Annotated in this window: 47 protein-coding genes (2 of these 47 running past the window's edge); 30 read left to right on the forward strand and 17 right to left on the reverse strand. The window is 55.6% G+C overall.

Features of this window, described 5'->3' with window-relative positions:
• The 6 genes from INF32_RS06965 to INF32_RS06990 all read right to left on the reverse strand — a co-directional run.
• Positions 1-614, reverse strand: the 5' portion of a protein-coding gene (locus tag INF32_RS06965; RefSeq protein WP_226387634.1) for a TIGR02757 family protein. Its footprint begins 184 nt before the window's first position; only the first 614 of its 798 coding nucleotides appear in the window; the start codon lies at positions 612-614; its stop codon lies off the left edge, out of view.
• Between the two features lies 1 nt (position 615).
• The gene (locus INF32_RS06970; protein WP_226388124.1) at positions 616-1,269 is read right to left on the reverse strand and encodes an ABC transporter ATP-binding protein; all 654 of its coding nucleotides are present in this window, start codon (positions 1,267-1,269) and stop codon (positions 616-618) included.
• Entirely contained in the window at positions 1,262-2,122 is an 861-nt protein-coding gene (gene folP / locus INF32_RS06975; protein WP_394368321.1) for a dihydropteroate synthase, read from the reverse strand. Before folP ends, INF32_RS06970 begins: the two co-directional genes overlap by 8 nt.
• Complete coding sequence (gene coaE, locus INF32_RS06980) at positions 2,115-2,723, reverse strand: dephospho-CoA kinase (RefSeq protein WP_226387636.1); 609 nt, start codon at positions 2,721-2,723, stop codon at positions 2,115-2,117. The genes folP and coaE overlap by 8 nt, the downstream gene beginning before the upstream one ends.
• Positions 2,720-3,124 carry a hypothetical protein gene (locus tag INF32_RS06985; RefSeq protein WP_226387637.1) on the reverse strand — a complete coding sequence of 135 codons (405 nt, stop codon included), beginning with the start codon at positions 3,122-3,124 and terminating at the stop codon, positions 2,720-2,722. Before INF32_RS06985 ends, coaE begins: the two co-directional genes overlap by 4 nt.
• Before the next feature lie 124 nt (positions 3,125-3,248).
• Entirely contained in the window at positions 3,249-3,845 is a 597-nt protein-coding gene (locus INF32_RS06990; RefSeq protein WP_226387638.1) for an OmpH family outer membrane protein, read from the reverse strand.
• A gap of 90 nt (positions 3,846-3,935) precedes the next feature.
• Here INF32_RS06990 and ruvA point away from each other — a divergent pair, with 90 nt between their 5' ends.
• The 4 genes from ruvA to INF32_RS07010 all read left to right on the forward strand — a co-directional run bounded on the left by ruvA (position 3,936) and on the right by INF32_RS07010 (position 8,686).
• Positions 3,936-4,526 carry a Holliday junction branch migration protein RuvA gene (gene ruvA, locus INF32_RS06995; RefSeq protein ID WP_226387639.1) on the forward strand — a complete coding sequence of 197 codons (591 nt, stop codon included), beginning with the start codon at positions 3,936-3,938 and terminating at the stop codon, positions 4,524-4,526.
• 201 nt (positions 4,527-4,727) lie between these two features.
• Complete coding sequence (locus INF32_RS07000; RefSeq protein WP_226387640.1) at positions 4,728-6,953, forward strand: inorganic phosphate transporter; 2,226 nt, start codon at positions 4,728-4,730, stop codon at positions 6,951-6,953.
• A 137-nt stretch (positions 6,954-7,090) separates the two neighbouring features.
• A complete protein-coding gene (locus tag INF32_RS07005) occupies positions 7,091-7,621 on the forward strand; it encodes an FKBP-type peptidyl-prolyl cis-trans isomerase (RefSeq protein WP_226387641.1) in 531 nt (176 codons plus the stop codon).
• A 9-nt stretch (positions 7,622-7,630) separates the two neighbouring features.
• Positions 7,631-8,686, forward strand: a complete 1,056-nt coding sequence (locus tag INF32_RS07010; RefSeq protein WP_226387642.1) for an FKBP-type peptidyl-prolyl cis-trans isomerase — start codon at positions 7,631-7,633, stop codon at positions 8,684-8,686.
• 342 nt (positions 8,687-9,028) lie between these two features.
• Here the strand turns inward: INF32_RS07010 and INF32_RS07015 are convergent, their stop codons facing one another.
• The 6 genes from INF32_RS07015 to INF32_RS07040 form a co-directional block, all read right to left on the reverse strand.
• On the reverse strand, positions 9,029-10,858 hold the full coding sequence (locus INF32_RS07015) for a hypothetical protein (protein ID WP_226387643.1): 1,830 nt from the start codon (positions 10,856-10,858) through the stop codon (positions 9,029-9,031).
• Positions 10,859-10,897: 39 nt separating this feature from the next.
• Complete coding sequence (locus INF32_RS07020; RefSeq protein ID WP_226387644.1) at positions 10,898-11,800, reverse strand: hypothetical protein; 903 nt, start codon at positions 11,798-11,800, stop codon at positions 10,898-10,900.
• 4 nt (positions 11,801-11,804) lie between these two features.
• Entirely contained in the window at positions 11,805-12,596 is a 792-nt protein-coding gene (locus INF32_RS07025) for a hypothetical protein (RefSeq protein WP_226387645.1), read from the reverse strand.
• A gap of 19 nt (positions 12,597-12,615) precedes the next feature.
• Complete coding sequence (locus tag INF32_RS07030; protein WP_226387646.1) at positions 12,616-15,885, reverse strand: hypothetical protein; 3,270 nt, start codon at positions 15,883-15,885, stop codon at positions 12,616-12,618.
• 90 nt (positions 15,886-15,975) lie between these two features.
• Complete coding sequence (locus tag INF32_RS07035) at positions 15,976-17,475, reverse strand: sialate O-acetylesterase (RefSeq protein ID WP_226387647.1); 1,500 nt, start codon at positions 17,473-17,475, stop codon at positions 15,976-15,978.
• Positions 17,476-17,485: 10 nt separating this feature from the next.
• Positions 17,486-18,343, reverse strand: a complete 858-nt coding sequence (locus tag INF32_RS07040) for a sialate O-acetylesterase (protein WP_226387648.1) — start codon at positions 18,341-18,343, stop codon at positions 17,486-17,488.
• A 145-nt stretch (positions 18,344-18,488) separates the two neighbouring features.
• Between INF32_RS07040 and INF32_RS07045 the strand changes: the two genes are divergently transcribed.
• The 5 genes from INF32_RS07045 (at position 18,489) to INF32_RS07065 (ending at position 24,952) form a co-directional block, all read left to right on the forward strand.
• Entirely contained in the window at positions 18,489-20,588 is a 2,100-nt protein-coding gene (locus INF32_RS07045; protein WP_226387649.1) for a glycosyl hydrolase 115 family protein, read from the forward strand.
• 282 nt (positions 20,589-20,870) lie between these two features.
• Positions 20,871-22,187, forward strand: coding sequence for a UDP-glucose dehydrogenase family protein (locus INF32_RS07050; protein ID WP_226387650.1), 1,317 nt, complete (start codon positions 20,871-20,873; stop codon positions 22,185-22,187).
• A gap of 8 nt (positions 22,188-22,195) precedes the next feature.
• Positions 22,196-23,131, forward strand: coding sequence for a UDP-glucuronic acid decarboxylase family protein (locus tag INF32_RS07055; RefSeq protein WP_226387651.1), 936 nt, complete (start codon positions 22,196-22,198; stop codon positions 23,129-23,131).
• A gap of 14 nt (positions 23,132-23,145) precedes the next feature.
• Complete coding sequence (locus INF32_RS07060; RefSeq protein ID WP_226387652.1) at positions 23,146-24,186, forward strand: glycosyltransferase; 1,041 nt, start codon at positions 23,146-23,148, stop codon at positions 24,184-24,186.
• Positions 24,187-24,220: 34 nt separating this feature from the next.
• Complete coding sequence (locus INF32_RS07065) at positions 24,221-24,952, forward strand: tyrosine-protein phosphatase (RefSeq protein WP_226387653.1); 732 nt, start codon at positions 24,221-24,223, stop codon at positions 24,950-24,952.
• Between the two features lie 47 nt (positions 24,953-24,999).
• Here INF32_RS07065 and aroB read toward each other — a convergent pair whose 3' ends face one another.
• Complete coding sequence (aroB, locus tag INF32_RS07070) at positions 25,000-26,028, reverse strand: 3-dehydroquinate synthase (RefSeq protein WP_226387654.1); 1,029 nt, start codon at positions 26,026-26,028, stop codon at positions 25,000-25,002.
• Positions 26,029-26,121: 93 nt separating this feature from the next.
• Here aroB and typA point away from each other — a divergent pair, with 93 nt between their 5' ends.
• Both typA and INF32_RS07080 read left to right on the forward strand, forming a co-directional pair.
• Entirely contained in the window at positions 26,122-27,921 is a 1,800-nt protein-coding gene (typA, locus tag INF32_RS07075; protein ID WP_226387655.1) for a translational GTPase TypA, read from the forward strand.
• Between the two features lie 12 nt (positions 27,922-27,933).
• A complete protein-coding gene (locus INF32_RS07080) occupies positions 27,934-28,659 on the forward strand; it encodes a hypothetical protein (RefSeq protein WP_226387656.1) in 726 nt (241 codons plus the stop codon).
• Between the two features lie 119 nt (positions 28,660-28,778).
• Here the strand turns inward: INF32_RS07080 and INF32_RS07085 are convergent, their stop codons facing one another.
• Complete coding sequence (locus tag INF32_RS07085; RefSeq protein WP_226387657.1) at positions 28,779-29,273, reverse strand: 3'-5' exonuclease; 495 nt, start codon at positions 29,271-29,273, stop codon at positions 28,779-28,781.
• Between the two features lie 310 nt (positions 29,274-29,583).
• Between INF32_RS07085 and INF32_RS07090 the strand changes: the two genes are divergently transcribed.
• The 11 genes from INF32_RS07090 (at position 29,584) to INF32_RS07140 (ending at position 46,760) form a co-directional block, all read left to right on the forward strand.
• Positions 29,584-30,990, forward strand: a complete 1,407-nt coding sequence (locus INF32_RS07090) for a sugar porter family MFS transporter (RefSeq protein WP_226387658.1) — start codon at positions 29,584-29,586, stop codon at positions 30,988-30,990.
• 29 nt (positions 30,991-31,019) lie between these two features.
• Positions 31,020-32,183: an AGE family epimerase/isomerase gene (locus INF32_RS07095; protein ID WP_226387659.1), complete on the forward strand. Its 1,164-nt coding sequence runs from the start codon at positions 31,020-31,022 to the stop codon at positions 32,181-32,183.
• Positions 32,184-32,231: 48 nt separating this feature from the next.
• Entirely contained in the window at positions 32,232-35,348 is a 3,117-nt protein-coding gene (locus tag INF32_RS07100; protein ID WP_226387660.1) for a SusC/RagA family TonB-linked outer membrane protein, read from the forward strand.
• 12 nt (positions 35,349-35,360) lie between these two features.
• Positions 35,361-37,253, forward strand: a complete 1,893-nt coding sequence (locus INF32_RS07105; RefSeq protein WP_226387661.1) for a RagB/SusD family nutrient uptake outer membrane protein — start codon at positions 35,361-35,363, stop codon at positions 37,251-37,253.
• A gap of 19 nt (positions 37,254-37,272) precedes the next feature.
• Positions 37,273-37,956: a DUF3823 domain-containing protein gene (locus INF32_RS07110; RefSeq protein ID WP_226387662.1), complete on the forward strand. Its 684-nt coding sequence runs from the start codon at positions 37,273-37,275 to the stop codon at positions 37,954-37,956.
• Between the two features lie 16 nt (positions 37,957-37,972).
• Positions 37,973-39,097 (forward strand): hypothetical protein, encoded by a 1,125-nt coding sequence (locus INF32_RS07115; protein ID WP_226387663.1) that lies wholly within the window; start codon positions 37,973-37,975, stop codon positions 39,095-39,097.
• Between the two features lie 10 nt (positions 39,098-39,107).
• On the forward strand, positions 39,108-40,205 hold the full coding sequence (locus tag INF32_RS07120) for a hypothetical protein (RefSeq protein ID WP_226387664.1): 1,098 nt from the start codon (positions 39,108-39,110) through the stop codon (positions 40,203-40,205).
• A gap of 40 nt (positions 40,206-40,245) precedes the next feature.
• Entirely contained in the window at positions 40,246-42,408 is a 2,163-nt protein-coding gene (locus INF32_RS07125) for a hypothetical protein (protein WP_226387665.1), read from the forward strand.
• A gap of 30 nt (positions 42,409-42,438) precedes the next feature.
• Entirely contained in the window at positions 42,439-44,001 is a 1,563-nt protein-coding gene (locus tag INF32_RS07130) for a hypothetical protein (RefSeq protein ID WP_226387666.1), read from the forward strand.
• Between the two features lie 156 nt (positions 44,002-44,157).
• Positions 44,158-45,540 (forward strand): DUF4434 domain-containing protein, encoded by a 1,383-nt coding sequence (locus INF32_RS07135; RefSeq protein WP_226387667.1) that lies wholly within the window; start codon positions 44,158-44,160, stop codon positions 45,538-45,540.
• Between the two features lie 11 nt (positions 45,541-45,551).
• Entirely contained in the window at positions 45,552-46,760 is a 1,209-nt protein-coding gene (locus INF32_RS07140; protein WP_226387668.1) for an ROK family protein, read from the forward strand.
• A 32-nt stretch (positions 46,761-46,792) separates the two neighbouring features.
• Here INF32_RS07140 and bla read toward each other — a convergent pair whose 3' ends face one another.
• The gene (gene bla, locus INF32_RS07145; RefSeq protein ID WP_226387669.1) at positions 46,793-47,704 is read right to left on the reverse strand and encodes a class A beta-lactamase; all 912 of its coding nucleotides are present in this window, start codon (positions 47,702-47,704) and stop codon (positions 46,793-46,795) included.
• A 315-nt stretch (positions 47,705-48,019) separates the two neighbouring features.
• Between bla and INF32_RS07150 the strand changes: the two genes are divergently transcribed.
• The 8 genes from INF32_RS07150 to INF32_RS07185 all read left to right on the forward strand — a co-directional run bounded on the left by INF32_RS07150 (position 48,020) and on the right by INF32_RS07185 (position 56,548).
• Positions 48,020-49,303 (forward strand): site-specific integrase, encoded by a 1,284-nt coding sequence (locus INF32_RS07150; protein WP_021992115.1) that lies wholly within the window; start codon positions 48,020-48,022, stop codon positions 49,301-49,303.
• A 66-nt stretch (positions 49,304-49,369) separates the two neighbouring features.
• A complete protein-coding gene (locus tag INF32_RS07155; RefSeq protein WP_007842332.1) occupies positions 49,370-50,662 on the forward strand; it encodes a PDDEXK nuclease domain-containing protein in 1,293 nt (430 codons plus the stop codon).
• Positions 50,663-50,672: 10 nt separating this feature from the next.
• A complete protein-coding gene (locus tag INF32_RS07160; RefSeq protein ID WP_007842331.1) occupies positions 50,673-51,692 on the forward strand; it encodes a hypothetical protein in 1,020 nt (339 codons plus the stop codon).
• 223 nt (positions 51,693-51,915) lie between these two features.
• The gene (locus INF32_RS07165) at positions 51,916-52,224 is read left to right on the forward strand and encodes a DUF3853 family protein (RefSeq protein ID WP_007842330.1); all 309 of its coding nucleotides are present in this window, start codon (positions 51,916-51,918) and stop codon (positions 52,222-52,224) included.
• A 14-nt stretch (positions 52,225-52,238) separates the two neighbouring features.
• The gene (locus INF32_RS07170; protein WP_007852816.1) at positions 52,239-53,315 is read left to right on the forward strand and encodes an AAA family ATPase; all 1,077 of its coding nucleotides are present in this window, start codon (positions 52,239-52,241) and stop codon (positions 53,313-53,315) included.
• Between the two features lie 216 nt (positions 53,316-53,531).
• Positions 53,532-54,491: a toprim domain-containing protein gene (locus tag INF32_RS07175; RefSeq protein WP_007842328.1), complete on the forward strand. Its 960-nt coding sequence runs from the start codon at positions 53,532-53,534 to the stop codon at positions 54,489-54,491.
• Positions 54,492-54,702: 211 nt separating this feature from the next.
• On the forward strand, positions 54,703-56,106 hold the full coding sequence (locus tag INF32_RS07180) for a hypothetical protein (RefSeq protein WP_004308779.1): 1,404 nt from the start codon (positions 54,703-54,705) through the stop codon (positions 56,104-56,106).
• Positions 56,107-56,194: 88 nt separating this feature from the next.
• Positions 56,195-56,548, forward strand: a complete 354-nt coding sequence (locus INF32_RS07185; protein WP_004308780.1) for a nuclear transport factor 2 family protein — start codon at positions 56,195-56,197, stop codon at positions 56,546-56,548.
• Between the two features lie 446 nt (positions 56,549-56,994).
• On the opposite strand, the gene lnu(AN2) is transcribed toward INF32_RS07185, so the two are convergent.
• Positions 56,995-57,507, reverse strand: coding sequence for a lincosamide nucleotidyltransferase Lnu(AN2) (gene lnu(AN2) / locus INF32_RS07190; protein ID WP_004308783.1), 513 nt, complete (start codon positions 57,505-57,507; stop codon positions 56,995-56,997).
• Positions 57,508-57,531: 24 nt separating this feature from the next.
• On the reverse strand, positions 57,532-57,671 hold the 3' portion of the coding sequence (gene mef(En2) / locus INF32_RS07195) for a macrolide efflux MFS transporter Mef(En2) (RefSeq protein WP_005786079.1). Its footprint extends 1,066 nt past the window's final position; 140 of the gene's 1,206 nt are visible here — the last part of the coding sequence; its start codon lies off the right edge, out of view; it ends in the stop codon at positions 57,532-57,534.

Below are 57,671 nucleotides of genomic sequence, written 5' to 3' on the forward strand. Positions count from 1 at the left end.
TAGAGGGCCGAGGCGGGAATTCCCGTCCAGAGCCCGAAATCCACGCCCCGGTCATCGCGGCGCACCATCCAGCGCAGATACATGTTGAGCCGTTTGCAGGCGGCGCCCCGGTCAACGGAGGAGAGATGTTTCTCCGTCCGGGCAGGGTGCTCCGCCCCGAAAAAAGCGCTCCGGAACCGCGAGAGCACCGGACGCAGGTCGCCCGCACCGGCATACTCCCGTTCGAAAAAGGCTCCGATACCGCCATGCTCCGTCCAGAGGCGGCGCAGGGCGGCCACGTAGGCAACCAGATCGTCTCCGTTAAACGTGCGGTGGACGAACCGCCGGAGGGATTCGATCTCCCGGGGAGCGGCGTGCATCACGAAATCGAAGGGAGAGTCGTCCATCAGCTCCATCAGGCGGCGGCCGTTGCGCACGATTATCTTCCGGTTGCCCCACGCGATAGTCGAGGAGAGAAATCCGGCGATTTCGATATCCTCCCGACGGGTAAAACGGTGCGGTATGCAGATCGGATCGTCTCCGATGAAATCGGGCGAATCGTAGCGGTCGTACAGCCGTTCGAGCAGCTCGCCCAACGCCTCCCGGTCGGGAAAAAGATTCGCTCCGGACTCCATGTCACGCTACGATCTGTCCGTCGCTCATCACGATCCGGCGGTCGGCCATTTCAGCCAGGTGTTCGTCGTGGGTGACGATCATCACCGTCTGTCCGAAGCGGTCGCGCAGCTCGAAGAAGAGCCGGTGTATCTCATCCCTGTTTTTCGAGTCGAGATTGCCGGAGGGCTCGTCGGCCAGCAGCACGGCCGGACGATTAATCAGGGCACGGGCGATGGCAATGCGCTGCTGTTCGCCGCCCGACAGCTCGGCCGGCTTGTGTCCGATGCGGTGCTCCATTCCCAGCAGGGCGATCAGCTCCCGGGCCTGCTCCTCCACTTCGCGGCGGTCGCGTCCCCCAATATACCCCGGAATACAGACGTTCTCCAGCGCCGTGAACTCCGGCAAAAGATGGTGGAACTGGAACACGAAACCGATCTTCCGGTTGCGGAACGAAGAAAGGGCACGGTCCGAAAGGGTGTCGGTCCGTTCGCCGCCGAGAGTCACTGTCCCCCGGTCGGGACGGTTCAGCGTCCCCACGATCTGCAACAGGGTGGTTTTTCCCGCCCCGCTGGCACCGACCACGGAGACCACCTCGCCCGCCTGCACGGTCAGGTCGATTCCCCGGAGCACTTCGAGCGCCCCGTAACTCTTGTGAATATCCCGCACCTCAATCATGGGTTTCGTCTCCATGGCATTCGTTATAATAGTTGAACAAACGGATCACATCGCGGGCCGCCCGCGTATCGTGGACGCGCAGGATCGAAGCCCCGCCCCGCAGACACTCCCAATGGAGAGCCGTCGTGCCGTACAGCGATTCGGCGGGGGTTGTATCCAGCACCTTATAGATCATCGACTTGCGCGAAATTCCCGCCAGAACGGGCACGCCGAAACGGGCGAAACGCCTCAGGGCCCCGAGCAACAGGTAGTTCTGCGCCGTGGTCTTGGCAAAACCGAAACCGGGGTCGAGAATAACCTGCCGCACCCCGGCCTCCGCGAGCTGCGCCGTCTTGGCCTCGAAAAAATCCTCTACGGCGGCCACCACGTCCGTGTACTCCGTGTGGCGCTGCATCGTGGCCGGCGTCGCCCGCATGTGCATGGCGATATAGGGCACCCCGTACTGGGCCGCCAGCGGAACGATCTGAGGATCGAGCTCCCCGGCCGAAATATCGTTCACGATGCAGGGACCGAACTCCTCCAGCACCCTCCGGGCCACCCCGGACCGGAACGTATCGACGGAAACGACCATATCGGGAGCCACTCTCCGCACGGCTTCCACTCCGCGGGCCACCCGTTCGTACTCCTCGGCGGGCGACACGTCGTCCGCCCCCGAACGGGAAGAGTAGCCCCCCACGTCGATCATCGAGGCACCCTCCTCCACGGCCTTCCTCACCCCCTCTTCGATCAGCCCTGCGCTGAAACGCCGGCTCCCCTCGAAAAAGGAGTCGGGCGTCACGTTCAGAATGGTCATCACTGCGGGGGTCGCCAGATCGAGCGTCCGGCCGCCAATTTCTATCTTCATTTCATTCATTCGGTTTCGTCCACAATTCATGCAACAACCCGACCTGAGCCACCAGAGACTCCCGACCGTCGTTGCGGATCACCCGGTCGGCCCGGGCCAGCCGTTCATCATCGCCGGACTGGGCGGCGATCCGCGCACGCACCCGATCGGAAGAGACACCGTCCCGCGCCACCGTCCGCGCCACACGCACCTCTTCAGGCGCCGTGACGACCACGACCCGATCGACGTAACGGTCGAATCCACTCTCCAGCAGGATGGCACTCTCCAGGATCACATAGGGCGGCACTCTGCCGCACCGTCCCCCTGCATAGCGGCCGGCCCACTCCAGAAAGTCGCGTCCTACGGCCGGATGCACGATCCGGTTCAGGGAGTGCAACAGGTCCGGATCGGCGAACACGAGCTCCGCCACCCGTTTCCGGTCGAGCCCCTCCTCCCGGTAGACCTCCCCGCCGAGCAGGTCGGCGATCCGGCGGCGCAGGGATGCGTCGCCATTCATCAGCGCCCGGGCCCGGCTGTCCGAATCGTAAACGGGGACGCCCAACAATCCGAACAGGCGGCATACCGTACTTTTGCCGCTGCCGATTCCGCCCGTTATGCCGACACGGATCATCGCTCGTCGTCGGACAAGGTGATCTCGGGCAGCTCTCCCACCGAGATGATATGGATGTCTCCGTTGCGGGCCGAAATGGCGTTCTGCAGCGAGAAAGGATTGATGACATAGGCACCCTTGTCCCTGAGCGAAGGGGTCAGCTGCACGTCGTCCACGTCGAGCACCAGGTCCTTGTGCAGGAAAAAGCGGTGGGCGAAGAGCCTCGAACCGGTCCCTTCGGCCACGCAACGCACCCGGAAGTGGTTGTTCCCGATCCGCACCGAAACCGGAATTTCGGCGGTATAGGTGTAACTCAGCTTGGTGATGTACCACAGCACCGTAGAGAGAAGCAGCAGCAAAAGAAAAACAGGAGAGACGTACTGTCTGAACGTCTTGCGTATGAAAAGCCAGAAATTGCGCATAATCGTCGGTTGAACCGCTACAAAGTAAACGATTTTTTTTCTTTTAAAAAAGGGGAAGCCGGCTCCAGAAGAGAGCCGGCTTCCCCGTATGGTCCGCGGTGCGGGAGCATCCGCCCGGCGGGATTTACTTTTTGCCTTTGGCCTTCTCGGCGGCGTACTTCTCGTTCAGCCCCTTGAGCACGACCGAGGTGATGTCGAGCATGGGATCGGCATTCAGGATGGGACCAGCCGCCGTGGTGCTGATAATCATGCCGTAGCGGTAATCCTTGTTGAACTCCTTGAGGTACTCCACGATGCTGTAATGTATCTGGTTGAGCATGACCTGTTCCTCCTCGGCCATCTCCTGCATGGCGGTGTCGCGGTGCTGCATGAAGGTCTGCTGCTGCTTCTGCAGCTTCTCCTCCGTCTCGGCCATCTGGGAACGGGTCATCAGCCCCTTCTGCGCCTTGTCCTGGTAATCGCGCACGTCCTTCTCCAGGCTGCGGCCCTTGCTGGTGAGTTCGTTCTCGACCTTCTTGGCCTTCACTTCGTAGTCACCGCGCAAATCCAGGTACATATCGTATTTGCTGACCAGCGAGTCGATGTTGATATAGGCGACCTGACTGCTGGTCACACGGACCTGGGTGGTATCGGACGAACCGACCGTCTGGGTGGCGGCGCCGTTCTTGCAGCCGACGAGCGCGAACATCATGACCGACGCTATAAAAAACAGTTTTCTCATGGTTATAGAGCGAATTTTTAGTGAATAACAGCCACAAAGATATAAAGTTTTCCTTACGTTTGACTATTTTTGCGAAAAATAAGCCGCATCATGTACGAATACATCTCGGGAGAAATCGCCGAACTCACCCCCGCCTACGTGGTGATAGAAGCCGCCGGCGTGGGGTATTACATCAACATCTCGCTGCAAACCTACACGGAGATCGAACACGAACGGTCGGCCCGCATCTACACGCACTACATCGTGCGGGAGGACGCGCAGATCCTGTACGGGTTCGCCACCCGGCAGGAGCGGGAGCTTTTCCGCCTGCTGGTCAGCGTATCGGGCGTGGGAGGCGGCACGGCGAGGATGATTCTCTCGACCTATTCGCCCCGGGAGCTGGCGGGCATCATCTCCACGGAGAACGCGGGCCTGCTCAAGAACGTCAAGGGGCTCGGGCTGAAGACGGCCCAGAAGATCATCGTGGAACTCCGCGACAAGATCGCCGGGCAGGCCACCACGATCGAGCCGGCCGCCCTGCGCGGGGCCGGCGGCGATGCGGTGTACGACGAGGCGCTGGCCGCCCTCACCATGCTCGGGTTTCCTAAAGCGGCCTCGGACAAGGCGATCCGCAGCCTGATGAAGGAGAATCCTTCGGCTGCCGTGGAAGAGGTGATCCGCCAGGCCCTCAAGCGCCTCTGACCGGAAACACCTGCCGGAAAGACCGTTCGCGGCTTCCGGCCGAAAGGGGTTCCGCGACGCGGGAAAAGGCGCGGGGAGTATGACGGATCGTTACCTCGATGTTAAATTAATGTTAAGATATGAAGCGGCGGCCGGCTTTTTTCCGCCTGATTTAAAATAAAAAGCCTATTTTTGCGGCAAATTTGAACGAAATGAGCGCTTATGGATAGTATCTTTACTATTATCGTAGTCATTCTCATGGCATTGGCGGTTTCGGGCCTTATGGTCGGCGTGGCGAACGACGCCGTGAACTTCCTCAATTCCGCCCTCGGTTCGAAAGTGGCTCCCCGCTATGTCATCATGACCGTCGCCTCGGTCGGCATCCTGATCGGGGCCATCACCTCCAGCGGCATGATGGAAGTAGCGCGAAGCGGAGTGTTTTATCCGGAAATGTTCACGTTCAGGGACATCATGATGCTGTTCCTGGGAGTCATGTTCGCCAACGTGATCCTGCTCGACTTGTTCAACACCTTCGGCTTGCCCACTTCCACGACCGTCTCGCTGGTGTTCGGCCTGCTGGGTGCGGCCATCGCCGTGGCAACCGTGAAGATTTCGGCCAACGACGCGCTCGACATGAGCGACCTGGCCCAGTTCATCAACTCGGGAAAGGCCATGGCCATCATCTCGGCTATCCTGGTTTCGGTGGTCATCGCCTTCACCTGCGGGTCGATCGTCATGTATATCACGCGGGTCATCTTCACGTTCCGGTACCACAAGGTGTTCGGACGCATCGGAGCGCTCTGGTGCGGTATCGCCTTCTCGGCCATCGCCTACTTCGCCGTGTTCAAAGGGCTCAAAAGCACGCCGCTCATCAGCGCCGAAACGCTGGATTTCATCAATGCACACATCTGGATCGTACTGCTGTGCATGTGGGCGGGATGGAGCCTTCTGATGGCACTGCTCCAACACCTTTTCAAGGTAAATATACTGAAAATCACCGTACTGGCCGGAACGTTCTCGCTGGCGCTGGCTTTCGCGGGCAACGACCTGGTGAACTTCATCGGCGTGCCCATCGCCGGGTACGACTCCTATAAAATCGCGCTGGCTTCGGGAAATCCCGACATGCTGATGGGTGAACTGAACAATCCGGTCGTCGCCAACATCGGATTCCTCATTCTGGCCGGCGTTATCATGGTCGTTACGCTGTGGACATCCAAAAAGGCCAAGAGCGTGAGCGACACCGAGATCAACCTGGCCAAACAGGACGAAGGCGTGGAGCGGTTCGGCTCGACGCTTATGTCCCGTTCGCTGGTGCGGCTGGCCCTGAGCGCCAACAAGACCTACGAGGCCGTAGTACCCGAATCGCTGCAACGGGCGCTGAACAAGCGCTTCATTCCGCTGCGCGCCTCGGAGAAGGACGGAGCTCCGTTCGACCTGATCCGGGCTACGGTCAACCTGACGGTCGCTTCGCTGCTGATCTCGATGGCCACCTCCCTCAAGCTGCCCCTTTCGACCACCTACGTCACGTTCATGGTGGCCATGGGCAGTTCGCTGGCCGACCGGGCATGGGGGCGTGAAAGCGCCGTGTACCGCATCACGGGCGTGCTGGCCGTCATTTCGGGCTGGTTCCTCACCGCACTGATCGCCTTCGTGATCGCGTTCGTCGTGTCGATCGCGCTGATGTACGGGGGCACGATCGCCGTACTGGCCATCGCTGCGCTCTGTGCGTTCCTGTTGATCCAGAGCAGCGTCCTCCACAAGAAACGGGAGACGAAGGCAAGCCGCCGCGAAGGGAGCGACCGGGCCGACGAGGGCGCGGACGAAGTGATCCACCGCTGCATGACCGAAGTGAGCGAGACGATGGAGGAGGCCACGAAAATCTACAAGGAGACACTGATAGGCGTTTTCAACGAAGACCGCAAACTGCTGAAAAAAATGGTCAAGGAGTCGAACGACCTTTTCTATCAGGCCCGTGAACGCAAGTACGAAATGATGCCCACGCTCCACAAGCTGCAGGACAACTACATCAACACGGGACACTACTACGTGCAGGTGGTGGACTACATCAGCGAAGTGACCAAGGCGCTCGTCCACATCACCCGGCCCTGTTTCGACCATATCGACAACAACCACGAGGGCATGACCAAGGAGCAGGTGGAAGACCTGATGAAGATCAACAACGAAGTGGCCTACATCTACGACAAGATCGTGCAGATGCTCAAGAGCAACGACTACACCGAGATCGAACAGGTGCTCCGTCTGCGGGACAGCCTCTTCGAGTCGATCGCCCAGGCGGTGAAGAACCAGCTCAAACGGATCAAGAACAAGGCCACGAGCACCAAATCCAGCATGCTTTACCTGAACATTCTGAACGAGACCAAAACCATGGTGCTCCAGTCGAGGAACCTGCTCAAATCGCAGAAATACTTCATCGAGGAACAGGAGTGAGCCACCGGAAAAAACAGGCCGTACCGAACAATATTTCGCACCGCTGTCAGTTAATTATATGCAGCGGTGCATTTTTTTGCTTTTGGCCGAAAAAATGCGTACGTTTGTACGGTTTTAATGGGTTTTAACGGTATCGTATGAGATATATTGCAAGTTGTATTCTGGGTCTCTGCCTGCTATCGGGCTGCGGAAGCGACAGCAATATCGTACCCGACCAGCGTACCGCCATCGAAAGCTACATCGCCAACCGGTATCCCGACTATATCGTTCAGAACGGCGTCTACAAGTGCGTCACCAATATGGACCGTCCGGAGTATGCCACGGCGGAAATAGCCTCTTCGGGCGACTCGGTCTGGTTCCACTTCGCCGCCTACACGTTCGGCTCCTCTCCCGCCGCCTCGCCCTATTTCACGGACATCGCGGAGATACTGGAAGGGGATACGGTGCTCAATCCGAAGTACTGGCCGAACGGACCCCAGGCTGTGAAAATCGGGGCGACACCGATGATCAAGGGGCTGACCGCAGGGTTGCCGGAGTGCCGTACGGGCGATTCGGTCCTGCTGTTCATCACCTCCGATCTCGGCTACGACGACAAGACGGTGGGTGTGGTGGAGAAAAATACCGCCCTGATGTATTTCCTGAAGATAGAAAACGTGAAAAAACAATAGCCAAACAAGATGAAAATACGCTTTCGCATACTTTTCATGCTGACCGCAGCCACGCTCGCGGCCGTCTCCTGCGCCAAAAAGAACGATGAAGACTACAACGTAGTGGAGCAGGCTTCGCTGGACGCATGGATGAAAATAAACGCTCCCGACGCACAGAAGCTGGACAACGGCATGTATATCGAAACCGTCACTCCCGCACCGGAAGGGGCTGCGGCTCCCGCGATCGGGAACTGGGTGCGGATCAACTATACGGGCAAAAGCCTGGAAGGCAACGTTTTCGTGACCCGCTACAAGGAAGTGGCCGAACAGCAGGGAACCAGCACGCTCCACACCTACTACGAACCCCAGTACCTGCTGTACCAGAACTACAATACGGCATTCACGCAGGGGCAGCTGACCGCCCTCCAACAGATGAGACAGGGACAGGTCGTAACGATCTACATGCCTTCGAGCCTCGCCTACGGGGCCTACGGTTCCTCCTACTCGGGAGGCTATGAAGGCCAGTACGCGCTGAGCGCCAACGTTCCGGCGATCATGACCATGGAGTTGAACGAAGTGGTGACGGACCCCACGGCCCGGGAAACCGGGATGGTCATGGACTATGCCGTAAACGAGTGGGCGATAGAACGGCCGGAGAAGGACAGCACGTTCTTCTTCAAGATCATCGAAGGAAACGAAGACGAGAAGACGAAGATCACGGTCGATTCGACCGTCAGCATCTATTATATCGGCTCGTTTCTCGACGGTTTCATTTTCGACACCAATATCGACTCGGTGGCCCAGCGCGTATTCAACGACTACGACGAAAATTCGGCGACTTCCTATACACCCAAAGACGGCGGCATGATACAGGCTTTCTACGAAGCCGTGCCGCGGATGCACTACGGCGACCGGGCCAAAATGGTCTTCACCTCCGAATGGGGATACGGCTCGACCGGCAACTCGAGCGGAGAGACGGTGATCCAGCCTTACACTCCGCTGGTCTTCGAATTCTGGATCGAAACCAACCAGGACGAGGAGGAAGAAGAAGGCGGTGACGACAGCGGTTCCGGATCGGAAAACTGACGGGCCGGTATTTTCGCCTGCACAAGCCATATAAATTTCCAGAATCGAATCTATACGATTTCACCCCGGCCGGATTATAGTACCGGCCGGGGTGATTTTCATGCCTCCGGCAGACAGGCTATTCCCGTCCATACGATTCCGACCGCATCCATACCCAAAGCAGGGCAGGACGAAAGCCGATTTCTCCACAAAAGTCTTTCCCTATCCGACAGACTTTCCGTACAGCATATTAAAAAGTAAAGCAGTCCGGCAAAGTCTCCCTCAACAAATCACCCCCGCCATGAACTTCGGCGGGGGTGAAATCGTTAAAAAAACCGGCCAGTCTCAGGCAGTTCCCTTACGTCAGGGATTCGACCGGTAAACCACCGTAACGGTAGCGTTGGAGGTAACGTGCGCAAGATCGGGGAAAACCAGGCTTTGAACCTGTCCCGACGCATCGTGCAGGTCGAGTCGTACCGTCCATTCGCCCTTTTCGAGCACCATCGGCGAAGTCACCGTATAGACACCCTCCTCCTGCGTGACGGAAAGCCCGCGGAACACCGTGGCCGCACCGTTGCGGCCGAGATACAGGTCTGCACTGACCGCCGCAGCCACAGCGGGACAATCGGAGGCCGACACAGCACAACGCACGGCACTGAGCGAAGAGATACCCTGCTGCTGGTTGATGTCCTCGCCCCAGAGGGTCGAGAATACGGGAATACAAGTCGCCACGTTCTGGTCCCCGATGCGAAGTTCCTCCAGCACGAGTTCCGTGGCGCTTCCGCCGGGCAGTATCCCCGTCCCCGACAGAGAGGTCCTGCTCGTATTGCCGTTCGACAGGCCGATCTCCAGATCGTAGGCAAGCGTTCCCGCACTGCCCAGCACGTACGCCGCAGCCGAGAAATCCCGCGTCTCACCTGCCTGTACAAGCGGCAGTTCATACCGTACGGCTCCGGAAGCCGTTCCGTCGGCCAATGTGAGCGAACCGGCCATATTGGTGTAAACGAACCGGATCGACGAAGCCTCTTCCGGCAGCGAAGCCTTCACGGTCAGAGAGCTGCCGGCCCAGCCAAGCGTACCCTCCACTACGCTGCCCTCTTCCCGGGTGGAGAAGGCAGGTATCCGGGCGACGAGCAATTCGGGAAGTTCTCCGGAGAAGGTCTCCGTCTGCTTCAGTGCGATCCGGGCGGTTCCGTAGCCGTCCATCGAAAGGGTGTCGAAAACGGCCGGATCGAAATGGCTCACGGCAATCGCCTTGTAGCTGCCGCGCGGGAGGGTCAGGTCGTTCCCCGTCAGCTCCGCGAGCGGGAACCGGGCTACGGCCTTGCCCGTCTCTTCGTTATAGAAGACGACGAATGTTCCGTCGGGGGCCCGGTCAGCGACCGGTTCGGCATGGGACAGATTCAGGGTGACGATATCCGTATTGGAGCGCTCCATCGACAGTTCGATATCGGCTCCGGCCACCAGACACGTATCGAACGTATGGGTAAAGTTCCGCTCACCCGAGACATAACGCACGTTCACCTCCACCGAGAGGGTCTCTCCGGAGGTAGGCAGCAGGTACCGGCTACCGGAGACAGACCGTGAACCGTCGGCACGCGTGACCGGCAGGAGTTTCACCGCGGCCGATGCGACTTCACTTCCCGCTCCTTCTCCCGTGGCGAGGTTCACCGAACGGTGCATGTTGGTCACCACGGCCGTGGCCTCGACGATCTCGCCCAGCGGGTCGGAGAGGGAAAAGGCCAGCGCTCCCGTCACGGGACGCAGGTCGATGACCGGCGTGGTATAATCCTCCGTGTCGTAGCTGCCGCTGCCGTACCACAGGGCGGGCATCCCGGCCGAAGGGTCGTAGCCCTCGCCGAGTGAGAGGAGCGGAACATTCGGATCGGACAGATTCCTCAGATACAACTCCTTCCGGTATCCGGCAAAGGCATAGACGTTGTAATCGCCGTCGGCCAGCCTGTTGAGATTCACCCCTCCGGCCACCGAACCCTCGATCTCCCTTTCGTAATAGGGTCCCGTACGGGGTACGAATACGAAGCCGACCGGTTCGGAACCGTCGGGATAGGCCGTTTCCCCGTCCGGCGAGACGACAATGTCGGGCCGGTCGGGATCGTCGTCCTGGCAGCTCACCGCAGCGAGGGCCACGAATGCGGCAATGAGTGGAAAAAACAGATATTTTATCTTTTTCATAGGATTTCGTTTTTACTGTTTCTCATTCGCATCCGCAGCTCAGGGTTCCGGATCGGGATAAATGTCCCCTCCCGTCTCCGTCTGCCAACCCGTCTGCGAAATGTCCGTAGTGACCGCCACGCTCCGCAGATAGTTCAGTTCCACGGCCGTGTTCCATATCTTGTTCCTTACGAAAGGCCGGCCCCCGGCCGTCACCGTATAGACGGGAGCATCCTCTCCGGAACCCACCATGGCAAGATAGGAATAGACGGGATGTTCGCCTTCCTCGTTCGGGAAAGCCGTCAGAACGGCCACGCAGGCCAGGGAATCGGCATCGTAGGGAGCCTCCACCCTCCAGCGGGCGTCAGACTCCACGGCGGACACCTCCCCCAGCAGACTGATGCTGCGGGACACACCCGACAGCTCCACCGCCATCCCTACCCGGTCCGTTTCGCCGGCATCGTGGGTGATGCGGAGTACGGTCCGGCCGACCACACGCTCCACCTCCAGCGTCACCGCTTCGGGAACGGCCGTCAGTTCGAAATCCTGCGCCTCCGAGATCAGCAGGTCGGTCGCAGCCGCAGGGTCGAGCAACACGAATTTCACTTCGCCGGGACAGACGCCCCAGGGCGCATCCACGCGCCACGCGCCGCTGCCGCCCAGCACCGCAGCGATCGCACGGTAGCGGCCTCCGGGCAGCTGCATGTCGAACGGAGCATCGTATCCCCCGGACACGAATTCACGGTACAGCGTATAGTGCTCCGCGTTCTGCGGATCGTCCCCCGTCAGGGAAAAGACGAACAGGTGCACCTCTCCGCCGGAGAGCGCATCCGTCTCGACGTCGTCGCCTCCGGCGAGCGTCACCACACCCGACACGGAGGTTCTCCCCCCTTCATCCGTCTTGGCACATCCCGCTGCCGCGAGCAGCGAAACGAGCATAAAATAACCGAATATCTTTTTCATGGCCTCAACGGTTTAAAGTGATGACATAACGGGGAACGGACGATGCGGCCGAACGGCCGAGCGGTTCGCTGTGGACCGTAAAGAGATAGTCGTGCCCGGCCTCGTACCGCTCCTCCGGCCGGTCGGGCGTAAAGGAGAAGGCGCTCTCCCCGACCGTCCCCGTGATGGAGACATCGCCGCGCACGACGGGATACAGGTAACAGCTCACCGAAAAATCGGGGGCCCCGGCAGCGAACACCTCTTCGAAAGCGACCTCATAGAGCTCCGCACCACCGCTCGTTTCAGGCGATCCGACCCTCAGGACGAACGTCCCTTCCGCCGGCGACGGATAGCCGAAAGTCAGTCGGGCCATGGCGTTTTTCAATTCCAGGGTCACGCCGGATGCGGTGCCGGATATGTCGGCCGAAGCACTCAGCAGCGGTTTTTCCACCACGGCACCGGCCCTGATACCGCATCCCGCCGCATCCGCCTTCTCCCCCACGGCGGGCACCTCGAACACGTCCGGATCGAGGTTGGCGAACAACACGGCCCGGAAGGCCTTCAGAGGAAGGTTCAGCACCGCATCGTTGAACTCGGTCAGGTTGTTGAAAGAGTAACTTTTCGAAATCACGGAATTTTCGTCCGTCAGATAGAGACGGACATGACCGGCGTCCCCGGCATATTCGGCGGCAGAGGCTTCGACGGAGGCCCGGATACCGGAAACGCCCGTAACTCCGTCCTCTCCGCTCTCGCCGCACCCGGCGGCCAGCCATCCACAGACCGCCAGCCACACCGCATATTTTATCGTTCTTTTCATCGGATTCGTAGTTTAAACGTTAAAGACCCGAAACGGTTCCGGCATCTTTCAGCCACCACAGGCGCGGATACCCGTCCGCCTGCACGTTTCCCCGCCAGGGAACCGACATGTCGGAAGTCCAGAGCTCTTCGGGAACCGATTTGGAATTGGGATTCGCTATACCGCCGGAGCTCCCGTTGTTGAGCGTATAAAGCAGATAGGACTTCCCGACCGTATGATCGGACATCTGCTTCTCGGTACGCGGTTTGGCTCCGTTATCTCCCCACACTTTATTTTCCTCATGCTGGCAGTCGCTCCACTGGATCGCGTCATAGGCCTTGTTCGTCCAGCCGCCGATACCCACCTGGGGCCATTCGGACACGGGGTCAAGTTTCAGATAGAAACTGTTTTTCAACATGGAATACGTGCCGCTCGTCACGGTCGTCGTGGTTCCCGTCCGGGAAATCCCCAGCATACCGCCCCGGCAGACGTTTCCGGCCGGGTCAGCGTTTCCGGCGGTCACGGTCACCCTGCCCGTGGCGACGCAATGGTGAATCCGGTCCGAATTGGCGTCCGTCCAACCGGAGATTCCCCCCACAATGTCCACTCCGCTCACGTCTCCGGCATTGAGACAGATGATGACGTCGGTGCTTTTCTGCGATCCGACAATACCGCCCGTTCCCATGGTTCCGCCGGAAGTCGAGGTCTTGATCGCGTTCGTTCCCGACACGGTCCCTTCGTTGTAACAGGCGATAAAGGCGCTCTGTGTGGCACTGGCCGCATAGCACTGGCCAACGATTCCTCCCGTGCAGGCCCCGCCGGAAATGTCGGCGTAATTGCCGCACTCGATCACCTGGCTCGACTTCTGAAGGCTGCCCAATATGCCGCCGCAACGGTCGTAGGCTCCGGTCACCTTCCCGTAATTCATGCACCGGTGCACGAAATTGTTATTGATGACGTTCCCGGCGATACCCCCCGTATGGGAAGCCTGGCTGGAGATCGTCCCCCGGTTTTCGCAGCCGACGAGCCGCGTATAGTAGCTCAGGTAACCGGCAATTCCCCCGGTTCCCAGAGTCGAAGTCGTAGAGGTGTACAGGTTGGTGATGGCACCGTAATTGACACATTTCTCGACCCGCGTATAGAACGACCCGTTATCGGGAGCCGTTTCGTTGGGCAGGCCCATGACCACTCCGACAATACCCCCCACAGGCCCCCGGGTACACTCCACGTCCGCATGGTTGACACATTCGACGAATTCGTTGGTCCCCAGAGCGGCAAAGGCCAGGGCCGCCACGTTTCCGTTACCCGTGACATACGAGTTGGAGCCGATGACCACATTCCTGAACACGGACTCCTCGACCGAACCGAACAGGGCCTTGTTGTCGCTTCCGGAGTCGATGTAAACGCCGTCGATGGTGAATCCCCGGCCGTCGTACTCCCCGCAGAAACGGTAGTTGCTGCCCGGAGCGATGGACGATGCCGTCGTCGTACCCAGCGGGAGCCAGCCGCTGGTTTCGTGGCCCAGATAGGGCTCCTTGCGCGAGGTATTGGTTTTGAAGGTGCCGGAAGCCCGGTCGTAGTATCTGGACAGATGGGGAGCCAGGTCGATGTCGCACACCTGCACGTATTTCGAACGGGTATAGTTCCCCACGCGGACGTTTTCCTCACTGGTCATCAGGAAATTCCGCAGGGCGTCGAACCGGGCGGGCGAGCACACTTCGTAGGGGATGGACTGACCGTCGCCGATGCCGCCGAATTTCAGACTGGCGGTCAGCGTCTGCTCCTCCAGCTTCCGGCCGTAGATTTCGATGGAGGCATCGCCCGCCGGGGCGTCCCCGTTCCAAAACTCGATCCGGCTCAGCATCCACTTTCCGATCGGCAGCGCCGACACGTCGGTATCCAGCCCTACCTTGTCGCCTCCGGTCAGCTCCACGTCGGCAGGAGCGACATACTCCTCCGGACGGCCTTCAACCGTCACGTACACCCGGGCACCGTCACAAGCGGGTACCGGAACATCGTCCACGTCGGCCATTTCAAGGTTCATCCGCACGGGCGCCATATCGAAGGCGCACATTTTTTTCACGTTGGGATTGTCGCTCAGATAAGCCATATAGTTTCCGAGGGTCCGTTCGTCGCACACTTCATAGGGGCTTTCGGCCGTACCCTCACCGAGCCCACCCAGTTTCATGTCGGCCACCAGTTCCATCTGTTTCCCCACGGAAAGGAAACGGTAGGTTCCCAGCTCCACGGCCTGCGAACCGGCCACCAGCTCTATTTTAGAGAGACGCCACAGGCCGGGTTCGAGCCGGCCAAGCTCCGGAGTGAAGACCAGCAGTCCGTTCCGGTAAAGGGCTTCGCAGACGATTTCCGTCTCCGAACCCGCGTCCGTGACGACCGACAGATTGGCCGCCGTCACGGCGGCCGGGTCGATGACACCCTCGCTGTTTTTCAGACTCAGCATGATTTTGAGTTGCGCGTTGTCCCCCACGAGCGAAGCCCCTTCGGAACTCCACTCCGTCACTTTCGAACCGGAAACCGACACGGAAGCCTCGGCTTCGGAGGCATTAAAATCGGTTACGAGCGTCCGGTTGGGAGGCAGCGAATCGAGCGTGAAGGTCTTGGGCTGAAGTTCGCCGCCATCCTGGCGGATGACGACCTCCATTTCGGACCTGGCGGCCGAAGGGGTCACGATCGCCAGGTTGCGGAAACCGGCCCCATCCCCGTCATAGGCCGTGGCGGCCAGTTCAAAGGTGCAGCGGTCGGCGGCGCTCCACTCTCCCGTCGCAAACGAATATCTCGAAGAGGCCGACGTATAACGCAGGGTGACGCCTTCGCTTTCGGGCAGCGTGTAGCGCATGTCGATCATCGAGACGATCCGCCCGAAGGAGAAAGTCGCCTCCTTGTCCTTCCCCACCCACACCTCGCTGGAAGCGCAGAGCAGATCGGGCAGCGAAGCGGTCAGTTCGTCGGCGATCACCAGCCTGCAATCGGCAAGGTTGTCGCCTTCGATACTCATGACCGAGGCATCGAACCCGGCGACCACCGTCCATACGTATTTCCCGACCGGCAGGGAGACCGTCCCCAGATCGGCGAACTCATCGACCGCCACCTCTTTCACCAGAGCCCCGTCGGCCCGGCTGAACGCGAGCAGCCTGAACGAGGAGATACCCCCGGGCACCTCGGTGGAGCCGTCCGTGGAAAGAATCACCTTCATTCCCCCGGAAGCGCCCCCGCCCTCGGCGATCTCCTTGCTGCACGACGAGAAGAGCAACAGCAGTCCCGCCGTCAGCAACGTCATCAAGTTTTTCATGGTACATTAAGTTGTTTTAGGTTTCGGGCGTTCCCGCGCTTAATATATTTTACAATATATATTCTGCGCGGAAAACGATACGGATTTCCTCTACTTGCCGGAATAACACATCCGGAGCACTTTGTCGGCATAACGCTCCCCGAGCAGTATCTGGCCGTCACGGCTGAAATGGGGATCGGTTTCGTCCTTGAGCATGCCGGCCCCTTCGGCGCTGACGCAATCGCTGTTGGGAATGAACTCGGAGACCGTGCGGATCATCTCGTTGAATCCGGCCGAAGACGACCGCCAGTAGGCCAGTTCCCCGCAGACGAACGGCACGTCGGGAACTCCCAGGTCGCTCCGCAGATCGGACACGAACTGTTTCAGCACGGATTTATACCCTTCCGGATCGCCCGAATTGGCTTCGCCCTGATGCCACAGGATAGCTTTGAGCTCCCCGAACTCCATCGCCTGCCGGGTGCGGCGGACGGCTTCGTCGTAGAGTTTCAGCTTCCCGTATGCGATACTGGCCTCGTCGGTGACAGGCCCGGCCGTCTTTTTCCACATGCCGATCGACGATCCTCCCAGGGCATTGACCACCAGCAGGATTTTACGTCCCGTCTCCTCCGCCACCTTCTTCGAAAATGCATATCCCGGATTGATCTGCTGCATGGATGCCCCTTTACGCACGGTAGAGTATTGGTTGAGCGGATTGTGCGCCTCGACAGCCACTCCCTCCGTATCGAGCAGCCAGACATTTTCCAGCGTCTCGGTCTCGTCTCCGGGCAGCATGGTCCCGCGTCCGGCCATGTTCGACTGACCGATCAGCAGGAAAATATCGAACCCGCCGCTGCCGGGAAAATCGTCCCACGTATATTCCACCTTTTCGGTTCCCGCAATTCCTTCCCGCAGGGCAGGCAGATCGTGGTGCATCGTATAGGGCTTGCCATCCTTGGTGACCGTGACCGCCAATTTCGGGGCGGATGCGGGAGGCACCAGACCGGAAGCGGTGAAAGTCGCCGGATCGCTGCCGGAAAGATTCACCGCAAGCGGCACCTCGGTCAGCACCCTCTCGTCCCAGCTGCGCGAGGAGAGGCTGAAATTTCTCGGAACACCGGCACACACGGCCTGCACCCGGGAGGCCTCCCCGGGCAATTCGCCCGTGACCTCGACCGACGAGAGGATCGGGCTGAACGAAAGATCGGCCCGTTCGTCCTCCCCCACGCAGACCATGCGGCTGGCATAATAAAGAGCGGGAATCCCGGGGGCATCCGTTTTCAGGAAGAGCCGGCAGGAGGACAGGTTGTCCGTCTCCAGCAGCAGCATGGCTTCGGAATCGTATCCGGCGATCGCCGTCCATACGTAACGGCCCGAAGGAAGTTCCTCGTCGGAAAGAGCATTCAGATCGGTGACGGTCTTCTCCAACACCTTATCGAAAGAGACGCCGTTGAACACCAACACGCGGAAGGAAGAACCCGCCGAGGCAGGAAGTCCCTCGGCCGTAAACTCGATTCCCGTTCTGACCACGGGACCGAAGGCATCCTCGTTCTCTTCGGAACAAGCGCCCAGCAGCAGGGCGACTGCTGCACAATACCACGCGAAACGCTTCATGACGAAGGTCCTATTTGCGTTTCGACTTACCTTTCTCGGGATAACACATTTTCAGCGCCTTGTCGGCATAACGGCTGCCGATCAGCAACTGTCCGTCACGGCTGAAATGGGGGTCGCGGTCGTTGATCAGCTGCCCTGCCCCCTCGGCGCTCACCCAGTCGCTGTTGGGAACGAACGTGGAGATCGTGCGGATCATCTCATTGAAACCGGCGGCCGAAGGACGCCAATGGGCGATCTCCCCGGCGATGAACGGCACATCGGGAGCCTTCAGGTCCTTGCGCAGATTCTCGACCAGCGCGGACAGGCGGGCCTTGTAGACCTCGGGATTCCGCGCGTCGGCTTCGCCCTGATGCCAGATGATCCCCTTGAGTTCACCGTAGGGCAGCGCCTCGCGGGTGCGACGTATCGCCTCGGCATAGAGCTGTTTCTCTCCGACCGCGATGCTGCCCTTGTCGGCCACCATCGGAGCGTCTTTCGCCCATGCGCGGATCGAGGAACCGCCCAGCGCATTAACCACGAGCAACACCTTGCGTCCCGTCGCCCGGGCCACCTTCTCGCCGAAGGCCGTACCCGGACCGATCTGCTGCATCTTCATCACCTTCCTCACGGACGAATAACGGTTCAGCGGGTTGCGGGCCGGTTCGGGCTTGCCGTCCGAATTCAGCAGCCACACCCCCTCCATGACACGGGCCGTGTCCTCCGGCAGAATCATCTTTCCGCGTCCGGCCATGTTCGACTGACCGATCAGCAGGTAGATGTCATACCCCTCCTTTCCGGACGACTTCCTGGCTTTCCGCCCGCCTCCGGCCACACAGGCGGACGAGGCGAAGAATGCCAGCAGGACAACACAAAGTAACGATTTTTTCATAAGGCAAGTCAGTTATAGGGTTAACAATCAAAAATAAATTCCGGACAGTTTAGGGCCAAATTTATATTTTTGAATAAATTTGTTCTACGAATGTAGTTCTTTTTCAATAAAAAGACAAATTTACCCCATTTAAACTCCTAAAAAAATGCCCAGACTACTCTATCGGACCGTAGTACTTTCCGTCCTCGCGCTGCTGATGGCAGCCACCGCCGGTTTCGCGGCGGAAAACACCGTCGAACTGACCCGCGGCCATGTGCGGATCGTCATGGGTGACGACGAACCCGCCCCGCTGGTACTGGCTGTGGAAACCCTGTGCCGCGATTTCCGCACGGTCATGCAGACCGAAGCCGAAGTGACCGGCAAGCTCCCCGCAAAAAAGAACTTTCCCGTACTGGTGGTCGTCAACCGGGAAACCAACACGCTGAAGCTACCGCTCCGCACACTCCGTCCGCTGGACGGCTTCGAATCGCACCGGGTGTGGTACGACCCGGCGACGAACCGCATCTACCTCGACGGCGCCGACATGCGGGGAACCATCTATGCGGTCTACACTTTCAGCGAAAAGTTCCTCGGCGTGCCGCCGCTCTGGTTCTGGTCTCTGTGGGATGCGCAGGAGAAGGAGTCCGTCCGCATACCCGCCGACTGCGACCTGTATTTCGGTTCTCCCCAGGTGCGCTTCCGCACGTGGCTGCCCAACGACACCGACCTGCTGACCCCGTGGCGCAAACTCTCAGCCGAGAACGACGAACTCTGGCTGGAAACCATGCTGCGGCTGAAACTCAACGCGGTGGAGTACGGCAATACGATCGACTTCCCTTACCGCATGACCGCTTCGGCACGCCTGACCGCCAAATACGGACTGATCGTCGCCTCGCACCACACGGTCTCGATGAACAGCACCCTCAACGCCTGGCCGAAATACTGGGAAAAGATACGGGGTGTACGGCCGGCTCCGGAACTCTCGCTGGCCAATAAGGAGCAACTTTTCGAGTTCTGGGACTACTGTGCCGAAACGGTCACCCGCAACGGTATCGAGAACATCTGGAACATCGCTTTCCGGGGCGACGGAGACAAACCGTTCTGGATCACCTTCAAGGACGCGCCGGAAGACGAGAAGGAGCGGGGGCGGATCATCACGGAGATGCTCGCCGTGCAGATGGATCTGATCCGCAAGCACACGAAGGAGGCCGAGCCCTACGTCCGGATCACGTTCTACGACGAAATGGCCGACCTGCTGGCCAAAGGCTGCGTCACCCCGCCCAAAGGCGAAAACATGATCTGGACCTATGTGGCCGGGCGGCGCGATCACTACCCCTACGACGACATCCAGCAGTTCGATCCCCGCAACAAGGTGAAGCTCGGCTACTACATGAATTTCCAGTTCTCCTCCACCGGCGCCCACCTGGCCCCGGCCGAAGGGCCGTGGAAGATGGAGTTCAACTACCGGTACGTGAACGACAAGTCGCCCCTCTATTTTTCGGTGGTGAATGCGGGCAACTTCCGGGAGTTCCTGCTCACCCTTTCGGCCAACGCCCGGATGCTGTGGGACTACGGAAGCTATTCGACCGACCCGTTCCTGCGCGAATACGCAGCCATGTACTTCGGGAAAGAACATGCCGAAGCGGTCGCCGGCCTCTACCACGACTATTTCTACGCCTACTGGGAACCGAAAAAACCGGACTTTCCGGGCGGCGGACTGGAACGCCAGTACATTTTCCAGGACCAGCGCTACGCACGGGCCATCGGACAGATCGCTAAAAGATTCTTCACCTACACCCCGAATCCGCTGAAAGACATCGGATACGAACGGGTACCGGGACGCACGTTCCGCATCGACCCGGCCGACAACGGCACGGACAACCAGGTGGATGCCATCCTGGCCGGCATGGATGCCGCCATCCCCCGTTTCGAAGCCGTGGCGGAACGCTGCGCACGGATGCAGGAGCGTCTGCCGGAGGAGCGGAGGTTCTTTTTCGACGCCAACCTGCGGGCCTATGCCGACTACATGTTCCATCTGAGCCGGTCGCTGCGCCATTTCGTGCACGCCTACAAGCACCAGCAGGACAAGGAAACGATGCTCGCGGGGCTCGACGGAGCGTATTCGGAGATGGAGGCCGCACGGGCCAGCCTCGCACGCACCCAGCACGGCGCATTCGAATCCTGGTATGCGGGCGACAAGCGGTTCGGCTTCGAGTCGCTCCTGCGCGATATCAGACGGGTAAGGGAACTGGGCGCAAAAAAGTGAAAAAAAAGCAACACGGATACAATAAAACGACCGGACACACCGTTTTCTTTCCGAAACGCCTGCAAAAGAAGGTTAGTATTAGGATAAAAGGTTAGTTAGGTCGTTCCCCGCAAGGGGAATAAAAAGTCCCGGAGACGCTGCTGCGTTCCCGGGATTTTTTCGTAAAACGAAGGCCCCGGCCGGATTTAGGAACAAATTACGGGACGGGAATTGTAAATACGGAGAAATAGTCCTATTTTAGCGTTCCCAAAATATCCTCTACTGAGAAAAATTTTGAAAAGCATGAAAATCGCCATCGTAGGAACCGGATACGTAGGACTGGTGACAGGAACCTGTTTCGCCGAAATGGGCATCGACGTCACCTGCGTGGATGTCGATACGCACAAGATAGAGAACCTGCGCAACGGGATCATTCCCATTTACGAACCGGGGCTCGAAGCGCTGGTGCACAATAACGCGAAAGCCGGACGCCTTCATTTCGAAACACGGCTGGCCGACGTGGTCAATCACGTGGACATCATCTTCTCCGCCGTGGGAACCCCTCCCAACGAGGACGGGAGCGCCGACCTGAAATACGTGCTGGAGGTGGCCCGCGAAGTGGGCCGCACCATGGACGGATACAAACTGCTGGTGACCAAGAGTACCGTCCCCGTAGGCACGGCCCGCAAGGTGAAGGAAGCGGTCGCGGAAGAGCTGGCGAAACGCGGCATGTCCTGCAAGTTCGACGTGGCGTCCAATCCCGAATTCCTGAAGGAGGGGGATGCCATCAACGACTTCAGCCGCCCCAACCGGATCGTGGTGGGCGTGGAGTCCGACCTGGCCCGGGCCATGATGGACAGCCTCTACAAACCCTTCACGCTGAACGGACACCCGATCATCTTCATGGACATTCCCTCGGCCGAGATGACCAAATACGCCGCCAACGCCATGCTGGCCACGCGCATCAGTTTCATGAACGACATCGCCAACCTGTGCGAAATCGTGGGAGCCGACGTCTCGATGGTGCGCAAGGGCATCGCCACGGACGAACGGATCGGCAGCCGTTTCCTCTACGCGGGGTGCGGCTACGGGGGTTCCTGCTTCCCGAAGGACGTGAAGGCCCTGGTCAACACGGCGCACGAGAACGGTTACCGGCTGCGTGTGCTCGAAGCGGTCGAGGCGGTGAACGACGACCAGAAACGGATCGTCTTCCGGAAGCTGTACGACCATTTCGGCGGCGACCTCGCAGGCAAACGGATCGCCTTGTGGGGCCTTTCGTTCAAGCCCCAGACCGATGACATGCGGGAAGCTCCCTCGCTGACCGTGATCGACGCCCTGCTCCGGGCGGGATGTACGGTCCGGGCCTACGACCCGATCGCCATGGAGGAATCCAAACGCAGGATCGGGGATCGCATCGCTTACGCGCAGGACCTCTACGAAGCGGTCGAGGGGGCCGACGCCGTGCTGCTGCTGACCGAATGGAAAGAGTTCCGGCTCCCCGACTGGGAACGGGTGCGGGAGAGCATGCGGACCCCCGTCGTGGTGGACGGACGCAACATTTACGACAAGAGACAACTGGAACGCAACGGATTCGCCTACATGGGAATCGGCATCAAATAGAGAGACGCATGAGCCGCATACTGATTACGGGCGGAGCCGGATTCATCGGTTCCCATCTTTGTGAGAGACTGCTCCGCGAGGGCAACGACGTGATCTGTCTGGATAACTATTTCACGGGCAGCAAGGACAACATACGCCACCTGATGGACGACCATCATTTCGAGCTGGTGCGCCATGACGTGACGACCCCCTACCACGCCGAAGTGGACGAAATCTACAACCTGGCCTGCCCCGCCTCGCCGGTACATTACCAGTACAACCCGATCAAGACGACGAAGACCTCGGTGCTCGGGGCGATGAACATGCTGGGACTGGCCAAGCGCACCCGGGCCAAAATCCTCCAGGCGTCCACCAGCGAGGTGTACGGTGATCCGGCCGTCCATCCGCAGGTGGAGTCGTACTGGGGCAACGTCAACCCGATCGGAATCCGTTCCTGCTACGACGAAGGGAAACGGTGCGCCGAAACACTGTTCATGGATTACCACCGCCAGAACGGCGTCCGCATCAAGATCGTGCGCATTTTCAACACCTACGGCCCGAGGATGAACCCCGACGACGGGCGGGTCGTGTCGAATTTCATCGTGCAGGCCCTGCGCGGCGAGGAGATCACCATTTACGGGGACGGTTCGCAGACGCGCAGTTTCCAGTATGTAGACGATCTGGTGGAGGCCATGGTGCGCATGATGGCCACCGGCGACGACTTCACGGGCCCCGTCAATACGGGGAATCCCGGAGAGTTCACCATGCTCGAACTGGCGGAGATGGTGATCCGGCTGACGGGATCGAAATCCCGTCTCGTGTTCAGACCCCTGCCCAGCGACGACCCCCGCCAGCGCAAACCCGACATCGCGCTGGCCAGAGAGAAGCTCGGCGGATGGGAACCGCGCATCGGGCTGGAAGAGGGACTGAAAAAGACGATCGCCTATTTCGAAAGCCTCATTTAAACCGGGATTCCGACATGAGTTCAAACAGCAAAAATCCGAACGGCATCACGATCCTGATCGCCACCTACAACGGGGCGTCCAGGATCGGGGAGACGATCGCCCATATCGGCGCCCAGGAAGGGACGGAGGAGTTCGGCTGCGAACTGATCGTCATCGACAACGCCTCCCGCGACGACACGGCGGCCGTAGCCGAAACGGCTTGCGCGCAACTGCCGGAAAACATTCCGTTCCGTATCCTGCACCAACCCGTTCCGGGGAAAAATGCGGCGCTGGAGATGGGCTATGCGGAAGCACGGTACGAATATGTGCTGATCTGCGACGACGACAACTTTCTCGCACCGGATTACCTGAAAACGGGTTTCAGGATCATGGAAGCGATTCCCCTGATCGGGGCGCTGGGCGGCCTGGGTGTCGCCGTCTTCGAGGAGGAGGCTCCCCCGTGGTGTCCGGACGGATACGCCTGCGGTCCCCAGGGCAGCCGCAGCGGCGACATATCGGACATCACCAAAGGAGAACGGTGCGCCGTTTTCGGCGCCGGATGCATCTACCGCATGTCCGCTCTGGACAGATTGCGGGAGTTGGGGTTCGAAAACATCCTCAGCACCCGGCGGGGGCAGAAAGTGGACGCTTCGGGCGAAGATTACGAGCTATGCCATGCACTGGCGCTGGCCGGTTATAAAATCTGGTACGACGAACGGCTGGTGTTCCGCCATCTGATGCCGGCTTCGCGCATGACCGTATCCAAACTACTCAGTCTGAGGCGGGGCGACGGAGTACAGGACTATGTCCTGCGCTTGTACACCAAGGCGCTCCGCCGGCGTTCGATGAGCAACCTCTATCTGGTACGGTTTTGGGTCAAAAGCCTGTACAAGGCGACGATCGCAACGGTCGAATCCAACCTGAAATACCTGTTCAAACGGAATCTCAAACACCGCTGCCAGGCGGCCTGCGCGAAATACCGGCTGCTCACGGTGCTCGACCTTCCCTATTGTGTGCGGGCATCGCAGAAATTCATGAAATTCTGGAGACAGCTGAAAGCGAACCATTACGTATAGAGGCACGGATTTCGCAGTATACGTACAACGAAGTATGTTCGGATTCGGAAAAAAGAGAAAAGAGGTACGGCAGTTGATGGACGGCCTGTACGACGTGCACTGCCACCTGCTGCCGGGGGTTGACGACGGAAGCCCCTCGGCCGAAATCAGCCTGAAACTGCTGGACAAGCTGGCCGGCATGGGGGTGGAGGGCGCCTATCTGACGCCTCACGTGATGGCCGGCGCCTACGGTAGGAACGACCGTATCTCGCTGAACAGGAAATTCGAAGCGTTCGGTTACGACGGCCCGATAAAGCTGAAACTGGCCGCCGAGCACCTGCTCGACGAGAAATTCCCCGTCCATCTCCAGAACGGCCCGCTCACGCTGGCGGACGAATACGTGCTGGTGGAGTTCACCCTCGGGGGATTCCCCGCCCGTGCGTTCGACCTCCTGTTCGAAATATCCCTGCAAGGCTATACGCCGATCCTCGCCCATCCGGAGCGTTATGCTTTCCTGCAACACAGGGTGCAGCGGGAGCAGCTGCTCGGGCGGCTGCTCGACGCGGGATGCAAATTCCAACTGAACCTGTTGTCGCTGACCGGCTGGCACGGAGAACACGCGAAAAAACTGGCGGAAGAACTCATCCGCCGGGATTTGTACACATTCGTGGGAACGGACCTCCACTCCTTTCCCCACCTGAACGCGATCGAAACCCTCTCAGTGGAGAGCCGACAGGCGGAAGCCGTGGAAAAACTCAAGGAGAACAACCTGCTGCTGTGGCAATAAACGGATGAAACGGCAGGACAGCGGAATATCCGGTCCGGCCACCGTTTTCAGACGAACAGTTTCTCCAACTCGGCGAAAGGGGTCTTGCGGATTTCGCAACTGCCCACCCGGTCGATCAGCACGAGGCTGATCCGGTCGGCATCCCGTTTCTTATCGAGTTTGAGCGCCTTCAGAAGCCGTTTCACATCGACGCCCGATTCGACGGGCAGCCCCATTCTGACGATTACGCGACGGATACGTTCCGCCTCCTCTTCAGAGAGCACGCCCAGCCGGACGGAGACTCCGGCCATCATAGCCGTGCCGATCGCCACGGCCTCGCCGTGGAGGAACTCCGAACTGCACTTCTCGATGGCATGGGCGAAGGTATGGCCCAGGTTGAGCTTCTTGCGAACGCCCCCCTCCCGTTCGTCGGCCTCGACGACGGCCGCCTTCACCCGGACGGAAGCCGTGATGATCCGCGTGAGCAGGGCCCCGTCCTGGCGGAACTCCTCCAGCGAATATGTCTCGAACAGGGAGAAAAGCTGCGGGTCGGCGATGATACCCGCCTTGATGATTTCGGCCAACCCGGCCCGGAACTCCCGTTCGGGAAGCGTGCGCAGCAACGAGGTGTCGCAGAGTACGAACTCCGGCTGGTTGAACACTCCGACCATGTTTTTGTATCCTTCGACGTTGACCCCGTTCTTGCCGCCGACACTCGCATCCACCTGCGCCAGCAGGGTCGTGGCGACGAAACCGAAAGGCAGGCCGCGCATGTAGGTCGAGGCGACGAAGCCGGTGACGTCCGTCACGATGCCTCCGCCGAAACCCAGGATGAAACACTCCCGGTCGGCACCCAATGCGATCAGTTCGTCGTAGACCCGCTCCACCGTATAGAGCGTCTTGTTGGTCTCGCCCATCCCGATGATAATATGCTCGAACGAGTCGATGATCTGCTTGTAGCGCCGGTGTACGTTCGCATCGGTGACCACGATCACGCGCCGCTGGGGCAGCCACGACCGGAGCTCGCCGATCACCTCCCCGACCACGACGCGCGAAAGGCCGCCCGTCCCCTTTTTCACCTCGATAATCTCTTTCATATACGTCAGAATAGTTTGCAAATATAATGCTATTCCCTGATTTATTTTCTATCTTTGCCCCCGAAATTTACGAGGACAAACTCAGGTAGGAATATGCAGAAATTACGCAACATCGCGATCATCGCCCATGTCGACCACGGCAAGACCACGCTCGTGGACAAAATGATCCTGCAGGGTCATCTGCTGCGCGACGGCAAGGAGACGGGCGAACTGATCATGGACAACAACGACCTGGAACGGGAGCGCGGGATCACGATCCTGTCCAAAAACGTATCGGTCAACTACAACGGTTATAAAATCAACATCATAGACACTCCGGGGCACTCCGATTTCGGCGGCGAGGTGGAACGGGTGCTCAACATGGCCGACGGCGTGCTGCTGCTGGTGGACGCCTTCGAAGGGACGATGCCCCAGACGCGCTTCGTCCTCCAGAAAGCCCTCGCACTGGGGAAGAAGCCCATCGTGGTCATCAACAAGGTGGACAAACCCAACTGCCGGCCGGAAGAGGTGCACGAACAGGTCTTCGACCTGATGTTCACGCTCGACGCCACGGAGGAGCAGCTCGACTTCAAGACCATCTACGGCAGCGCAAAGAACGGCTGGATGTCCCACAAGTGGAACGAACCGACGGACAGCATCACTCCCCTGCTCGACACGATCATCGACGAGATTCCCGAGCCGGCCTACGTGGAGGGAACGCCCCAGCTGCTCATCACCTCGCTGGAATACTCGAACTACGTGGGCCGCGTGGCCGTGGGCAAGCTCACCCGGGGAACACTGCGGTCCGGAATGCCCGTGACGCTGGCCAAACGTGACGGAAAAACGATGGTCAAGACCCGGATCAAGGACCTGATGGTATTCGACGGTCTGGGCAAGAGCAAGGTGGAAGAGGTTCGGTGCGGAGAGATATGCGCCCTGGTGGGCATCGAGGGATTCGAGATCGGCGACACGGTCTGCGATTTCGAAAATCCCGAGCCGCTGCCGCCCATCGCCATCGACGAGCCCACGATGAGCATGCTTTTCACGATCAACGACTCGCCTTTCTTCGGCAAGGACGGCAAATACGTCACTTCGCGCCATCTGAAGGAGCGGCTGGACAAGGAGTTGGAGAAGAACCTCGCCCTGCGGGTGAAGCCCGGGGAGAGTTCGGACAGCTTCATCGTCTACGGACGCGGAGTGCTGCACCTGTCGGTGCTGATCGAGACCATGCGCCGCGAAGGGTACGAACTGCAGGTCGGCCAGCCGCAGGTCATCATCAAGGAGATCGACGGCGTGAAATGCGAACCGGTCGAAGAGCTGATGATCGACCTGCCGGACGAGTATTCGGGCAAGGCGATCGAAATGGTCACCAAACGCAAAGGCAACCTGCTCAACATGACGGCCAACCACGACCGCACGCGGCTCGAATTCGAGATTCCCTCGCGGGGACTGATCGGGTTGCGGAGCAACCTGCTCACGGCCACGGCCGGCGAAGCGGTCGTCACGCACCGCCTGCGCGGTTTCGAGCCTTACAAGGGTGAAATCGAGATGCGCACGAACGGTTCGCTGATCGCCATGGAGACCGGCACGGCCTACGCCTACGCCCTCAACAAGCTGCAGGACCGGGGCAAGTTCTTCGTATCCCCGCAGGACGAGATATACGCCGGACAGGTGGTGGGCGAAAGCACCCGGGACCAGGACATCGTCATCAACCTGACCAAAAGCAAGAAGCTGACCAACATGCGGGCCAGCGGCTCGGACGACAAGGTAAGCCTCGCCCCGCCCGTGATCTTCTCGCTGGAGGAGGCGCTCGAATACATCAAGGCGGACGAATACGTCGAAGTGACCCCGAAGGCCATGCGTCTGCGGAAAATTCTCCTCGACGAGAACGACCGGAAGAGAGCGGCCAAATAGCCTTTGAGACGGATGGGGAGAACGATGCTATACGGACTGCTGCTCCTGCTCGGCCTTACCGGATGCAGCGACGACCGCGACGACGGCTCACGGGCTTTCATGAGCGAAGCCACGATCGTGGGCGATGCTGACCGCGGCTATTCCTGTTATCTGGATGGAGGGGGACGGGTCGTCACCCACGACCGGAGGCTCGACGGCATCGAGCGGGGCTATTTCGAATTCCGTTACACGGAGAGCGACTGGACGGACGCCGCTCTTGTCGGTTGCTATATCCGCAATGCCCGCGTTCTCCCCTACTCAGTTTATGAAATCATCCGCCCCGTCGGCACCGAGTCGTCCGGGACGGACTCTCCCGCCGGAGCGGACAACCGCGAGATTCCCCCGCATTTGTCGTTGGGTCAGGGATGCTTCGGGTACTTCGATTTGCACACGGGCATACGCATCGCAAACCTGCAAAACGGAGAAAGCATTCCGGTGGAAATGGAGATGTCATACGACCCGGCGGAACAGACTCCGGACACCCTGCGGTTACGGTTGCACTATCATCCGGAAATACCGGCGGGATGGCCGGATACGCATTTGGAATACGGTTCGGTCTCTTGCGACCTGTCCGCGCTCGCTTCTCTCGTGCAGTGGAGCGATTCGGTGACCGTCGCCGTCGATGCGGGAGACGAAAAACCATACCTGATCCGGATCGGCAGGGACGATCTTTTCAAACCCGATACGGGAATCGAATAACGGCACCATTCGAACAGGCAAAACGAAGTGCAGGGTAAATTTACCCTGCGCTTCGTTTTTGCAATGGCGGGACACACATCGGAACAAGCAGTCCCGTGATTCGTCCGTACACCGTTCCGTTACAACAATTTCAAGGCGATAGCCGCACAGGCTTCGGCATCGGCCAGGGCATGGTGATGATTCTGCAGATCGAAACCGCACCGTGCCGAGACGGTATGCAGCCGGTGGTCGGGCAACTCCCTGCCGAAAACCCGGCGCGAGGCGCGGAGCGTACAAAAGAAACGGTATTCGGGATACGGCATGCCGTAGAGCTGGAAAACCGCCCGGAGACACCCTTCGTCGAACGGGCTGTTATGGGCCACGAGCGGAAGACCCTCGATGCGGGGAGCGATACCGGCCCACACCTCCGGAAAATCGGGGGCATCGGCCGTGTCTTCATAAGTCATTCCGTGAATTTCCGTGGTGAAACGGCTGTAAAAGTTGGGTCGGGGCCGGATCAGACGGTAAATACTCCCCGCAATCTCCCCTCCGCGTACGATCACCACCCCCACGCTGCATACACTGGTGCGCCGACTGTTGGCCGTCTCGAAATCTATGGCTGCAAAATCTTTCATATCTCTTTTACGAACGGATACGCCTTGAGGTTTCGTCTGTCCCGTTCCATTTTCCCGGTTCATCCTCTCTTCCGGACAAATAGGAAATTCGTTCCGATACTAAAAAGACAATCGAATAAAAAGAAAAACGAATCAAAACCATATTTTAATCAAATATATTCAGAATCCAGAATAGAATAAAATATTTTTATTGTAAATAAATTTAGCTATATATTGTTTTTAACTAAAATTATTTTTTAATTTGCGGAGCCAGTATAAAGGAATTGCCTTTGTTTGTATTTTGTATATAGATAAAAATAAAGCAAATTCTATGAAGAAACCAAACTCTAACCTGAATTATGTCTGTTTTCTGGCTTCGGTAGCGGCCCTCGGCGGCTTTCTGTTCGGATACGACACGGCCGTCATTTCCGGAACGATCGGTCAGGTCACCGGCTACTTTTCGCTCGACACCCTGCAAGTGGGATGGTACGTGGGCTGCGCCCTGATCGGGTCCATTTTCGGAGGCGCCTTCGCCGGCATCATCGGAGACCGTTTCGGCCGCCGCAACGCCATGCTCTGTTCCGCCATGCTCTTCTCGGCCTCGGCTCTGGGGTGTGCGGTAAGCGCCACCTTCGCCCAACTCGTACTTTCCCGGCTGATCGGAGGCGTCGGCATCGGAGTGGCATCGATCATCTCGCCCCTGTACATCTCCGAAGTTTCGATCGCCAGGTACCGCGGACGTCTCGTTTCGCTCTATCAGCTCGCCATCACGGTCGGCTTCCTGGGCGCCTACCTGGCCAATTACCTGCTGCTGCAATCCGCTTCCGCCAACGCCTCGCTCGAGAGCCCCTGGCTGGTGAAGATTCTTTCGACGGAACTCTGGCGCGGAATGCTGGGTTTGGGAATCATTCCCTCCCTGCTCTTTTTCATCGTCATATTCTTCATTCCGGAAAGTCCCCGCTGGCTGCTTCTCAGGAACCGCAGAACAGCGGCCGGACGGATCATGAGCCGGATATACGGCTCGCCGGAAGAGACCGCCGCGCAGATCGAGGCCACCGAACAGGCCATCGCCCAATCCACCGGCAACGAATGGTCCCTGCTGCTGCGCCCCGGAATCCGCAAGGCGCTGCTGATCGGTGTCTCCATCGCCATATTAGGACAGTTCATGGGCGTGAACGCCGTACTTTATTACGGCCCCACGATTTTCGAACAGAGCGGACTTTCCGGCGGCGACTCCCTGTTCTACCAGGTAATGGTCGGAATGGTCAACATGCTCACCACCGTGCTGGCCCTCTTCATCATCGACCGGATAGGGCGCAAAAAGCTGGTGTATTACGGAGTGAGCGGCATGATCGCCTCCCTGCTGCTGATCGCCTTCTATTTCCTGTACGGGGAAGCGATGCGGATAAGCAGCGTGGTGCTGCTCGTCCTCTTCCTGTTCTACATATTCTGCTGCGCCGTCTCGATCTGCGCCGTGGTATGGGTGCTCCTCTCGGAGATGTATCCCACCCGCGTGCGCGGCGTAGCCATGTCGATCGCCGGACTCGCCCTGTGGATCGGCACCTACCTGATCGGACAGCTCACCCCCTGGATGCTCTCGACGCTGACTCCGGCCGGCACCTTCGTACTTTTCGCCATGATGTGCGTGCCCTACATTCTCATCATGTGGAAACTGGTACCCGAAACCACGGGCCGGTCGCTCGAAGAGATCGAGCACTACTGGAACAAAGACGAATAGAACCAACCAACAAAATAACTCGCTGAAATATGGACTTCAAACTACTCGCCCGGCAATACCGGGACGAATTGCTGGACAACATCCTCCCCTTCTGGCTGGAAAAATCGCAGGACAGGGAGTTCGGAGGCTACTTCACCTGTCTGGACCGCAAAGGAAACGTATTCGACACGGACAAATTCATCTGGCTGCAGGGACGCGAAGTATGGATGTTCGCCAGCATGTACAACAAGGTGGAGAAACGGCCGGAATGGCTCGAATGTGCCGTCCAGGGCGGCGAATTTCTGAAAAAGTACGGTCACGACGGAAATTACAACTGGTACTTTTCCCTGACGAGGGACGGCAGGCCGCTCGTCGAACCCTACAACATCTTCTCCTATACTTTCGCCACGATGGCTTTCGGACAACTGCATCTGGCCACGGGAAATCCCGAGTATGCCGAAATCGCAAAAAAGACTTTCGACATCATCCTGTCGAAAGTGGACAATCCCAAAGGAAGATGGAACAAGGTGCATCCCGGAACCCGCGACCTGAAGAACTTCGCCCTTCCGATGATCCTGTGCAATCTGGCGCTGGAGATCGAGCATCTGCTCGACAAGGAGTACCTGGAACGCACGATCGACACCTGCATCCACGAGGTGATGGATACCTTCTACCGGCCTGAACTGGGCATCATCGTCGAGAACGTGACGCTCGGCAATGAACTGTCCGACTCGTTTGACGGACGGATCACCAACCCGGGGCATGCCATCGAGGCGATGTGGTTCATCATGGACCTGGGCGAACGGCTCGGACGGCCCGAACTGATCAGCCGGGCCGTGGGCATCGCCCTGAAAATGATCGACTACGGGTGGGACCGTGAGTACGGAGGCATATTCTACTACAAGGACCGGCTCGGGCATCCGACCCAGCAACTCGAATGGGATCAGAAACTATGGTGGGTTCATATCGAAACCCTGATCTCGATGATCAAGGGATACCGGCTGACGGGTTCCCGCGAATGCCTCGACAAGTTCGAGCTCGTACACGACTACACGTGGTCGCATTTCCGTGACAGCGAATACCCCGAATGGTACGGCTATCTCGACCGCCGGGGCGAGGTGCTCCTCCCGTTGAAGGGAGGCAAGTGGAAAGGATGCTTCCACGTCCCGCGCGGTCTCTACCAGTGTTGGAAAACCCTGGAGGAGTGCAAATGAGCAACTACTAACGGCTATTCGAATACAAACCTAAAACAACTTGAATGTATGAACGATTTTAAACCCAGACGGTCGTGGAGATGGCTTTCGCTGCTGTTCGCAGCATGGCTCGGCCTCTCCGCCGTTTCCGTCTCCGCACAGGAAAAGGAGGTCAAGGTTTCCGGACAGGTGCTGGATGCCAAAAACGAACCGGTCGTCGGAGCAGCCGTCTATGTGGAGGGGACCTCCAAGGGCACGACGACGGATGTCAACGGGAATTTCACCCTGCTGGTGAAACCCGGAGCCGTGGTTACGGTCAAGTACATCGGGTTTCGTACCCGCGAGATTCCCGCCTCGCAGCTCAAAGGGGCCAAAGTCCTTCTGACGGAAGACGCCACGCAACTCGACGACGTGGTGGTCGTGGGCTACGGTGTGCGTAAAAAGGAGACCCTCACCGGAGCAGTCTCCAACATTGCCAACAAAGAGCTGATGACCACCACCCATTCGAGTCTCGCCCAGAACCTTCAGGGCAAAGTAGCCGGATTGCAGATCCGCCAGAACAGCGGCGAACCGGGCGATTTCAACACGATGATCAACATCCGCGGTTTCGGCAATCCGCTCTACGTGATCGACGGTATCCCCCAGGACATGGGAGGCAACGATTTCCAGCGGCTCAATCCGCAGGACATCGAAAGCATCTCCATCATCAAGGATGCCTCCGCAGCCGTTTACGGTCTGAAGGCGGCCAACGGCGTGGTGATCGTGACCACGAACCGGGGCCGTAAGGGGAAGACGAAGTTCAACTACAACATGACCTACGGCTGGCAGAAACCGACCGATATGCCCCGCATGGCGAACCGGTCGGAATGGGCCCAGATGCGTAACGAGGCCAATCTCAACGCAGGAGGGACACCCTACTTCACCCGGGAGGAACTCGCCCGCGAGATGGCCGGCGCCACGACCGACTGGTACGGACTGACCATGCGCGACTTTTCGACCCAGCAACAGCATAACCTCTCCGCATCGGGCGGAACCGACAAGATAACCTATTACGTCAGTCTGGGATACGTTCAGGAGAACGGACTGCTCCGCAGCAAGGATCTCAACTACAACAAATACACCTTCCGGTCCAACCTCACGGCTAAACTGGCGAAGAACTTCAGCGCCGACGTCAACATCTCCGGGCGCTACGACACCAAAAACTCACCGTCAGCCGGATACCACGACATTTTCTACGGTACCCGCACGGCGCTTCCCAACACGGAAGCCTACGCCAACGGCAATCCCGAATATCTGGGATACCAGCGCTTCATCAATCCGATCGCCATCGCCGACAGCGACATCTCCGGGTACACCCAGAACAAAAACCAGATGCTTACCTCATCGCTTTCGCTCAAATACGACGTTCCCTTCGTGAAGGGCCTGTCGGTCAAGGCCGTGGGGGCGTTCGACAACAACCGACTGCTGGACAAGTCGTTAACCAGGGAATATAAGCTATACACCTACGACGCGAATGCGGAAATTCCCTACCAGGCGACCAAGAAGAACAGCCCCTCGAAGATTTCGAACGGCAATACGGACATCGACATGCTCACTCTGCAAGGGTTTCTGACCTATTCGCGGGTTTTTGCCGAGGATCACAGCCTGGACGCGACGTTCGTCTATGAAATCCACAAGTACGACAGCCGCACCTCCACCCTGGGCAGGGAGTACAGCTTCTACACCAACGACCAGATCGACCAGGCCAGCCTGAACAACCAGACCAATTCCGGCATGGAGGAGCAGCAGCGCAACGCCGCCCTGATCGGCCGGCTGAACTACGGTTTCCGGGACAAATACCTCGTGGAATTCGCCTTCCGCTACGACGGTTCCTACCGTTATCCCCGCAATCAGCGCTGGGGTTTCTTCCCCGTAGTGTCGGCCGGATGGAGGATTTCGGAAGAACCGTTCATGAAAAACGTGAAATTCATCAGTAACCTCAAACTCCGGGGATCGTACGGAGTACTGGGCGAAGATTCGGGCAGCAAGGCATTCCAATACATCACCGGATACAGTCTGACGGGCGGCGGCGGTTACGAATTCGTGAACGGAACCTGGACCGAAGGCGCCGCCTCTCCCGCGATCGTCAACGAACGGCTGACCTGGTACACCTCACACACGGCCGACATCGGCATCGACCTGGGGCTGTTGAGTAACCGGCTCGCATTCGAATTCGACGTTTATCAGCGAGACAGGAAAGGACTGATGGCCGACCGGCTCGTTTCGCTGCCCAACACCTTCGGCGGCACGCTTCCCCAGGAAAACCTCAACAGCGACCGGGTACGGGGGCTCGACCTGTCGGTGGCCTATAACGACCGATTCGGCGATTTCTATCTCAGCGTACGGGGCAATTTCAACTTTGCCCGCACGATGAACCGCCATGTGGAACATGCGCCCTATGCCAACAGCATGGACCGCTGGCGCAACGGCGTGGACAACCGGTGGGGAGATTTCGCCTGGGGGTATGTGGTCGAAAACCAGTTCACCGACGAAGAGTCGATCATTTTCGCCCCTCTCCAGAACGGAGCCAACGGTAATACCCTGACCCTGCCGGGCGACTACCGTTACAAGGACGTGAACGGCGACGGAGTGATCGACGGCAAAGACATGATGCCCATTTTCTACAACGGTTCACCGAAACTCTATTACGGGCTGACGCTCAGCGCTGCCTGGAAAGGATTCGACTTCAGCGCCGTGCTCCAAGGTTCGGGACGCTACACGGTACGCTTCAAGGAGGTCTATGCCGAAATGCTCGCCTTCGACCTCAACACGCCCGCCTATTTCTTCGACCGCTGGCACAGGGAAGACCCCTACGATCCGAACAGCGCCTGGATTCCCGGAAAATGGCCCGCCACACGTCTGGTCACCGATGCAGGCTCGATCTACAACGAGAGCGAGATTTGGCGCAAAGACGCCTCCTACCTACGCATGAAGAGCATGGAACTGGGCTACACGATCCCCGCCAAATACCTGAAGAAAATCGGCATAGAAGGCATCCGGGTCTATTTCACGGCACACAACGTCTTCACGATCACGGATCCGTTCGTCAAGGCGTTCGATCCCGAAAAGATCGAGGGTGCCAACAGTTCGGGATTCACCTACCCCCTGACCCGGAGCTACAATCTGGGGATCAACATCAATTTCTAAACGTAACCGACTATGAAAAGCATATTCAAATCCGGACTGATCGCAGCCGCCGCACTGTTTTGCGGCTGTTCCGACTTTCTCGAGCTGAGGCCCAAGGACAAACTCGACGCCCAGGCCCTGTTTTCCGACCCGGAGGGGGTGAAACTCTATATGGCCAATCTTTACGCCCAACTGCCGATCGAGGATTTCAACTACCTGAGGGGCGGCTTCAACGACTTCTACGGAGAAAACATGGTGGCCGCCATGTTCACCGAAGAGGCGACCCACTCGGAATACCAGGCCCATCTGACGGCCGACAACTTCTCCTGGTGGACGGAAGCCTATTCGCTGATCCGCGACGTGAATATTCTGGCCGATGCGATCCCGACGCTCAACATCCCGAACGACCAGCGCACATCCATGGTGGGCGAAGTGGCTTTCATCAAGGCCTATGCCTATTTCGGACTGGCCAAACGGTACGGCGGCGTCCCCATCATCGACCGGGTACAGAAGTGGGACGGTGACGTGGAGGCGCTCAAAGTGCCGCGCAGTACCGAAAAGGAGACATGGGACTACATACTGAACCAATGCGACATCGCTTCCGGCAATCTCCCCTCGGCCTGGGAAGGAGGGCAGCGGCGCGCCACCAAGTGGGTGGCCTACGCCCTCAAGTCGCGGGCCGCCCTGCACGCGGCGTCGATCGCCAAATTCGGCAGCCGGGCCACTCTGTCGGGAACGGCCGTGGACATGCATCTGGTCGGACTGACTCCCGATCTGGCCAACGGATATTATGAAGCGGCCATCAAGGCGGCGAACGAAGTGATGATTTCCCGCAAATTCTCGCTCTACAAACCCTCTCCCGCCACTCCCGAAGAAGCGGCCGAGAACTACCGCAAGATGTTCGAAGACCCGGCCAACGCTCCCGAAGAGACGATTTTCGTCAAGGGATACACCAAGCAGGAGCTCGGCCACAACTACAACATCTACTACGGCCCCTCACAGCTGGCCAACGGATGGCCCCACCCCGGACGCATGAACCCGAACCTGGAACTGGTCGATGCTTATGAACGTTACGACAACCCGGGCAAAAGCGCACCGATCGTCACCTCCGACGCACCCGATGATCTGACCGATTACAGCGGATTCAGACCCGACAAGAACTACCGGAAATTCGACACGCCCTACGGCATTTTCGAAGGCAAGGATGCCCGACTGTGGGGCACCGTCATCCTGCCCGGCACGCAGTGGAAAGAGACGACCATCGTGATCCAGGCCGGATACGTCAAACCCGATGGCACGGCACAGATCTATTCGGGCAATCCGTACGTCAATCCGGCCGACGGCAAGACTTACTACGTGTTCGGCGGAGCTAACAAGACGGACTACTCGGGTTTCGACACCGAAGGAGGGAACTACACACGTACGGGATTCAGTTTCAAAAAGTTTCTCGACGAACGGATTCCGACCCTCTACGGATACAACAACAGCCTGACGGACTATATCGACTTCCGCTATGCCGAAGTGCTGCTCAATTATGCCGAAGCGGTGGTCGAGAGCGGCTACACCGCCGACAACGCGCAGGCCACGGCGAAAAAGGCGCTGAACGATATCCGCCGCAGGGCCGCCCACACGAACGACATCGAACTGACGCCGGAAAACGTACAACGCGAGCGGCTCGTGGAACTGGCATTCGAAAACAAGCATTTCTGGGACCTCTACCGGAGGCGGGAGTACCATACCCTGTGCAACGGTTCGATCATGCACGCCCTGCTGCCGGTGATCGACCTGCGGGAGAACCCCGCCAAATACATCTTCATCCGGGCCGATATCCAGCGCGTGGCCAGGTTCACCTTTCTGGAGAAAATGTACTACCACGCCATTCCGGGAACGACGGCCAACGGACTGGTACAGAACCCCCAATATTAAACCCCACAGATCGACAGTCATGAAAAAAACAGGATTGTTTCCGGCACTGGCCGCCTTGCTCCTTCTGGCGGTCTCCTGCGAAAAAGACAACTATGAAGCTCCGAACGCCTCGATCCACGGCTCCTTTATCGACGAGGAGACCGGGGAGCTGGTGGAACAGGATATCTACAACGGGACAGTCATCGAGTACATCGAGGACGGATACACCACCATCGAGACGATGATCGTCAAGAACGACGGCACCTACCGCAACAACCTGATGTTCGCGGCCGATTACGAGATCACGCCCAAACGGGGCAATTTCGAACCGCTCGATCCACAGAAGGTGCGGGTGGAAGGGGACACACGGCTCGATTTCCGGGTGAAACCCTATATCCGCATCGAGGACGCCGTCATTTTCAAGAACGGCGACGTGGTCAAAGCCTCTTTCAAACTCACCCAGACCGGATTCGACAAGGTGAAGACCCTCGGGCTGTTCGTTTTCAGGGAACCCTCGGTGGGATACCAGATGAACACGGTCAAGGTGGAAGTCCCTGTGGGGGAACGCTTCAGGGAACCGCAGTATTTCACCATCAACCTGAATCTGCCCTCGAATGCGGACAAGCTGAAAAAGGGAGAGTCGTATTTCTTCCGGGTAGGGGCTCTGATCGACGTACCCGAAGCCAAATACAACTATGCCAAAGCCGTCAGACTCACTTTATAAAAAAAACGAAAACACCATGAAAAGCATCTTCGAAAAGATAGGCGCCGCGCTGGGCTGCTGCCTGCTGGCCCTCTCCTTCTCCTGCTCTTCCGGAGAAGAGAACGGCGAACCGACCCCGCCTCCCGCACCCGCACCGGAAAACGACGGTTACGAACTCTCCTACTGGATCGACATGGACATGTTCGGCAACCACCTGCGCGGATACTGGTACAACGTGACCGAAAGAAGCCCGGAGAACATTCCGGAACCCGACTATGTCAAAAATGCCTGCAAGCGGCTCCGGAACGACTACCACGCCAACAAACTCTATGTGGTGTACCATCGGCAATTCGAGGCTTCGGACGCCCAGTACGTGCTGCGCATGTGGAAGACTTTCGCCGAGAAACAGGGGATGACGGTCGTTCCCACCGTCGTGCTGCAATCCTATGGCAATCCGCAGAATATGAACTTCTCCGACACTGAGATCGTCGAGTTCGCCCAGTGGTGCATCGCCAACACCAATGCCGACGAATTCGCCATTTACGACGTCTACACCCGCGATGCAGTAGGCAGCACACAAGCCAACCAGATCGGCAAAATCCGCGAAGCCATCGGAGACAAGCTCACCCGTGTGGGATTACAGCCGGGCGTGGCCCTGCTCACGTCTTACAGAATGGGCGTGGAGGACACCTGGACGGCCGAGTGCCAGGGTCGGACCAACGACCTGTGGGAGAACCCCGTCTATTACAAAGGCACGAAAAATTACGGGCGTATCCTGCTCGAAAACTGGGTGAACGAACGTATCAACGGCGACAGCCGCAAGATCGTCTGGAACATGATCCCCGTAGCATGGGATTACGACACGGACGACGAACTGTCCTACGACTGTCCGGGCGACGACCAGTACAAGAACGACCCTCCCGTACCGGGACGTATCGCCCTGTGTCATAGATACATTTCCCAATGCTATCCCGCAGGGATGAAAGACGCGAAATTCGGCGGATATTCCTGCGACCTGCACATTCTCCAGGCCAACAGCGGAGGAAGGGGAGAAAGTCCCTCGTTCTATGAGGCATTGAGGACCGACACGGACTATACCGGAGATTTCGCCGATGCCATGAAGGAGATCGGCGCATTGTACAACAGTCTGAACGGCGAATAATTCGAATGTCATGAAAAAAAACGCAGTCAAATACCTGATCCTGTCGGTGTCCGCATTCTTCCTCTGTTCGTGCGGCGAAGCGCAAAAAGAGATCCTGCACCCGGATTTCGAACTCTCCTACTGGATCGACATCGACCTGAGACACAATCCCGGCCGGGGTTATTGGAAACCGGCGGACAGCCTTCCCGCCGATCCCGTTCCAGAGCGCAGACATATCGCCAATGCCGTCAGATGCCTCCGGGAAACGTACGGAGCCGACAAGCTGTATGTCGTATACCACCGCCAGTTCGAACCCGATGCCGCCCGAGAGGTACTGCTCCGATGGAAGGAGGAGGGTGTCCGGAGGGGCGTCCGGATCGTCCCCACGGTCGTTCCGGAGAGTTATGCCACTCCCACGACCATGAATTTCACCGACAGTACGCTGTGCGAATTTGCCGCATGGTGTCTCCGGGAGATCGACCCGGATGAATTCGGTCTCTACGACGTCTATGTCCGGCAGGCCCCCGGTTCGGCGCAGGATGCACAGATGGCCGTGCTCCGCCGGGCGGTGGGCGACCGGCTCGTACGGATCGGGCTTCAGCCCGGCGAGGAGTTGAGCCGCCATTGCAAAGCAGGAGTCGAGGATACCTGGACGGCCGAATGCCAGGGACTGACCAACGAGTTGTGGGAACATCCCGATTCGGTGGGAGGTACCGACGTGTACGGACGCAAACTGCTCGAAAGCTGGGTCCGCGAACGCGCCGAAGGAGAGACGCGGCGGATCGTATGGGACATGATTCCCGTGGCATGGGATTACGACGAGCCGGTCGATCCGCTCGGCTATGTCTGCCCGGGCGACGACGCGCTCATCAACGATCCGCCTGTTGACGGCCGCATCGAACTGTGCCATAAATACATTTCCGCCGGCTATCCCGACGGGACGATGACCCCGAAATTCGGCGGATACTCCTGCGACCTGCACATTCTGGAGGCCAACAGCGCCGGCAAACCCGAGTCGCCCTCTTTCTACGAGCAGCTCCGCGAGGGAAAATCCTACACCGGATACTTCTCCGGCGCCATGGAACAGATCGGCGGTCTTTACAAAAAACTGGGAGCATCGAAACGTTGACCCGAAACAGATCGTATCACTTGCAAGCAAAACCGAAAAGATGACAATAACAGACAGAACCATATTTCGATTGCGCCGGGCCATCCTGCTGTCGTTCTTCGCCCTGGCGGGAAACTCCGTGCCGGCGAAAGCCCCGCTCTACTTCGTGGGCAGCGGGACGAACGACCTGTACCGGACCCTCGCCATGAACCGGATAGAAGTGAAACGGTTCGGAAACCTGTCCGAAGCGATCCGGGAAATTCCGGCCGGAGCCGGTCTGATCGTCACGGCAAACGGCTATCCGGACCTGCGGACAACCGTCGCTCCGGAAGACTACGCACGAATCGGCCGCAAACATGTCCGGTGCTATATCGAGTATCCGGCCTGCATCCCGGGCAGGGAGCTTCCGGCCGAACCTTATGAAGGAAGACTGGAACGGGGGGTCGTTTCGTCGGACTTTTTCGGAGGGAAACTTCCCCCGATGAGTATATTGGGCATCAACGGATGCAGCCTGATCCCGATGAAAGCGGAATCGGCGCTGATCTCCTATGCCAAAGTGGCCGGATTCGACAAGGCCCAGTTCGGGCTGACCGCCACCGAAGTCCGCCCCCTGCTGATTCTGGAAGGAAACCGGATGGTGGCCGCCACCGCCCTCACCTGTTTCGAACAGGCCCGGTTCGGTCCCTCCGACTCCTGGAAACAGGTCTGGCAGTCCATACTGGGCTGGATCACACGTGATCCGTCGTTCGTTTTCGAAAAGTTTCCGGTCGATCCCGTCCCAACTTATGCCGCAACGGTTCCAGTGGGATCGGAAGAACGCAGGAAAGCGGTGGAACGGGGTGCCGAATGGCTGTGGAAAGCCCGCCTGTTCATCCATCCTTCATGGGAAACGACCGAAATCGGCAAGTACCAACCGAAAAACGGCGACCCCAACCTCTTCTTCGGTCCTCCGATCCGGCCGGACATGCTGCAGGGCGACGGCTCCCGCGGAGTGATGGAGGGGCACGGTTCGACCGTACTGCACGACGGAAGCCAGCTGTACCGCTACTTCATCCGGGCCGACGTGCAGGGCGAAACCGCCTTCCTGCTCGCTTCGGCAGCCGAACTGACAGGCGACGAAAAGTACGACCGAACGGCGGAACGGCTGCTCGACTATCTCTTTTACAGTTCCGGATTCCGGGGCGGAGCGCGGAATCATAAGGACAGCTCCTCCTACGGACTCATCAGCTGGGCCAACACCCACCCGGGCACATTTTTCAACGACGACAACGCCCGGTGCATCCTCGGAGCCATCGGAGCTTCGGCGCTGATGGACAACCAAAGGTGGAACCGCCTGATCGTGGAGAACATTCTGGGGAACCTGCGCACCTGCAGCCGCCAGGGTTTTCAGGGCAACGCCCTCGACCAGAAGGACATCGAACGGAACGGATGGAAATATTACCGCGACCGGGACTATACCAATCCCCACCCCCATTTCGAATCGTGGATGTGGGCCTGTTACCTGTGGCTGTATGACAAAACGGGATATAAACCCCTGTTGGACAAGGCTCGTGAAGGAATCCGCATCACGATGGAAGCCTATCCCGACAAGTGGCTCTCCCAGAACGGCATCCAGCAGGAGCGGGCGCGGATGATCCTGCCGCTGGCCTGGCTGGTGAGGGTGGAAGACACGCCCGAACACCGGGCATGGCTGGACAAGGTAGCCTCAAAACTGCTCGAAAGCCAGGTGGAGTGCGGAGCCATCCGCGAAGAGCTGGGCAACAGCACCTCGGACAAAAACAAAATACTGGTCACCTCCAATGAGGCATACGGCAAAAACGAAGCTCCGTTGATCGCCGTCAACGGCGATCCGGTATCGGACATGCTCTACACCTGCAACTTTTCGTTCTTTGCCCTGAACGAGGCAGCCCATGCCACAGGAAATTCCAAATACGGAGAAGCCGTACGGAAACTGGCAGATTTTCTGGTACGCATCCAGGTGGAGAGCCGGGCCCACCCCGACATCGACGGGGCCTGGTTCCGTGCCTTCGACTACAACCGCTGGGACTACTGGGCCTCCAACGCGGACAACGGCTGGGGAGCCTGGTGTACCCTCACAGGATGGATACAGAGTTGGATCGTATCGACCGAAACGCTGGTCGAAAAAGGGCAAAGCTATTGGGAGATGACCCGCAACATGAATATGAAACAGGCGATGAAGGAATCGCTCTGGATGATGGAATAACCGACCTGAAAACTCAAAACCGACAAATCCATGAACAAACCGAACTATCTGTTGACCGTACTGGCCCTGATTCCCGTACTGGTAGCCTGCAGCGACAAGGAGGAAGGGGAAACACCGCTTCCCCCCTCCCCGGACACCTCCATCAAAGGCATTTTCGCTTATGCCGAACACCCAGAACGTAAACGCGACACGCTGGATGTATCGTTCTCGGACCTTCGTGACGCGCTGATCTTCACGACCCGCGCCCTGCCCATGGGCAGCGACGAAGTGGATCTGACAAAGGTGCATCTCTCCGTCGAGGTGGACAAGGAAGCCCGTGTCGAATTCTCCGCAGCATCGGATGCCGCCACCATCGGTCCGGGAAGGTCGGCACCGGAAAACAGTTCCGTCGAAAACACGGTGGATCTCACCCTCCCGGGGCAGAGGCTTTCCGTCATCGCCGGGAACGGGGACAGGGTCTCCTACGGCCTGCAAACCGTCGTGACGCCTCCCTACGAAGTGGTTCCCGAATATGAAACGACCCTCACGGAAATGTGGACGAAGACGGGCACCGAACTCGGTCTCGTATTCCCCCGGTCGTGCCGCAGCATGTGCATCGCGGGCGATTACCTGCTGATACTGGACAACACGATCGATTACAGCGCCGACGCCAAGATCAAGGTTTACGACAAACTCACGGGAGAGTTCGTCAAGAACGTACCCATCTACGAAGGCGGCTGGGCCGGACCCCGTTCCTACACCTGGACGCTGGCGGCGGACGAGGCGGGACATTTCGCCATGGGCCGTCTCAACTCGGGCGGCGCAGGATTCTGGATGGACGTGTACGAGAACATAGACGCCATGCCGACCAATCCGTTCAAGCTGGCCGGCAACCAGGTTCCTGAAAACGCGGGGAAACGGATGCAGATTCTGGGCGACCTCTACTCGGGAAGCGCCTACGTATGCCTGACCTCCAGCCATTTCTACGGCGATGTCCCTATGCAGGGACAATACGCGACATGGACGATGACGAACGGCACCCCCGGCAGCGTGGAACCGAACGTTCTCTCCTATCCGGCCTCGTGGCACTCGGCGGTCGTGGAACGGGCCTCGCTGGACGACCCCACCATGTATGTCACCTACAACGACGAGACGGGCTATCCGAACGACCCGTTCGAAAACTGGGACAAGCTCCACGCCGCCCATTTCGTCGTGTACAACCCCGGTTCGGGCGAAGCTCCGCTGGAGATGGACCAACAGAATTTCAAATACCGGATTCTCGATTCGAAAGTGTTCCGCGTCAAGGATGCACGTTATCTCTTCACGCTCCAGCAGGACTACTCCACCGGTACGGGTGAAATGGCCACCCTGCTCTACAACATTTCGAGCAAGGCCGCTTTCTCCAAAACACCGGCCAGTCCCGACTACGACCGTTACCGTCTGTACGAATCCCCGGGCTATGTCTCGGCGAACGATCTCCGCTACGGCAGCGTGACCGTAACGGTGGACGAAACGACATCCACGGCCTACATGTATGCCTTCTATCCCGCATCCGAGGGCAAGGAAGCCCGCGTGACGGCCCTGAAAATGGAGCTGGGCGAAGAGATCGAATAGAAAACGGTTCCCGGCAAGTGCGGCCCCGGGCGGAACGATATTCCGCCCGGGGCATGCTTCCGGTCCTCCGTTTTTCACGAAACGCACGGAGTATCTATGGCTTTCTTGTCGGAAAAGAGGCGTATTATTCAGTATTTTAAAGTAAATTTGCACGCAATGGGACGTATGAAATCAAATATGTGTGTTTTTCTCGCCGCCCTGCTGCCGCTGATGTGTCATGCATCGGTCACGGAAAGCGGAATCAGTCTCACGCTCATTCCTCCGACGACCATAACCACGCAGGTCGATCTCGACATCCGGGCGGGGATCGTGAACCACACGGACGCTCCCGACACATTCGAAGTGTCGCTCTACCTGAACGGAGAGTCGGAAAAACACCTGCTGCACCGCCGAAAAATCTCCATCGGGGCATCGGAGAGCCGCTGCGTCGTCCACCGCATGAAGACCGCGGACAAGGCAGGAAAGAACCGGATCGTCCTTACGGTACAGAAAGAGGACGGTTCGTTGCACCGGCTGCGGAAAGAGATCACGGTCCTCCCCTCGCCGATCCGTTCCACCCGCAGGATCGACGGAGCATGGGCGGGTCTGTACCACTGGAGCGAAACGGAAGGGAAACACTGGAACGGGGATATCCGCAACGTGACCGACCGGCAGTGGAGAGAGATCGTCCGCGACATGCACTCACTGGGAATGGATATCATCGTGATACAGGAAGTGTTCCGGAACCAGGCCTACGTGGGACAGCACGACATAACGACCGCCACCTACAGCGGCCGGGCATTCTACCCTTCCGAACTCTACCCGGAACGAATGCCCATTGCCGCGACCGATCCGCTGGAAGCCATCCTGAGCGAGGCCGACAGGCTGGGCATGCACGTACTGCCGGGCGTGGGCCTGTTCGCCTGGTTCGACTTCTCGGAACAGTCGCTCGACTGGCACAAGGCGGTCGCCCGCGAATTGTGGGAAAAATACGGCCATCACGATTCGTTCTACGGATTTTACGTGTCGGAGGAGTGCGTGGGCAGCCTGGACAACTGCGAAGCCTCGGAAGCGGTCCGCCGGCTGCGAAAGGAACAGATCGTGGATTTTTTCCGTGAGTTCAAAGCCTTCTGCAACGGGTTCGCCCCCTCCAAACCGATCATGCTCGCCACCAACAGCATGGGCATACCGGCAGGAGAGGATACCTACCCCCGTCTTCTGGAACATCTGGACATTCTCTGTCCGTTCGGTTTCGCCCGCATGCCCGAAGGAGATCTGACCGGCCGGGAAGCGGCCCGAAGATTGCAGGAGCTTTGCGACCGGGCCGGTTCGCATCTGTGGTTCGACCTGGAAGCGTTTCTTTTCAACGAAGACACCTCGCTCTACCCCCGCGACATAGACGGCATCATAGCCGATCTGACCCTGCTCGACAATTTCGAGAAAGTGCTCTGCTACCAGTATCCCGGAGTATTCAACCGTCCCGGAGCCTCTGTCCGGATCGGCGAACCACGTACCGAAAAACTCTACAAGGATTACCGAAAATATCTGAAAACGAAATAACACCCGAAACGATGGATAATTCATTCCTGAAAAAAGCCCTCGAAGGGAACAAACCCGCCCTGATGAAGAAGGAGATCATCGGCAAATGCATCACCAACGGCAACTATACCATTCCGGAACTGGGCCGGGACATGAACGTGAGCGTGCCCACGGTGACCAAACTGATCGGAGAGTTGATCGAAGAGGGTTTCCTGCTCGATTTCGGGAAACAGGGCACCAACGGCGGACGCCGTCCGAATCTGTACGGGCTCAATCCCGAAGCGGGTTATTTCGCAGGAGTGGAGGTGAGGATGAACAGCGTGGCCCTGGGACTGATCGACTTCAAGGGCCAGATGCTCGACTACAAGGTCTACGACAACTTTTCGGCAGAAAACACCCTGCAATCGCTCGACGGCCTGTGCGACATCATCAACGATTTTCTGAACAAGATCGCCGTGCCGCGCCAGAAGGTGTTTTCCGTGGGAGTCAATCTCTCGGGGCGCGTAAACTCCGAATCGGGATACAGTTACAGTTTCTACTACTTGGGTGAAAAACCCCTGACCCAGCAGATCGAAGAACGGATCGACTGCAACGTCATCATCGAAAACGACTCCCGGGCCATGACCTACGGCGAGTACATGTGCGGCGTGGCGAACAACGAACGGAACATGATCTTCATCAATGCGGGATGGGGGCTGGGCATCGGAATCATCATCGACGGGAAACTGTTCTACGGCAAATCGGGTTTTTCGGGGGAATACGGACACTTTCCGTTCTACGATAACGAAATCATCTGCCGCTGCGGCAAACGGGGCTGCCTGGAGACGGGAGCATCGGGAAGCGCCGTACACCGGCTGTTCATGGAAAAGCTGAAGGAGGGAAGCGTGTCGATGCTCTCCGAAAAATACAACCGGGGCGAAGAAATCCTGCTCGAAGACATTATGGACGCCGTACAAAAGGAAGACGTGCTGGCCATCGAAATCATAGAGTCGGTAGGACACGAACTGGGCAAAGCCGTTTCGGGACTGATCAACCTGTTCAATCCCGAACTGATCGTGGTGGGCGGGACGCTTTCGGCGACCCGGGAATACCTGACCCTGCCGCTCAAGAGTGCCGTTTACAAATACTCGCTGACGCTGGTCAGCAAAGACACCGCCATCAAGGTCAGCAGCCTCGGAGACAGGGCCGGCGTAGTGGGTGCCTGCATGCTGGTCCGCAGCAAAACCCTGGGATTGTTATAGAACGGACGTTGCGGGGAGAACTGCCTCCGGGATCAGTCGGCCGCCGCCCGGGCCGCAAGAAAAAAGCGATAAATACATCCGGCGATGTCGGCGATCATCCGGGCATTGACCGCATCCGTCTCTTCGGAATCCTTTATGAAAATCGCCACGAAACACGGTTCACCGTCCGGCAGATACATCACGCCGGCATCGTTGTCGCCGATTTTCCTTCCGTCGCCGAGACGGTCGGAACTGCCCGTCTTATGTTCCAGCCGCACTCCGGCAGGAAGGCCTTTCCGCATCTTATCCGCACCCGTCACCGTTTCGAACATGGCCCGTCTAAGCAGGGAGTCGTACGGAGGCGACAACACCCTTTCCGTATAGGTCCGGTGCAGCAGCCGCACCATAGACGAGGGCGTACTCCGGTTTTTATAGCAATTGGACAAATCCGCATGCATGGTCGCTTCCGTTTCCGAAAGGTGACAGCCGGCCATTCCCGATTTTCCGATCCGTGCACCGACTTCGGCAATCCCGCCGACGTAGTCGATCAGAATGTCGCAGGCATTATTGTCGCTTTCCGAAACACAGTAGCGGATCAGTTCCGCGAAAGAGAGCCGGAAATCCCCTTCGGGATAAATACGCTTCAGGGGACTGTATGTATTCGCATGCATCTGCGATGCGGTGACGGGCCATTCAGAGCGAGGGTCCGTTCCTTCCGATTCCATTTTCTGTAGGGCGGCGAGCGCCACGTGAAACTTGAAAACGCTCATCAACGGATATTGTACCGTGTCGTTGAAAGAGAACGAGACATCTCCGGCCCTGCACGCAACGCCGACCGTGGCTTTTTTGCCTCGAACGACCTGCGTTATCTCCAGCCGGAGCAAATCCACACGTTCCCCGCAGGCGAAACAGGAAATACAGGACAGACTGAACAAGAGAACGATATATGCTTTCTGCAGTTTCATACGCCTACGATCGGAAAATGCAAAGATAGAAACAATACCGTTCTCGCACCGCCCGAAAAATCTCCCGAAACCATTTACCGGGACAAAACAAAAGTCACCGGCTGACAGCCGGTGACTTCCCATCCGTACATTCGGCGAATAACGCGGAGAGAGAGGCTCTCGAACCTATACATTCAAGAAATATCATAAAATTGCAAATTACTGATAATCACACACAATTTGGAATACATAGTAAATCTAAATCTTTCTGAATATCTTTTGCTATTCCAAATATTGGGTGTATATTTGGGTGTAGAATTTCAAACGCACCCAATTATGAATATCAAACGAAACATCATTTTTGCATTGGAAAGCCGGAAAAAGAACGGTGTGCCAATTGTGGAGAATGTCCCCATCCGTATGCGCGTCATATACGCAAGCCAGCGCATTGAGTTTACAACGGGTTACCGCATCGATGTAGCCAAATGGGATTCCGACAAGCAGCGAGTAAAGAACGGGTGTACCAACAAATTAAAGCAAAGTGCATCTGAAATCAATGCCGATCTGCTGAAATACTATGCCGAAATTCAAAATGTGTTCAAGGAGTTTGAGGTACAGGAAACCATGCCAACTACCCAACAACTAAAGGATGCATTCAACCTGCGGATGAAGAATGCCAACGAAGAACAGCAGGAAGAAGCACAGATAAGTTTTTGGGAGGTGTTCGATGAATTTGTAAAAGAATGCGGCAATCAGAATAACTGGACTGAATCCACATACGAAAAGTTTGCAGCCGTTAAAAATCACCTCAAGGAGTTCAAGGAAGATGTGACCTTTGAATATTTCGATGAGTTCGGATTGAACGAGTATATCAATTTCCTGCGTGACAAAAAAGACATGAGAAACAGTACCATCGGTAAACAAATGGGATTCCTCAAATGGTTCCTGCGATGGAGCTTCAAGAAAGACTATCACCAGAATATAGCATACGATACGTTCAAACCGAAATTGAAAACCACCCCCAAGAAGGTAATCTTCCTGACATGGGAAGAGTTGAACAGACTAAAAGACTATCAGATACCCAAAGACAAACAGTATCTGGAACGTGTCCGGGATGTTTTCCTGTTCTGTTGCTTTACCAGTCTGCGTTATTCAGATGTTCGTAACCTAAAGAGAAGTGATGTCAAGTCCGACCATATAGAAGTCACCACCGTTAAAACGGCAGATAGTCTGAGTATTGAACTGAACAAGTACAGTAAAGCCATACTTGAAAAATACAAGGACATCCATTTTGAAAACCACATGGCATTGCCTGTTATCAGCAATCAGAAAATGAATGATTATCTGAAAGAACTGGGAGAACTGGCAGAAATTAACGAACCTATACGTGAAACCTACTACAAAGGAAATGAACGTATAGATGAAGTTACACCGAAATACGCATTACTCAGCACACATGCAGGAAGAAGGACATTCATCTGTAATGCACTGGCTCTCGGTATTCCTGCACAGGTTGTAATGAAATGGACAGGGCACAGTGATTATAAAGCCATGAAGCCTTACATTGACATAGCAGACGATATTAAGGCCAATGCAATGAACAAGTTTAACCAACTCTAAAAGTATCAGTCAGTTTCACAGATTATCCATTATTAGAGTTATCTTTGTTAAGTAATAGTTAGTGATATGGAAAATAACAACGAACATAATATAAAGAAAGGTCATTTTGATGCCTTTGTCCATGCTGTCGGTTCGGAAATAGAACAGGCACAAGTCCGACTCATTACCGCAGCCAATGCCCAGATGTTGTTCCATTACTGGAAAATGGGGAATTATATACTGTACCACCAACACCTACATGGGTGGGGTGGTAAAATTATCAAAAAATTGGCACAGGCAATCAGATTCAATTATCCTGAAAAGAAGGGATATTCGGAACGTAATCTTACTTATATGTGCCAGTTTGCCCGTTTATATCCGTTAAATGTACTTCGTAGTTTTATTGAAGCAGATTCAATACTGTCGGTCCCAAATATTCAAAACATTACTAATGAAGTCCTTAAGCTCAATAGCGGACAATTTACGCAGGAGCTTACTGCGCAAATACAATCAGCTGATAATCAATCTTTAGAAATTACGCAGGAGGTTCCTGCGCAATTTCAGAATGTAGCAAAAACAGTAGCAACCATCTATAAAATAAAAATAGAGGATATAGAAGATTTATTCTTGGCGTCACCGATTGCAAGAATAAATTGGGCAAGCCATATGGTCATACTCAATAATCCGCTACCATTGGGCGTAAGGTATTGGTATATGAAACAATCTGTAGAAATGGGTTGGAGCAGTAATGTGCTGAAAATGCAGATTGAAAGTAATCTGTATGACAGACAAATCAAGAGTAACAAGGTAAACAACTTCACTGCCACACTTCCGGCACCTCAAAGCGATCTTGCCAATTATCTGTTAAAAGACCCGTATATCTTTGACTTGGCAGGAGCAAAGGAAAAGGCTGACGAAAGGGATATAGAAGAACAGTTGGTAAAGCATGTAACCCGTTACTTGCTGGAAATGGGTAACGGCTTTGCTTTTGTTGCCAGACAAAAACATTTCCAGATTGGGGACAGTGACTTTTTCGCCGACCTGATCCTATATAATATCAAGCTCCATGCCTATGTTGTCGTGGAATTGAAAGCAACGCCATTCAAACCGGAATATGCAGGGCAGTTAAATTTCTATATCAATGTTGTAGATGATAAACTGAGGGGAGAAAATGATAACAAGACCATCGGTCTTTTGCTGTGCAGGGGTAAGGATGAGGTCGTGGCACAATATGCCTTGGCTGGATATGACCAGCCGATAGGTATCAGCGACTATCAATTGAGCAAGGCAGTACCCGAAAATCTGAAATCTGCCCTACCGAGTATAGAAGAAGTGGAAGAAGAACTGACCTTATTCCTTGACAAGGACAAGAACCCATAATATAAAGTATATGGCAGGAAAGATACAGACGATGATTCCCCAATATGGAGAACTCAACAGAATATACAGAGACTATATAGATAATTACGCTTTTTCTTTTGACAGGCAGAAATTCATATCGGATTTCTATCAGGAGTATAATGACATGAAATCCTTTGAAGCCGCTATCCTTGAACTGGTGCTTGACAAGCAAAAAGAGCAATACACCTTGATACTCAACAGCCTGAAAACTGAAATAGAAAAGAGCATACAGGCTTATGAGATACGCCCGTTAAGTGACAGAGCCATAGAACGTGCTTGCTATCAGCACATGGAAAGGTATTCTCAGGAAATTGAAGCCCAGCTGGATGTTACAAGAAGTCTGAGCAAGCCGCTGAATGAAGCCAACAACAGGTATGATTCCATTGGTTACAGGGAGCATACAGCCGAAGAGGAAAAACAGGCAGAGAAAGAATATGAACGCTGCAAGGCTGAATATGACAGGGAAAAAGCCAAACTGAACAAACTCTATGATCAGCAAAAGGCTGCAAGAACAGAGGCATTCCAATACATGAAGAACTGTTGTGCGGACATATACCGTCAAAGCTGCCTTTTTCTGGATATATTGAAGAAATACATTCCTGACGGAAAGCAAGAGAATAAATCAAGCGAGCCAATCAGTCAGCAGGAAACGACAGAAGAACAACAGGAATATTTCAGCATGAAATTACTTTCGCTCATTCATGAGGTGTGCATAGGAGAACAGTTCGAAGAAATTTCCGCACTGGATTTCTATGCCAATATGAATCTTCACCCCTGCAACTGTAAGCTGAAAATAAAACCGAGAGAGAAAATACGTGTATGCTATCTGATATTCCTGATGAGCGAGAAACTCTCCAAACAGGACAGGGACAAATGGAAAGACAGAATACTGAAACTGCTGGATATTGACGACAGCTACTACAAATCCAAGTACAAGGAGCCTGTTTCAGATTTCCCCAGTGACAGCAACCAAAATTTCGCCAAGGAAATGGAACATATATTCAGATAATCCGTAATATATCCTGATACTTTACGAAAGTTCCACTTTTACCACTCAAAATAATTTTTGAGTGGTATTTTTATTTTCTGATATTCAATAAGATACAATGATATTCAGTTTGTACCGTCCCCATCCTTACCACTCATAACCCTACCTAATTTTGCATCGTTCGAGAACAGAAATAACAGCCAGTGCGCAGGGCTGATTGTTTAACGACTAAATAGATTGGACGATGACAAATATCCAAGAATTATTATCAAAACCCGTCTGGCAGATGACAGGCGAAGAATTCATATTCCTGAGTAAGCACGCTTCAGGTCAGGCCGAAGCATTGCCGCAACCCGTTACAGACACGGAAAAGAAGTATGTGTACGGAATACTCGGTATAGCCAAACTGTTCGGGTGCAGTCTGCCCACTGCCAACCGCATAAAGAAAAGCGGTAAGATAGACAAGGCGATTACCCAGATAGGGCGCAAGATTATCGTAGATGCGGAATTGGCTCTTGAGCTTGCCGGGAAGAAAACAGGAGGACGGAAATAATGGGAGGTATGCTTATGGACTATATGAAAGAAATAAAGGAGATTTCGGCAGAACAGGCAATAATCCTTTGGCAAGCTTCACGCCTGAGTCTGTCGAAAATCTACGAAAAAGCACCTGAGATTCTAAAAGTGCAAGGTTCGGTCATTGGTACACTGGGCAATTTCAGTGCATCCATCGGCAAAGCCAAGAGTAAAAAGACTTTCAATGTATCGGCTATCGTAGCCGCCGCATTGAAAAACGGTACGGTACTGCGGTATGTTGCGGAACTACCGGAAGAAAAAAGGAAGATTCTTTATGTGGACACGGAACAAAGCCATTATCACTGTCTGAAAGTCATGAAACGTATTTTACGGCTTGCTGGTCTTCCTGATGACAGGGACAATGAACATCTGGAGTTTCTCGCTTTGAGGAAATACACGCCCGAACAGCGTATCAGGATTGTCGAACAGGCTATCTATAATACACCGGACATAGGGCTTGTAATCATAGACGGCATCCGTGATATGGTATATGACATCAACAGTCCGGGAGAATCGACACGCATTATATCCAAACTGATGCAGTGGACGGATGACAGGCAGATACACATCCATACGATACTCCACCAGAACAAAGGCGATGAAAACGCAAGAGGGCATATCGGTACGGAGCTGAACAACAAGGCGGAAACCGTTCTGCTGGTGGAAAAGGACAAGAGCAACGGGGATATAAGCAATGTTTCAGCCATGCACATCCGTGCAATGGATTTCGAGCCTTTCGCTTTCCGTATCAACGACAATGCATTGCCTGAACTCATAGAGGGGTACAGACCCGAAGCGAAGAAACCCGGAAGACCGGAAGAGGAAAAGTTTGACCCTTACAGACATATTAGCGAACAGCAGCACCGCATAGCACTGGAAGCGGCTTTCGGACTGAAAGAGGAATACGGCTACAAGGATCTGGAAACCTCCTTAATCAAGTCATATATGTCGGTAGGTGTAAAACTGAACCATCAAAAAGCGGTATCACTTATCACCATGCTCCGGAACAAACGGATGATAGTACAGGAGAACGGCAGGAAATACACGTTCAAGCCGGACTTTCACTATTAGGCCGTATAACCTGTAATCACTTCACTTTATTCGGCAGGTCTATATATTAAGAATAAAGCGAAGCGGTTGTAGGGAATAGAAAAGCGCTTCACTTTATTACCGTATCCTATATATACGAAGATAAAGTGAAGTGATTATACAGACCGTACTTCATAAAAAAGTACGGGCGAAAAGAGAAATAAATATTCCAACCATTATTCAAACACTCATCTTATTATGGATATACAGACAGCAAAACAAATCAGGATAGCGGATTTTCTGTACAGTTTGGGATATTCTCCCGTCAAGCAGCAAGGTATTAACCTATGGTACAAATCCCCGTTACGGGAAGAGACAGAACCCTCGTTCAAAGTAAATACCGAGCGCAACCAATGGTATGATTTCGCAATCGGCAAAGGTGGAAATATCATCGCACTGGCACAGGAACTCTACTGTTCCGACTATGTGCCTTATCTTCTACAGAAAATCGAAGAACAGATACCACACATACGTCCCGTGTCTTTCTCTTTTGGCAAGCAATCATTTTCCGAACCGAGTTTTCAGCAATTGGACATTGTGCTGCTGGCTTCTCCTGCCCTGCTTGCCTACCTACAGGAAAGAGGGATAAACACGGCACTGGCGAAAAGAGAATGTAAGGAAGCCCGTTTCACCCACAACGGCAAACGGTATTTCGCCATTGCCTTTCCGAACATATCAGGCGGATATGAAATTCGCAACCGATATTTCAAGGGATGTATCGCACCAAAAGAAATATCCCATATCAGACAGTCAGGAAAACCAAGGAGTACATGTTACGTTTTTGAGGGATTTATGGATTACCTTTCCTTTCTTACTTTAAGGCTGGAAAGCTGTCCGCAATCACCCGACTTCGACAGACAGGATTACATAGTTCTTAATTCCGTAGCCAATGTTCCCAAGGCACTCTATCCGTTGGGAAGCTATGAGCGCATCCACTGTTTCTTTGACAATGACCGTGCAGGAATGGAAGCAATACAGCAAATCCGAAAGGAGTATGATGCTACCCGGTATATACGTGACGCCTCGCAAATCTACAGTGGATGTAAAGATCTGAACGAATATTTACAGAAACGAATAGCCGATAGGAAAGAGCAAGCGCAATCTGTCGAAAAGAGGAATGATACGCTATCCAAGAAACCGAAAGGCTTCCGGTTATAGCCCACTATAACTACACGCTTCGCTTTCGTAGTTGTGGGCTCTCCCGAGGGGATTAGGGCTTTGCCCTAATGACCCACTCAGGGCGTTTCACCCCTGAGAACCCCGAGCAAAGAGTGACCCTCTCTTTGCAATCTCCGCTTATGGGTTACCCCTAAGAACCCCTCTGCGAAAGCGAGCAAAGTAAATCAATTGTAAACAAAGGAAAGAAGCTATGGCAACAAAATCAAGCATACATATCAAGCCTTGCAACATCGCATCGAGCGAGGCACACAACCGAAGGACTGCCGAGTATATGCGTAATATCGGGGAGTCCAGAATCTATGTCGTTCCCGAACTTTCCACCGATAACGAACAGTGGATAAATCCCGACTTCGGCACTCCCGAACTGCGAACTCATTATGACAATATCAAGCAAATGGTCAAGGAAAAGACCGGACGTGCCATGCAGGAAAAGGAAAGGGAACGCAAGGGAAAGAATGGAAAGATTATCAAGGTGGCGGGATGCTCACCCATCCGTGAAGGAGTATTGCTTATCAGACCGGACACCACACTGGCTGATGTACGCAAATTCGGTGAAGAGTGCCAAAGACGCTGGGGCATCACTCCGCTACAGATTTTCCTGCATAAAGACGAAGGGCATTGGCTGAACGGTCAGCCGGAAGCAGAAGACAAGGAGAGCTTCCAAGTCGGTAACAGATGGTTCAAACCAAATTATCATGCTCATGTCGTATTCGACTGGATGAACCATGAAACTGGAAAGAGCCGAAAGCTCAATGACGAGGATATGGCAACCATGCAGACCCTTGCTTCCGATATTCTCCTGATGGAACGTGGACAGGCAAAAGCTGTCACAGGTAAAGAGCATCTGGAACGAAATGATTTCATCATTGAGAAGCAGAAAGCCGAACTGCAACGTATAGAGGAAACCAAGCGACACAAGGAACAACAAGTAAGCCTTGCCGAACAGGAACTCAAACAGGTAAAAGCAGAGATACGCACGGACAAACTAAAGAAAACAGCCACCAATGCTGCTACCGCCATAGCAAGCGGTGTAGGTTCTCTTTTCGGAAGCGGTAAGCTGAAAGAACTGGAACATCACATCGAGCAGCTACATCAGGAAATTACCAAACGGGACAAAGCTACTGATGAATTAAAAATTCAGATACAACAAATACAGGAACAGCATAGCAGACAAATTCGTAATCTTCAAAGAATACATAATCAAGAACTTGAAGCCAAAGACAAGGAAATATCACGATTGAGCACCTTGCTTGAAAAAGCCCACAAATGGTTTCCCATGTTCAAAGAGATGTTGAGAATGGAAAAATTATGCGCTGTTATCGGGTTTACCAAAGACATGATAGAAAACCTCTTGACAAAGAAAGAATCCATACAATGTAGTGGCAAAATTTATTCCGAAGAACACAGGTGGAAATTTGACATCAAGAATGATATTTTTAGGGTTGAGAAACATCCGATGGATAGTGGTAAGCTTATGCTGACCATAAACCGACAACCCATAGTACAATGGTTTAAGGAACAATGGGAAAAGTTACAGCAGAATCTACGTAACTCGGTGCAGAGAGAGCAAAAATCCAGAGGATTTAGAATATAGAATAGCCTATTATTAATAAAATCAAGTATCTATGCATCCAAACAGATTGTTTTTATTACAGAATCAAAATCCTAAGAATTTATAAAAAATGAAGCCTAAAGAAGTTTTGGAAAAATGGATAGATTGCTTTAACAAAGCAGATGCTTATCATATAGCAGAGCTGTATGCTACTAATGCAGTAAATCATCAAGTCGCAAACGAACCAATAATAGGTAAAGAATCAATCTACAAAATGTTTGTGAATGAATTTGCCACTGCTAAAATGGTTTGTATGGTGGAAAATATTTTTGAAGATGGCGAATGGGCTATCATGGAATGGAAAGACTCTCTTGGACTTCGTGGATGCGGATTTTTTCATGTAAAAGATAACAAAATCGTCTTTCAAAGAGGGTATTGGGATAAACTTTCATTCTTGAAGCAACACAATCTTCCAATTGAATAAGTACTATCAGAATACGGACTGGGAAATTGAAATACCCAGTCCGAGTTATATAATGAATTTTACTTGTTAAACTATTTAAAGTCAGTTGGATAACAAACCATACCTTTCACATTCTCAGTAGCTCCAGGTATTAATTCAGCCACCATGCAATATTCATGAGAGACTTCGAAAGGAAATTCAATTCCTAAATCGATAGCCTTGCGATAGCCAAATCGAGGATAATACTCTTTATGCCCCAATACGACTGCTGTGCCGTAACCCAAAAGTGCTGCCCTCTGATGGGCTTACTGAATCAACACCCCCCCCCAATTCCCTTACGCTGGAATTCCGGCAAGACTGCCAATGGAGCTACACTCAGGGATGTGACAGACTGGGTGTCACTGTCTATCTTTACTTCTGTAAGTAAGATATACCAGACAATTTGTTTTTCTGTCATTTTCTTGTTCTTATCTAATTGTTAGGCTCATTGTTGTTATACATTGTTTAATTATAGATAAATCGTGAATATCCTTCTCTCTTAAATCGTAGCCCGAATGGAATACTTGTTGCCCTTTTGCAGAAATGCAAGGGATGCTTCTGCCTTCAAAGACTGCTGTTCCAAAATAGTCCGGTTGAAATTCATACCAGCCTCCATCCAAGTCGGCTTGTTTGGAAGTGCCGTCCGCATTCAAGACAAAAGGATGGATATCAATATAGCCTAATTCTTTGCTATACAGTTCCACACGGGTGGGCAACCAATTTGTTTCAATTTGATATCCTCTCTCCTGCAAAAGATCAAGGAGTTGGTCTGTATAATTGGCATCAAAATCAATGTCAATATCTCTATGCAAGCGGGTTTGCTGTCCGTACAAGACATCCACTCCCCAGCCTCCATCCAACCAAAACTGCATGTCCAGGCTTTCCAACAAGTCCAAAACTTGAAATAACTCTGTAATCGTAGTGTGTTCTTTCTTTGTCATATAATAATTCTTTAATAAATAATACTATGCGTAATTATCCAACTGCTTGATTGAAGAAATAAAATTTGCACCCACTCCAATCAGAAAGATAACCCATCCGCTGATCATAAAGACGGATGTGATACCCCATGCTTCCACCCAATATCCTGAAGCTACGATACCCA

Origin of the sequence: Gallalistipes aquisgranensis (assembly GCF_014982715.1) — a bacterium.
In the GTDB taxonomy this organism is placed as follows: domain Bacteria; phylum Bacteroidota; class Bacteroidia; order Bacteroidales; family Rikenellaceae; genus Gallalistipes; species Gallalistipes aquisgranensis.

Bases quoted from the DNA above. Each gene is read 5' to 3' on its own strand.
- INF32_RS07135 (WP_226387667.1), top strand. From the start codon at position 44,158: ATGGGACGTATGAAATCAAATATGTGTGTTTTTCTCGCCGCCCTGCTG.
- folP (WP_394368321.1), bottom strand. From the start codon at position 2,122: ATGAATGAAATGAAGATAGAAATTGGCGGCCGGACGCTCGATCTGGCG.
- INF32_RS07180 (WP_004308779.1), top strand. From the start codon at position 54,703: ATGGCAACAAAATCAAGCATACATATCAAGCCTTGCAACATCGCATCG.
- INF32_RS07045 (WP_226387649.1), top strand. From the start codon at position 18,489: ATGCCCAGACTACTCTATCGGACCGTAGTACTTTCCGTCCTCGCGCTG.
- INF32_RS07155 (WP_007842332.1), top strand. From the start codon at position 49,370: ATGGAAAATAACAACGAACATAATATAAAGAAAGGTCATTTTGATGCC.
- INF32_RS07055 (WP_226387651.1), top strand. From the start codon at position 22,196: ATGAGCCGCATACTGATTACGGGCGGAGCCGGATTCATCGGTTCCCAT.
- INF32_RS07015 (WP_226387643.1), bottom strand. From the start codon at position 10,858: ATGAAAAAGATAAAATATCTGTTTTTTCCACTCATTGCCGCATTCGTG.
- typA (WP_226387655.1), top strand. From the start codon at position 26,122: ATGCAGAAATTACGCAACATCGCGATCATCGCCCATGTCGACCACGGC.
- INF32_RS07170 (WP_007852816.1), top strand. From the start codon at position 52,239: ATGGACTATATGAAAGAAATAAAGGAGATTTCGGCAGAACAGGCAATA.
- INF32_RS07105 (WP_226387661.1), top strand. From the start codon at position 35,361: ATGAAAAGCATATTCAAATCCGGACTGATCGCAGCCGCCGCACTGTTT.
- INF32_RS07010 (WP_226387642.1), top strand. From the start codon at position 7,631: ATGAAAATACGCTTTCGCATACTTTTCATGCTGACCGCAGCCACGCTC.
- INF32_RS06970 (WP_226388124.1), bottom strand. From the start codon at position 1,269: ATGATTGAGGTGCGGGATATTCACAAGAGTTACGGGGCGCTCGAAGTG.
- INF32_RS07160 (WP_007842331.1), top strand. From the start codon at position 50,673: ATGGCAGGAAAGATACAGACGATGATTCCCCAATATGGAGAACTCAAC.
- INF32_RS06985 (WP_226387637.1), bottom strand. From the start codon at position 3,124: ATGCGCAATTTCTGGCTTTTCATACGCAAGACGTTCAGACAGTACGTC.
- INF32_RS07040 (WP_226387648.1), bottom strand. From the start codon at position 18,343: ATGAAAAAATCGTTACTTTGTGTTGTCCTGCTGGCATTCTTCGCCTCG.
- INF32_RS07120 (WP_226387664.1), top strand. From the start codon at position 39,108: ATGAAAAAAAACGCAGTCAAATACCTGATCCTGTCGGTGTCCGCATTC.
- INF32_RS07115 (WP_226387663.1), top strand. From the start codon at position 37,973: ATGAAAAGCATCTTCGAAAAGATAGGCGCCGCGCTGGGCTGCTGCCTG.
- INF32_RS07005 (WP_226387641.1), top strand. From the start codon at position 7,091: ATGAGATATATTGCAAGTTGTATTCTGGGTCTCTGCCTGCTATCGGGC.
- INF32_RS07140 (WP_226387668.1), top strand. From the start codon at position 45,552: ATGGATAATTCATTCCTGAAAAAAGCCCTCGAAGGGAACAAACCCGCC.
- INF32_RS07030 (WP_226387646.1), bottom strand. From the start codon at position 15,885: ATGAAAAACTTGATGACGTTGCTGACGGCGGGACTGCTGTTGCTCTTC.
- INF32_RS07095 (WP_226387659.1), top strand. From the start codon at position 31,020: ATGGACTTCAAACTACTCGCCCGGCAATACCGGGACGAATTGCTGGAC.
- INF32_RS07130 (WP_226387666.1), top strand. From the start codon at position 42,439: ATGAACAAACCGAACTATCTGTTGACCGTACTGGCCCTGATTCCCGTA.
- INF32_RS07125 (WP_226387665.1), top strand. From the start codon at position 40,246: ATGACAATAACAGACAGAACCATATTTCGATTGCGCCGGGCCATCCTG.
- bla (WP_226387669.1), bottom strand. From the start codon at position 47,704: ATGAAACTGCAGAAAGCATATATCGTTCTCTTGTTCAGTCTGTCCTGT.
- ruvA (WP_226387639.1), top strand. From the start codon at position 3,936: ATGTACGAATACATCTCGGGAGAAATCGCCGAACTCACCCCCGCCTAC.
- INF32_RS07165 (WP_007842330.1), top strand. From the start codon at position 51,916: ATGACAAATATCCAAGAATTATTATCAAAACCCGTCTGGCAGATGACA.
- INF32_RS07035 (WP_226387647.1), bottom strand. From the start codon at position 17,475: ATGAAGCGTTTCGCGTGGTATTGTGCAGCAGTCGCCCTGCTGCTGGGC.
- INF32_RS07050 (WP_226387650.1), top strand. From the start codon at position 20,871: ATGAAAATCGCCATCGTAGGAACCGGATACGTAGGACTGGTGACAGGA.
- INF32_RS07065 (WP_226387653.1), top strand. From the start codon at position 24,221: ATGTTCGGATTCGGAAAAAAGAGAAAAGAGGTACGGCAGTTGATGGAC.
- INF32_RS07185 (WP_004308780.1), top strand. From the start codon at position 56,195: ATGAAGCCTAAAGAAGTTTTGGAAAAATGGATAGATTGCTTTAACAAA.
- INF32_RS07150 (WP_021992115.1), top strand. From the start codon at position 48,020: ATGAATATCAAACGAAACATCATTTTTGCATTGGAAAGCCGGAAAAAG.
- coaE (WP_226387636.1), bottom strand. From the start codon at position 2,723: ATGATCCGTGTCGGCATAACGGGCGGAATCGGCAGCGGCAAAAGTACG.
- INF32_RS07090 (WP_226387658.1), top strand. From the start codon at position 29,584: ATGAAGAAACCAAACTCTAACCTGAATTATGTCTGTTTTCTGGCTTCG.
- INF32_RS07085 (WP_226387657.1), bottom strand. From the start codon at position 29,273: ATGAAAGATTTTGCAGCCATAGATTTCGAGACGGCCAACAGTCGGCGC.
- INF32_RS07025 (WP_226387645.1), bottom strand. From the start codon at position 12,596: ATGAAAAGAACGATAAAATATGCGGTGTGGCTGGCGGTCTGTGGATGG.
- INF32_RS07175 (WP_007842328.1), top strand. From the start codon at position 53,532: ATGGATATACAGACAGCAAAACAAATCAGGATAGCGGATTTTCTGTAC.
- INF32_RS07020 (WP_226387644.1), bottom strand. From the start codon at position 11,800: ATGAAAAAGATATTCGGTTATTTTATGCTCGTTTCGCTGCTCGCGGCA.
- INF32_RS07080 (WP_226387656.1), top strand. From the start codon at position 27,934: ATGGGGAGAACGATGCTATACGGACTGCTGCTCCTGCTCGGCCTTACC.
- INF32_RS07110 (WP_226387662.1), top strand. From the start codon at position 37,273: ATGAAAAAAACAGGATTGTTTCCGGCACTGGCCGCCTTGCTCCTTCTG.
- INF32_RS07000 (WP_226387640.1), top strand. From the start codon at position 4,728: ATGGATAGTATCTTTACTATTATCGTAGTCATTCTCATGGCATTGGCG.
- INF32_RS06990 (WP_226387638.1), bottom strand. From the start codon at position 3,845: ATGAGAAAACTGTTTTTTATAGCGTCGGTCATGATGTTCGCGCTCGTC.
- INF32_RS07100 (WP_226387660.1), top strand. From the start codon at position 32,232: ATGAACGATTTTAAACCCAGACGGTCGTGGAGATGGCTTTCGCTGCTG.
- aroB (WP_226387654.1), bottom strand. From the start codon at position 26,028: ATGAAAGAGATTATCGAGGTGAAAAAGGGGACGGGCGGCCTTTCGCGC.
- INF32_RS07060 (WP_226387652.1), top strand. From the start codon at position 23,146: ATGAGTTCAAACAGCAAAAATCCGAACGGCATCACGATCCTGATCGCC.